Raw genomic sequence first — 57671 nt, 5'->3', positions numbered from 1 at the left:
ATTTTAATACTAATGGGAACTAAAATCCTGTTTGAGCACTTAAACTTGTTGCCCCTCTAGGGCAACTTTTATTATCTTGTTAAATTATTAAAGAGCACCTATAATTAAATAGGGTGATTAAATGGCAAAAAAGAAAAACTACACTTTATCAACGGATAATTTTAAAAAATTTTTAATCGTAACTTTGGGTGTTTTCATATTAAGTACCGGTCTTTACTTTTTTACAATTCCCAATAATTTAGCAGCCGGAGGAGTTACGGGTATTTCCATAATAGTATCCTCCTTTTTTCAAAACATACCTATCAGCTTTATAATTTTATTTTTTAATATATTTTTAAATGCGCTGGGGATTATAATAATCGGTAGAGAATTTGGCGCCTATACCATTTATGCCTCTCTTGCTCTTTCCTTTTTCCTAAGAGTTTTTGAAATATTTGTACCTTTAAGCGGAACTATTTCCGATGATCTATTGATAAATTTAATTTTTGGAATGATTATTCAAGGAGCGGGTATAAGTCTTGTAATAAATGCGGGAGCTTCTACTGGCGGAACGGACATATTGGGAAAAATTTTGGAAAAGTACACCAGGCTCTCCTTTGGTTCAAGTTTGGCCTTAATAGACGGGTGTATTACTTTGGGAGCAATTTTAAATTTCGGACCCACTATAGGTATGTACTCATTACTGGGCGTGGTTTTAAATTCCACAATTATAGATAAGCTCCTTCAAGGATTTAACTCCAAGTACAATATAACTATAATCTCTGAAAAACTAGAGGAGATAAATACATATATTATAAGAGATCTCTATAGGGGAAGTACTATTTATAATGCAGAAGGAGGCTATTCAAGTACGCCTAGAAAAATCCTTACAACTATAGTGGATAGAAAGGACTATATTAAGCTTAGAAGCTTTGTAAAGGCCAAAGATGAACATGCCTTTATGTTCATATCCCACGTTTCTGAAGTTGAAGGAGAGGGATTTACCTATGAAAAAAAGGATATCTAATATCCTTATTCCAAATCTAAAAAATTAAGTTGTCTCAGCGCTTCAAAGAGCACTATATTAGCTGCATTTGATAAGTTCAGACTCCTTCCAAAGTCTTTTAACATGGGTATTCTAATAGCAGTATCCATGTTTTTAAATATTAAGTCCTCGGGTAAACCTCTGGTTTCAGGACCAAATACTATAAAATCTCCGTCCTTATACTTTACATCACTGTACCTTTGCTTTGACTTGGTACTTGCATAGTAAAAGGAATTATCAGGATACTTTTCTAAAAGTTCATTGAAATTTTCATAATAATTTATATCCACAAGGTGCCAATAATCTAGACCGGCCCTCTTTAAATGGGAATCATCTACAGAAAAACCAAGGGGCTTTACTAAGTGGAGGCTTGTGTTTGTCAAACCGCAAGTCCTTGCTATGGCTCCGGTGTTAAAAGGAATTTCAGGCTCATAAAAAACTATATTTAATGACATTAAACTTTCTCTCCTTACAAATTAATTTACCTTTAATTATATCCAATATGCTTTTTCAAGTAAAATAAAATAATGGCAACCTTTAGCTGCCATCATCTTAATTAATTATAAGCTCATTTTATAAATTTCCAACACATCTTCCACATCTATGGTTATAAAACCGTCAATTGGACCGCCCTTATGTTTTATAGTAAGCTCCGCCATTTCCTCTAAATGTTCTTCGCCTATTCCCAAATCTCTTAATCCCTTAGGAATTCCCATCTTATCAAAAAATTCTCTTAAAGCATCAATCGCCTTATTGGCATCGGCAAATTTATCGCCGCTAGGTTCAATTCCAAAGACATTTTTACCAAATATAGCTATCTTATTAGCAGTATGTTCATTTAAAACGTGTCTTAACCAATTAGGTGTCAATATTGCCAATCCCGTACCGTGAGTTATATCATAAAAGGCACTTAACTCATGTTCTATGGCATGGACACTCCAGCTGGTATCTTTACCTGTCTTTAACAGTCCGTTTATTGCCCAGGAATTTGCCCACATAATATTTGCTCTGGCATCGAAGTCCTCAGGACTTTCCAAGGCTACAGGTCCATATTTAATACATGTTTTTAAAATCCCCTCTGCAAGTCTGTCCACTAAGTAACATCCGTCATTTAAAGAAAAATAATTTTCCATAGTATGGCTCATAATGTCCGCCACTCCCGCAGCAGTGTGGTGCTTATTTACAGAATAGGTATATACGGGGTTCATTATTGAAAATTTCGGAAGTACATGTTTACTTCCCCATCCCAACTTTTGCTTCGTTTCCAAATTAGTTATAACGGAATCCGTATCCATTTCAGAACCCGTTGCAGCTAAAGTTAAAATAGTACCTAGTGGAAGGGCTTTTTCAACTTTTACCTTTCCAACTACTATGTCCCAAGGATTTTCATCTACATAGTATCCCGCCGCTATAAGTTTAGCGCAGTCTATTACTGAACCTCCACCTACAGCTAGTACTAAATCCACTTTATTTTCTCTTGCAATTCTAATACCGTCAATAGCTGACTCCACTCTTGGATTAGGCTCTATTCCACTTAGTTCACTGTAGGCGATACCATTTTCTTCTAATAATTTCACCACATCGTCATAAAGTCCCAATTTCTTAATACTGCCGCCGCCGTAACAAAATAAAACGCTGTTTCCATATTTTTTTATTTCCTTTGGCAGATGTTTTAATTGATCTTCCCCAAAAAGTATCTTCGTTCCAACTTCAAAAATAAAATCTTTCATAGGCTCCTCCTTATGTTATGTACTCCTATATTATATCGCATTTAAATTCTTCTTTAAAGAAAAACTACACAAAACTACAAATAAAAAGTAAAGAGATGTAATATTACACCCCTTTACTTTAATTACCTTATCTTATTAAATTCTATCTGCTTCAAGTATGGTATTCTTTCTGCTTCCGGCAATTTTGTTTATCAATACATAGAATAACACCACACATACTGCTCCCAATGGATAGGAAATTGTATAGCTTAAAGGATCCAATCCAAATCTAGCCTCTAATCCAAAGCCTATTGGCGCATGGAATATATAAGAACTTACTATAAAGGTGTAGAACAGCGCCGGAATTAAAGATATCCAATACAACTTATTATGAGTTTTCAAATAAACTGTTATCATTGCCAAAGCAAATACTGCAACTAACTGATTTGTAAATCCGAAGTATCTCCACAATAAATTAAATCCGTTTGCATTGCTCTTTGCAAAAAATAATATCACTAGCGCAGGAATAAATATTACTAAAGATAATCCCACTCTCTTTTGAGGACTTTTTTGATCTATGTTAAACTGTTCTGCAATCATAAGTCTTAAAGCTCTAAAAGCTGTATCTCCTGAAGTTATTGGAAGTACTATTACACCTGCTATGGCAAATAATCCGCCTACAGTTCCCATAAACTCTCTTGAAATTATTCCAACCATTGCAGTTGCTCCTGTTGATATGTCTGTACCTCTGTTAAATAAAATCATTGCACCTGCTGCCCAAACCATAGCTATAAAGCCTTCTGCCAACATCATATTGTAGAAAACTCCTCTACCTTGGTTTTCTTTTTCCACTGTTCTTGAAATCAATGTAGCTTGTGAACCGTGGAATCCCGACATTATACCGCAGGCAACTGTTATAAAGAACACAGGTATAAATTTCTGACCGTCAGGATGAGCGGAGAATAAAAGTCCTGTATTTGTAATATTGTATAGATTTGCTCCACCATCTCTTAATATTCCTATAAACACTCCTATTGCAGAGATTATTAAAACTGCTCCAAATATAGGATAAATTCTACCTATAATTTGGTCTATTGGGAAAATTGTAGAGATTATATAGTAAAATAAAATTATTGCATATACAATCCAAATTACATTGGAGTTAATATCCATTCCCAAAATATCATTTACAATTAAATCCCCAGGAGTATAAATAAACACAACACCGGTTAACAGCATTAAAATCCAAATTATTATATTATAGATTTTATTCATACCATTGCCCATATACTTAGATACAAGTTTTGGAACTTGAGCCCCGTCATTTCTCATAGAGATCATTCCCACAAAATAATCATGAAGTGAACCTGCAAGTACACATCCTATTGGAATTGTTAAAAAAGCAATAGGTCCGAATAAAATTCCTTGGATAGGTCCTAAGATAGGTCCGGTTCCCGCTATATTTAACAATTCAATTAATTTGTTTTTCCAGTCCTTCATAACTACATAGTCAACGCCGTCGTGAAGTTTTACTGCAGGCGTTTCTCTGTCGTCAGGTCCAAAAACCTTTTCGCAGAACTTTCCATAAAAATAGCCCCCAACTACTAGAATGAAAAGTCCGATAATAAATAGTAACATTTTCTTTCCTCCTTATTTTATTTAGTTAATATTATTTATTAACTATAGATTATTTATTAATAACCTACAGTTAATAGTATACAACTTTTGAAAAATATTTCAAGAAATCGATTTCACGTTATAAATTTAATACACTATTACAATAAAATAATTTGTCATAATTATAATAAAATATTTTTATTTAAGTTGCAATAAAAAAACACCTACTATTGAAATTATTTTTATCTAATATCAATAGTAAATGCTTTTAAATACTTATTTAATTATTTTAATTTATCGGCTACTAAAATACTTTCCTGTCTGTTTTTTGCTATTTTATTTATTAACAGATAGAATAACACCACACATACTGCTGCCAATGGATAGGAAATTGTATAACTTAAAGGATCCAATCCAAATCTGGCCTCTAATCCAAAGCCTATTGGCGCATGGAATATATAAGAACTTACTATAAAGGTGTAGAACAGCGCCGGAATTAAAGATATCCAGTACAACTTATTGTGAGTTTTCAAATAAACTGTTATCATTGCCAAAGCAAATACTGCAACTAATTGATTTGTAAAGCCGAAGTATCTCCACAATAAATTAAATCCGTTTGCATTGCTCTTTGCAAAGAATAATATCACCAGTGCAGGAATAAATATTACTAAAGAAAGTGTAACTCTCTTTTGAGGACTTTTTTGATCTATGTTAAACTGTTCTGCAATCATAAGTCTTAAAGCCCTAAAAGCTGTATCTCCTGAAGTTATTGGAAGTACTATTACACCTGCTATGGCAAATAATCCGCCTACAGTTCCCATAAACTCTCTTGAAATTATTCCAACCATTGCAGTTGCTCCTGTTGAAACATCAGTACCTCTGTTAAATAAAATCATTGCACCTGCTGCCCAAATCATAGCTATAAAGCCTTCTGCCAACATCATATTGTAGAAAACTCCTCTACCTTGGTTTTCTTTTTCCACTGTTCTTGAAATCAATGTAGCTTGTGAACCGTGGAAACCCGACATTATACCGCAGGCAACTGTTATAAAGAACACAGGTATAAACCTTTGTCCCTCAGGATGAGTGGAAAATAAAAGTCCTGTATTTGTAATGTTGTATAGATTTGCTCCACCATCTCTTAATATTCCTATAAACACTCCTATTGCGGAGATTATTAAAACTGCTCCAAAGGCAGGATAAATTCTACCTATAATTTGGTCTATTGGAAAGATTGTAGATACTACGTAATATATTAAAATTATTGCATATACAATCCAAATTATACTGGAGTTAACATCCATTCCCAAAATATCATTTACAATTAAATCCCCAGGAGTATAAATAAACACAACACCGGTTAACAGCATTAAAATCCAAATTATAACACTGTAGACTTTATTCATACCATTACCCATGTACTTGGATACAAGTTTTGGAACTTGAGCTCCATCATTTCTCATAGAGATCATTCCCACAAAATAATCATGAAGTGAACCTGCAAGTACACATCCTATTGGAATCGTTAAAAAAGCAATAGGCCCAAATAAAATTCCTTGGATAGGTCCTAAAATAGGTCCGGTTCCCGCTATATTTAACAACTCAATTAATTTATTCTTCCAGTCCTTCATAACCACATAGTCAACGCCGTCATGAAGTTTTACTGCAGGCGTTTCTCTGTCGTCAGGTCCGAAAACCTTTTCACAGAACTTCCCATAAAAATAGCCTCCAACTATTAAAATAAAAAGTCCAATAATAAATAATATCATCTTGCTCTCCTTTCTTAAAAGCTAATAATTAAATAAGTCCTTGTAAACAACTTACTACAAGCTGTTTACATTACTTAGTATATAACAAAAGCCTTTAATTTCAAGGCTTACGCCCTTCTAAGAACCTCACTTTAAACAGCAAAAAATCCTTTTAAAAATTCACCTACAACACTTTATATTAAGCCATTTCTGTAAAAATCTCCCTACAAAGTTTCAAGTAAAGTAAATTCCGATTTACAAATCACCTTATTAAACTTAACTATCTATCACATTTACACAAACTTGTAAAATAGGGTAAAATTTGCTTTACATAGGTTTAAAGAGGTCATTTAGATACTTTTCCAATTAAAAACACCCTTTACTCACTATTGTAAATAAAAGGTGTTTATTATGAATTTATTTAAATTAGAATTTTCTAAAGAGTTACTCCCTGTTTAAAAATTGCCCAATCCTGATTTAAGTTTCCCTCTGAATTTATTTTCTTTCCTGATGCTACCTGTAAAACGTATTCAAATAGTTTCAATGCTAATTCCTCTCTATTAACGTCTTCTACAATTTGTCCCGCATTAAAATCAATCCATTTTTTCTTTTTTTCATATAGCGCTGTATTTGAAGATATTTTTATTGTAGGAACCGGTGATGAGAAAGGAGTGCCACGACCAGTAGTAAATAAAACTATGTGAGCTCCGCTTAATGCTAATGCCGTAGAAGATACCAAATCATTTCCAGGTGCATTTAACAAATTTAATCCCTTTACCTTAACGGGCTCTGCATAAGCTAAAACATCTACTATTTTTGCACTTCCAGACTTTTGAATACATCCGTTAGATTTATCCTCTAAAGTGGATATTCCTCCGTCCTTATTTCCGGGTGAAGGATTTTCATAAATAGTTTGATTGTGGTTTTTAAAATACATTTTAAAATCGTTAATCAAATTAACTGTTTTCTCAAAAACTTCTTTGCTTTCTGCCCTATTCATAAGGCTTGTTTCCGCTCCGAACATTTCCGGAACTTCTGTTAAAAGGGTAGTTCCACCCTTAGCTATTAAAATATCAGAAAAATCTCCTACTAAAGGATTTGCAGTAATTCCGCTTAAACCGTCTGAACCTCCGCATTTTAAACCTACTACTAATTCAGAACTGTCAATTGTCTCTCTCTTGTCACTTTTAATAAGTTTATAAAGCTCTTTAAGTTCACTTTTTGCAGTTAAATACTCATCCTCTTCATCTTGACATTGAATAAACTTTATTCTGTCTTTATCATAATCCCTTAAATATTCTTTTAGGGTTTCAATACTGCTGTTTTCACATCCCAACCCCAGCACAAGTACTCCACCGGCATTTGGATGACTTATTAAAGCAGCTAAAGCTTTTCTTGTATTTTCCTGATCATCACCCATTTGCGAACATCCATAAGGGTGAGTGAAGGTAATGGTTTCAATACCACTACCCCTGTACTCATTGTTAAAATCCATTGCTAATTTATTGCAAATTGAATTTATACAACCAACAGTTGGAATAATCCAAATATCATTTCTAATTCCAACTTTTCCATCCTTCCTTCTATAACCATTAAAAGTTGAAGGTTCCATTTTTTTAAGTTCAATTACTTCAGGCTCATATTTATAATTTAATATATCTCCTAAACTTGTCTTGATATTATGAGTATGGACCCAATCACCTCTTCCAATATTCGAAAGTGAAAGTCCAATTACCATTCCATATTTTATTATTTCTTGATTAGCACTTATGCTCTCTAAAGCAAATTTATGCCCCTGAGGAATGTCTTCTTTAAGATTAAATGAAGCGCCCTCAAGTTCTATCTCTTCTCCAGCACCTAAATTTTTCAATGCTACTGCCACATTATCTTTTTTATTAATTTTTATATAGTCTAACATCAGTCATTGTCCTTTTCCCACTATATATTTAAAACTATCTCCCATTCCCTCTTCTTCAATCATAGTGTAGTGTTTTTGAACTAGAGGAATTAAATCCGATATATCATCGTGCCAAAAATCTCTGTTGCTTAATATGGATTCAATATTATTTTCTCTTATAAAACTTATAATTTCTTCTGAATCATTAGCCTCATCGCCTTTATAAAACTTTATTAAACAGGCAAGAGAAAAGCTCAAGGCTTCCGGATAATTCCCAAATTTTTCTTTAAATTCAAGAATTGTAGGCAATACTCTTACGTCAAATTTACTAACTGAATTTAATGCAATTGATAATAGTTGATGTTCTATAAAGGGATTAGAAAATCTTTCCATTACTGCTTTCCCAAATTTTATATCTTCATTACTATTTCCAAGCGTAGGAATTATCTCTTCAAAAATACACTTTTTAATAAAACCATTTATTAATTCATCTTCCAAACACTCTCTTACTATTGTAAGCCCATAAAGTCTAGCTCCTAATACCATGGAAGTATGAGCTCCATTTAAAATTCTTACTTTACGTTTCTTATAAGGGCCCACATCATCTGTCCAAATTACATTAAATCCTGCCTTTACAAAAGGAAGTTCATCTTCAAAGTCTCCCTCTATTACCCATTGATGAAAAATTTCAGCTGTATCTAAACAAAGATCTTTATAGCCAATTTTATTTTCAAGTTTTTTTAACTCTATTTCACTTTGTGGATATCCTGTTACAATTCTATCAACTAAAGTCGAGCAAAATTTATTTTCTTCATGAATCCATTTTCTAAACTTATCCCCCAGATTCCATAGTTCAATATATTTTTCTACGCACTTTTCCAATTCTTTTCCATTATTATCAATTAACTCACAGGATAGTATAATAAATCCTCCAAGATTGTTTTTAAACCTTTCATAAAGAAGCTGCGTTAATTTTCCAGGAAAACTTCTAGCAGGTTTATCTTCAAGTGCATCCTTTTCATCAAATTTAATGCCTGATTCAGTGGTGTTGGAAACTATTACTCTGAAATTTTCATCTTTTGCCAAGCTTAAATATTTTTCAAAATCTTCATAGGGATTTATACAATCGGAAATTATGTCAATATTACTGTGTTCTTCAACTATTTCTCCATTTTCTATTCCCCTTAGAAACAGATTATATTTACAATCCTGCTCCTTTAAAACTTTACACATCCCTTTTTCAATAGGTTGAACTACCACTATATCTCCATTAAATAAATTCTGTTCTTTTAATTTAAAGAAAAAATAGTCTACAAAACCTCTTAAAAAATTTCCCTCTCCAAATTGAATAACTCGTTTTAAATTTTCACTACTCATAAATTCCACCTTCTTAATAGAATATATTTACCAGTAATGTGGTAAATGGAGGGAAATAGGTAAGTAACAGCAAGTTAAATACTAATAAAATATAAAACGGAACTGCTTCCTTAATGAAAGGCCAAGTTTTACATTTAGTAATACTACAAGTTACAAACATAAGAGTCCCCATTGGAGGAGAAAGTGCACCTATTGCATTATTAAATATATATACCATTGCAAACTGAATTTCATTAATTCCATATTCAGCTGCTATTGGAGCTAGTAATGGAACTAATACTATCATAGAAGCATTTCCCTCTATAAACATACCAACTATTAGTAAAAATATATTTATTACAAGCAAAAATACGTATTTATTAGTAATTACAGTCATAATATATCCGGCAAGCTGTTGTGGAATTTTTTCCTTTGTCAATATCCATGAAAATACACTTGCAGCTGAAACTATTAACATAATTGATGAAGTAGTAGTAATAGTTTCTTTTAAACCTTGGAAAACGTCCTTTATTCTCATCTCTTTATATATAATTCCAAGCATAACTGCATATACTATAGCTGCTGCTCCAGCTTCTGTTGCAGTAAATATTCCTATTCTAATTCCACCAATGATAATAATAGGAAGACATAGAGGTAAAAAAGCAGGTTTAAATACTTCCCAAAATCTCTTAGCCGTTACTTTTTCATCTGTTATATTTCCATAGCCTCTTTTTATAGAAATATAGCCTACTAATATCATCATTGTAATACAAAGTAGAGCTCCAACTCCAAATCCTGAAATAAATAGCTTACCTATAGACACATTGGCAATTGATCCGTAAAGTATCATAGCTATTCCAGGTGGAATTAAGGGAGTTATCATTGAAGAAGCCGCTGTTACAACAGACGAAAACTCAAGTGAAAAACCCTTTTTCACCATTTCAGGTACTAACATCTTAGATTGCATTGCCGCATCTGCAATATTTGAACCTGAAAGTCCACCCATTAAAGTAGATAACAAAACGTTTACCTGTGCAAGACCTCCTGGAAGTCTTCCTGTAATTACTTCACAAAAATCCATTATTCTCTTTGTTACTCCTGTGTAGTTCATAAAAATACCTGCACATACAAAAAAAGGTATTGCCAATAGAGAAATTTTTTCAACGCCGGTTATTGCCTGTTGAGCAAATATTATTGGGTTTGCAGTTGGGTTTAATACAAAGTAAACTGCCGACCCGCCTAGTACTGCAATATATACAGGTACTTTTAAAAATAATAATACTAACATTACAATTGCTGCTAAAATTAAAACATCACTCATCGCTACTTGCAGCCTCCTTTGCCTCAGATTGAACACCTACTGCTATACTGTAAAAATAGCTGATAATCATTAATATATATGATACAGGTGCAATACCATATACAAGCCAGTAAGGAATTTTTAACATACTAGTACTTCTACCACTTCTTAAAAACAAAGCTATAAAACCTATACTGTTCTTAAATAAATATCCTATAACTAAAACTACTACTATTGAGATTAAAATATTCATTACCTTTTGCATCTTCTTAGGCATTAAATCCACTATCATTTCAATTGCCACGTGATTCCCCGTCCTAAAAGCCGCACCACCGGCTGCAAATACTATCCAAACCATACAAGCTAATTGCACTTCCTCAAGCCAAGTAAAGGGGGCGTTAAACACACGCCTCCATATTACTCCGGCAAAAGTCAACACTACAAGTACAACTAAAACTATACTGGCTACAATAATATCTAAATTACCTATTATCGATGTTAACTTTTTCTTTTTATCCATTTTCTTTCTCCATTATTACTTAGTCTTTGATGCTTTTACAGTATCGTAAAGGCCCGGTGTCCATCCAAAAGTATCTTCCATTTCATAGAAAGGTTGAACTTTCTCTTTAAATTCAGCTACTACTTCTGGACTAGGCTCTACAACTGTAACACCTTCTTCTACCATCTTATCTAAATAATCTTTATCTGCCACTTCTTGAATTTCATTGTTATATAGACCTGCTTCATTAGCAGTACTAACTAAAAGTTCTTGTTGTTCTTCAGTTAAACTATTAAACCAGTCTGCTGAACAAACTAAAGTTGTAAAGTTTTTAACGTGTCCATCTAGAATTAAATATTTAGCAACTTCGTGAAGTTTTCTACCATATAAAGTTGCCAATGGATTTTCCGCTCCATCTATAGTCTTTGTTTGAAGAGCTTGATATACATCTCCTAAATCCATTCCCACTGAAGTAGCACCCATTGTGTCAATCCCTATTGATTGAATTTGGTTACTTGGTACTCTTATTTTCATTCCCTTTAAATCCTCTACATTATTTACAGGATCTACAGTTAAAGTATGTCTTTCACCATATTTCCAATTTGAAGAAATTAATTTTAAACCTTTATCTTCAAGCAATTTAGACTGCTCTTTATACCAATCAGATTCAATTAAAGTCCAGCACTCATCCCAAGTATCAAATAGGAAAGGTCCGAAAACTATACCGAAATCAGGTACACCATAGTCAGCATAAAAAGCTCCATCTGCTAAAGTACATACATTTTCTCCAAGTAACATTGAATCTATTAGAGCAGGTTTCCCACCAAGTTGAGAATCCGGATATAGGTCAATTCTCATTGTTCCATTTGATTTTTCTTCCAGTAAATCCGCCCATTTTTGAACCCCTTGAGAAAAAGGCTCGCTCATGTTGTTTTCAAATCCCACTTGTAAAATCACTTCCGCCTCTGAACTAGCTGTTTTTGTATCTGTCTCAGTATTTGCCTTTGAATTCCCATTATTAGAACCTCCACAAGCTGTAAGAGACATAAGTAATATTACAGAAGATAAAGCTATTGATAAATATTTTTTAAATTTCATTGTTTCCCTCCTAAAATTATTTTGTAAAGTCTAAAAGAACTTTTAACATTTTTCCGCCTTTATTTTCGTCAAATTCTTTAAAAGCCTTAGTTGCATCTTTCCAACTATATATATTTGTAATTACTTTTCCTATTGGAATGTCATTGTTAATAACTAAATCAATTAAAGTTTCAAAATCTTTCTTTAACGCATTCCTAGAACCAAAAATATTTAATTCTTTCTTTTGAATTATAGTGAAGTTGAAATCTAAATTTTCTTTTCCAACTCCTATTAAAACTACTGTACCTCCAAAGCAAGCAGAATCTATACAGTTTTGAAACGTCTGTGGTAAACCCACCGCTTCAATTGTCACATCAAAACCATTTCCCTGTGTAACTTCATCAACCTGTTTTTTAAAATCTTCTTCTGATGAATTTATAATTGCTCCATCTAAATTAAACTCCTTTAAAGCATAATTTAATTTATCCTCTGATACGTCGGCAATATATACCTCAGCTCCTCTTACTTTGGCACTGATGGCAGCAAAAACACCTATTGTTCCAGCTCCAACTACTAATACCTTGTCTCCTTCTTTTACATTTGCCCTTTCAACGCCGTGCCAACTTATACAAAAAGGTTCTATAATCGCCAGAAGTTTAGGTTCCAAACCCTTACCATCATAAATTCTATCTATGGGCATAGTAATGTATTCAGAAAAAGCACCCTCTCTTTGTACTCCCATAGTTTCATTTTGAGTACATGCATTTACAATTCCTTTTTTACAGGAATAGCATTCTCCACAATTAAAGTATGGATTACATGTCACTATCATTCCCGGCTTTAGTCCCCTGTCATTATCTCCTATTTCCACAATTTCAGCAGAAAACTCATGTCCTGGCACTCTTGGATATTCAAAATATGCAAATGTACCTCTATAGGATCCTAAATCACTACCACAAATTCCCCCGTATAATAATTTTAAAATTGCTTCATTTTCTTTCCTTTTAGGTTTTTCTAATTCCACATATTCAATTAACTTAGGTTCTTTTATGCATATCCCTTTCATAGTATACCTCTTATCTTTGAACTCTACCTGATGCATCTCCATCAACTAGATTTTGAACTTCAGCCTCACTCATTAAGTTGAAATCACCCTTTACAGTGTGCTTTAATGCAGATGCTGCAACACCAAATTCCAAGGCATCTTTTGTATTTCTACCGCTTAATAAGCCGTGAATCAAACCAGCTGCAAAGGAATCTCCACCGCCAACTCTGTCCACAATTCTAACGTCATATTTTTTAGACTGATAGAATTCCTTACCGTCATAAATACAAGCGCTCCAGCCATTATCCGATGCACTGTAGGATTCTCTCAAAGAGCTTGCCACATATTTAAAACCAAACTCTTCTTTCATTTCCTTAAGTATTTTTTCATAGCCTTTAATGTCCAATTTCCCCGAAGTTACATCCAGTCCCTTAGGCGTAAAACCCAAACTTAAAGAAGCATCTTCTTCATTTCCAATACATACATCTACGTACTGCATTAGTTCTCTCATAACTTTTTGGGCTTCTTCCGGCGTCCAAAGCTTTTTTCTATAATTCAAATCCACACTTACAGTTACACCATTTTCCTTAGCAGCTTTCATCGCCGCCTTGGTTATCTCAGAACCTTTTGCACTTATAGCAGGAGTTATTCCGGAAATGTGAAACCACTTTGCCTCTTTAAATATTTCATTAAAATCAAAATCAGCTACGTCAGCTTCTGCTATTGAACTATTTGACCTGTCATATATCACCTTTGAAGGTCTCATAGACGCTCCCGTTTCAGAGAAATAAATTCCCACTCTCTCTCCGCCTCGTGCTATGTAATCCGTCTTAACACCATACCTTCTAAGTTCATTAACAGCTGCTTGACCTATTTCATGTTTGGGCAACTTAGTTACAAAATAGGATTCATAACCGTAATTAGAAAGACTTACTGCTACGTTTGCCTCACCTCCTCCATAAATGGCATCAAAGGAATTTGCCTGAACAAATCTTTGATAACCCGGAGTAGATAATCTAAGCATTATCTCACCCATAGTCACTACTTTTGTCATTAAGCTCTTGCCTCCTTTATATTTTTAATAAATTTTTCAGCCTTTTCAATTATTTCTTCTCTACTTCCCTTTACCAAACTTGAGCCTACTCCAACAGCAAAAGCGCCGTTTTTTATCCATTCACTGACATTTTCAACGTTCACTCCCCCTGTGGGCATTAAGTTCACATTGGGAAGAGGTCCATGTATGTCTTTAAAATACCTAGGTCCAAAAGCCGATCCCGGAAATACCTTTATAACATCTACTCCGAATTTTAACGCATTTGTAATTTCTGTAGGAGTCATACAACCGGGCATATAAGGTACTTGGTACAGATTACACAGCTTCGCAACTTCCTCATCAAAAGAAGGAGAAACTATAAATTTTGCTCCGTTCATTATGGCAAGTCTTGCAGTTATTGGATCTAAAACTGTACCGGCTCCAAGTAAAGCGTTATCCTTTAAATTATAATTTAATTCCTTAAGTACATCTACGGCATTTGGAACAGTAAAGGTAATCTCCAAAACATTTACTCCACCCTCTACGCAGGCTCTAGAATACTCCAGAGCTTCGTTGGCATCTTTGCCCCTTATTACTGCAACAATCCCCAACTCTTTTATTCTTTCCAGCGTTTCAAATTTAGACATCTCACACCTCCTTAGTTTCATATAGCGAAACTAAATATTGTTTTTTGAAACTTATCTAAAGTATATAAGATTTATATTTACAAGTCAATCCTTTAAGGTATTAAAATCCCTTAATTAATTTATTGGAGCTTTTTTTTAAATTCTGTGTTAAAATCTTTAATTAATTGGAGGATTGTATTATGGAAGAAAAAATTCAATCAGTAGAAAGAGTTTTTAAAATATTGGAAACCTTTAAAGATTACCCCCACGGAATCGGATTGACAGAATTAAGTAAAATTGTAAAACTACATAAGTCAACAGTTCATAGATTTTTAAACACTTTGATTTTTCTTGAATACGTTGAACAAGACGAAGAAAGTAAGTACCATTTAACCTTTAAACTTTACGATATAGCCAGTTATAAATTGGAAAGTCTGGACTTTATAGAAATATCCAAAAGCCACATTCAAAAACTTTCCCAACTGGCCAACGAAGTGGTACATTTAGTGATTAGAGAGGGAATTTACGCAATATATGTAGATAAAGTGGACTCTGATAATGTAATCACAATGACTTCAAGAATCGGGCGACGAAGCCCCTTAATCTATACTTCAGTAGGTAAGTCCATACTTTCAAATTGTAGCGATGAGGAAATTAAAGAAGTGTGGAACAATACTGAAAAAATTCAAAAGACTAAAAATACTATTTTAAATTTTGAAGACTTTATGGCAGAAATAGAGGACGTTAGAAAGACCAAAATTGCTCGAGACAATGAAGAAAATGAAGAAGGCATTTATTGTATAGGAACTTCTATCTACAATGCAACGGGAAATGTTGCAGGTGCAATTTCAATAACAGGTCCCGTTTTCAGAATGAGAGAAAAATTAAATGATTCTCTCTATGATAACCTATTAAGTACAGCAAAAAATATTTCCAAAGATTTAGGATATAGAAAAAGGTAACTACTATTGTTACCTTTTTCCTTTTATATTAATTATTAAAATTAAATCACATCATTAATTTAATTATTACAGGGTATATATTTAAGCATAAATTATAAAATTTCTTAAGGGAGGTTACTATGTTTAAGTTTAATGAAAAAGTAGTTGTAATTACAGGGGCTTCATCAGGTCTTGGAAAACAAATGGCTGAGGGTTTTGCAAAACAAGGAGCTAATCTTGCTATTTTAGCGAGAAGAGAAGAGAGACTTTTTGAAATTGCAAAAAATTTAGAAGAACATAATGTGGAAGTGTTACCGGTTAAATGTGATGTAACTGATGAAAATTCAATTGAAGAAGCCAAAAATAAAGTTATGGATAAGTTTAAAAAAATAGATGTTTTAATTAACTGTGCCGGTGGAAACAAGGGAGGCTCAGTTTATGAAATGTCAACAGAAGATTGGAACTTCACCATTGAATTAGATCTCACATCTATATTTAAAGTTTCCAAAATATTTATGAAGCCTATGATGGATGCAAAGTATGGAAGGATAATTAATATAGCTTCAATGTACGGATTATTTGGAACTAACCAACAAGCTTCAGCCTACCATGCAGCCAAAGCGGGGGTAATAAACTTAACTAGAGCTACAGCAGCTGAACTTGCACCTTACAATATTACCGTAAATGCTATATGCCCAGGTTTCTTTAAAACCGAATTAACTGCCGATACTTTGGACACATATGAATTTAAACAGTATATGAACTTTTCCGTACCTATGGGTAGACCGGGAAATGAAGGAGAATTAAATGCAGGGGCTATATTTTTAGCCAGCGAAGAAGCTTCCTACATTACAGGAGTAACTTTACCTATTGATGGCGGTTGGTCTTCAAGTAAATAAATTTTAAAATAAAAAAGGTATTTTAGATGAAGAAACTCTAAGATACCTTTTATTTAGATGCTTTTATTTAATTAAAGCTCCATTTACCATTATATCTCATAGGCTTTTCTAATATTAACATCAACCAAATTTTTTACAACATATCTTTAACCAATTTTCTTGTTTTATATTAATTATTAAAATTCTCTTTATAGTCACATTCATTTAAGCTCTTCCTTTAAATCCCCTCTATACTCCTTAGATAATATAAAGGGTGCATAGCTTAATAGGGTTATTATAATTCCAACTATAAAACCTTCAAAGTTATAGACAGTTTCATAGGAAAATTCACTGGTAAATAACAACCACATACTGTTATTTAAGTAGTGAATAAAAGCAGCTGCCCAAACGTTTTTAGTCTTCATTTGTACCAAACCCATAAATATAGACATAGAAACACAAAAAACTATATAGCTCGCTATTGAATATAAGGGAGTTTCCGGACTATATAACATAAAATTTAAAGGCATATGCCACAGAGCCCATATTACTCCAAGTACGACTACTCCCCAGCGCTTTCCCAACTTTATCTGTAATTTTCCCTGTAGGTAGTATCTCCAACCATACTCCTCGCCCATAAAAAATATAGAGGAGAAGAAAAAATTTCCTATTAAAATTGGAAATCTTGTAATTATTGTCAGAATTACATCAAAGTTAAAGGATTTATACTCAAAAATAATATACCTGAGAAAATATATTCCCATAAAAATTGCTATGTACTTAAGTGAGGTTTTAAAGTTTAAAGAAAATTTAAGTCCGTTTTTCCCCCTTATCTCACTGGAATCCACAGCTAAAATAGCTATACTGCCAATAAGAGATAAAATTCCAATAACTCCATTTGCAAACTCCATCTCTACTATCCCTGCCACTATAAGCACCAATAAAATCAAGGATACAATAAATATAAAAGCATACACTCCATAAAATTTTAAGGGTAGTTCTTCTCTATCCTCGGTAGAAAACTTTGCCACCGACACCGATACAGCAGGCAACAACATCATAATTGTAGCCAAGTAATCCGGTCTTAAATCTCTGTTGAACCAAAAAATCATTCCTAAAAATGCAGCTATTCCAAAGTTAAATATAAAAAATATGCCTAACTGCTTATTCTCAATATTTTTCCCCATAATAACCTCTACTTTCATACTTCACACTTTAACTTGCTATAAATATAATTCCATTTAACTTTTATTATATTTACAATTAAAGCAAAGGTCAATAGTTCCAAATTATTGAAAAAGTCCAAGAAAAAATGTGGATCCTTGTCCACACTTTATAAGTTTATTTTAATTTATCTTTAATCTAAATCTTCTCTCCTCACTGCAATTGAAGGATAATGTTCCAAAGCACTAAGATCAATATCAAAAGGTACGCTATAAACCATATAATAATTTTCAGTATTCTCTTTAATATAACTTTTAATTTTCTCCTCTGCTTTACTTCTATCTAAAGTAGCATATACCAAAGAAACTACGCCAATTCTTTCAGAACCGTCATTGTGGATTTCTCCACAAAGTATTACTTTTAAAGGTCCTTCTCCATCTAATCCCAATTCTATATAATCTAAATAATCCATAGTGCTCCTTTTAAAATATTTTTAAATGCCTTTTCTAATAGTTCCCTCTATTGGATCCATTGTAACTATATCTCCCGTTTTTACCTTTCCCATTATGCTACTTGCTCCTACAATAGTGGGTATTCCAAGAGTAATTCCCGTTATAGCCGCATGAGAAGTATAGCCTGCCATCTCTGTAACTATTCCAGCAGACCTTTCAACATACTGCATAATATCCTTGTCTGTCTGTGATGTAACTATAATATCCCCGTCTTTAAAGTGTGCTACTAAGTCCGCTTTATTTCTCACCACTACTACTTTAGCTGTAACTGATTCAGATCCTATTCCCGTTCCCTTGGACAGTATTTCAGCTATTGTTTGAACTTTTATAAGGTTTGTTGAACCTGCAAGTCCTACAGGCACTCCGGCAGTAACTATTACCACATCTCCCGGACTTACTAAATTTTCCTGCAGAGATTTTTTTATAGAAACATCAATTACATCATCAGTATTTCTTAAATCAGGAACCAAAACCGAAACTACACCCCACTCAAGGGAAAGCTGTCTTCTAACTCTCTCATAGGGAGTTGCCGCAATTATTTCACTTTTAGGTCTAAATTTGGAAATAGCCCTTGTAGTATGACCTGAAGTAGTGGCTGTTATAATAGCTCTTGCCTCTAAATCCTCAGCAATAGTACAGGTGCTTTTTCCTATGGCATTAGTTGTAGTAGTTGATAATTCTCTAATTTTCTTTCTTAAAAGTCCTTTATAATCCACAGAGTTTTCAGTTACTTCTACTATCTTTCTCATAGTTCTAACTGCAAGCAGAGGATATTTTCCACTGGCAGTTTCTCCTGAAAGCATTACAGCGCTTGTACCGTCAAGTACTGCATTTGCCACGTCGTTGGCTTCAGCTCTGGTAGGCCTTGGGTTTCTCATCATTGAATCCAGCATTTGTGTTGCAGTTATTACAGCCTTACCTGCAATGTTACACTTGTTTATAATTTCCTTTTGGGCAATGGGAACTTCTTCAGTTTCAATTTCCACTCCCAAATCGCCTCTTGCAACCATTATTCCATCGGAAACTTCCAAGATGTCATCTATATTTTCAAGACCCTGTCCCGATTCTATTTTAGAAATTATTCTAATATTAAAATTGCCATTTTCCTCTAAAACTTTCCTAAGTTCAAGTACATCTTCTTTTTTTCTAATAAAGGATGCTGCTATAAAGTCAATGTCGTTTTCAATACCAAAGATGATGTCCTCTCTATCTTTTTCCGTAAGCGCAGGTAATTTCAAATGGATACCGGGAATATTCACTCCCTTTCTTGAAGAAAGTTTACCTCCATTTTCAACGACACAGTATACTTCAGTTCCCTCTATTTTTTCTACTATAAGACCTACCAGTCCGTCATCAATTAAAACTCTGGAGCCTATTTTCACATCTTCGGGAAGTTCCTTATAGGAAAGAGAAACTATATTTTCATCTCCCTCTATATCTCTAGTAGTAAGGGTGAACTTATCTCCGTTTTTCAATTCTATTTCCGCCATATCTTTAAAGACACCCAGCCTTATTTCAGGGCCCTTTGTATCCATCATTATTGCAATTGGCAGATTTAATTCCTCTCTAATCTTTTTTATACGATTGATTTTAATTTGATGTTCCTCATGACTCCCATGGGAAAAATTCAATCTACATACGTCCACTCCCTCTTGGAAGAGACTCTTTAACATTTCCTCACTTTCACTTGTAGGCCCAATTGTTGCCACTATTTTAGTTCTTTTCATAATACCCTCACTATATTGAAATTATTTTTAATATTTCATCTAAATTATCATCAAACACCTTTTCCACTTTTAAAGCCTCTGCTATGGAATATATTCCAACTTTTCCCGCCTTCACTCCTACTGCATAGCCTCCCAAATGGTTTAATATGTGCTCCACAGCCATATTCCCCATGGTGGAACCTAAAATTCTATCTAGTACGTTTGGACTTCCGCCCCTTTGTATATAACCCAGTATGGTTACCTTGGTATCAATGCCTGTTGCCATTTCAAATTCTTTTGCAAATTTTCTGGAATCTCCCGCACCTTCGGCCATAATTATAATGTGGTGCCGCTTTCCTCTATTCTTACCTACAATGGCTTTTTTAACTATTTCCTTAAAGTCATGTCCCTTCTCAGGTACTATTATATTTTCCGCCCCTCCGGCAATTCCTGAATAAAGGGCTATGTCTCCGCAGTTTCTACCCATAACTTCCACAATATTAGCCCTACCGTGAGATTCAGTAGTATCTCTAATATTTGAAATGGCATTGGTAACTGTAGTTACAGCGGTGAAAAAACCTATGGAATAGTCTGTAAAACCAAGGTCATTGTCTATACTTAAAGGTACACCCACTACGTCAATTCCCACATCTGCTAATTCTCTGGCCCCTCTTAAGGAACCGTCTCCGCCTCCAACGATAAGTTTATTAATTCCGTAATCTTTTAAAACTTTAAGAGCTTGATTAAAACCCTCCTTGGTCATAAACCTTTCACTTCTGGAAGTTCCTAGCACAGTTCCGCCCCTATGGATAATATCCGCCACAGAGGATTCAAAAAGCTGTTTAATATCGCCGTCAATTAAACCCTCATAGCCGTTCATAATTCCATATACCTCGGCGCCATAGTATATACCGCTTCGGGTAACAGCTCTAATTACGGCATTCATTCCCGGAGAATCTCCACCACTTGTCAATATTCCTATTTTATTCATTTCCCACCTACCTTAACACTATTTTTGAAGGATCATTGTTTAAATACTTTAAAACGTCAATTTTTAAATCATCTATTTTTTTCTCATCTGCCCAAAGTTCTCTTTGAGTACCGTAAGATTTTTCATCTTCTTCGGAATAAATAATTACAGGTATATTCCCGCTGTAATTTCTCAAAGCTCCCTTTATAGCATTTAAAAGTTCCTTTTCATTTATTGAAGGCACACTAATGTAAAGTCGATTTTGAACTGGACTTTCTATCTGCCTAATACTATCCACTAAAATTTTAGGTTCCTCCACATCGGAAGCCTGAATATGCCCTTCAACTATAACTACGCTGTCTTCAACTAATTCACTTGAGGCCAAAGCGTAGACATTGGGAAATATTACCAGTTCCACTTGACCGTACAAGTCTTCCAAAGATGCAAAAGCCATCATCTTTTTGTTTTTAGTAATCATTGTCTTTTTATTTTTTAAAAGCCCTCCGATTTTAACATAGTAATCGGAATTACTTAATATCTGATCTTCATAATTTTCAAAAATTATATTTGTATTAGTATTGCTAATTGAGCCCAATATGTTTTTATAATCGTCAAGAGGATGCCCTGAAACGTAAATTCCAAGCATTTCCTTTTCCAATTCCAACTTTATTTTTGGGTTAAAGTCCTTTAAAACAGGTAGCTCTTCTTCAACGGACACATTGTCAAAAAGGGAAAACTGTCCCTCAATATTGTTTCGTTTATTATTTAAAACCGTATCTATAGTCTTTTCATAAATTGCCAGATACTGCGCTCTATTTCCTCCCAAGCTGTCAAAGCCTCCCGACTTTATAAGGGACTCCACAGCTCTCTTATTCATTGAATGAGGATTGGTTTCACTTACTCTTTTAATAAAGTCCTTTAAAGATGTAAACTTACCTTTTTTTCTGGATTCCACCACAGCATCTATAAAGTTTTCTCCCACATTCTTTACTGCCTTTAAACCGAATCTGATTTTTCCTTTTTCAACAGTAAATTTTTTAAAACTTTCATTTACATCGGGAGGAAGTATTTCTATGCCCAATCTTCTACATTCCTCTACGTAGAGAGATACCTGTTTAATATTTCCCATATAGGAGGAAATCTGAGCCGCCATAAATTCCTTAGGATAGTAGTACTTTAAGTAGGCAGTTCTATAGGCAACTACTGAATAAGCCACACTGTGACTCTTATTAAAGGCATAGTTTGCAAAGTCAATCATCAAATCGTAAATTTCATTTGCACTTTTTTCATCTACGCCGTTTTCAATAGCCCCATTACAGATTACAACTCCATCTTCTACTTTTCCATAGATAAAGTTTTTTCTCTCTTCTTCCATTACTGACATTTTCTTTTTACTCATTGCACGTCTTACAAGATCCGCACGTCCAAGAGAATACCCGCCTATATTTTGAACTATTTGCATAACCTGTTCCTGATAAACTATACAGCCGTAAGTTGAGGCAAGGATGTCCTCAAGTTTTTCATGAATATAGCTGATTTTTTCAGGATTGTGCTTTGATTCTATAAATTTCGGAATTTGATTCATAGGCCCCGGTCTAAAAAGGGCATTTGCCGCCACTAAATCCTCAAAGGCATCAGGTTTTAATTCCTTTAAAAAGGATCTCATTCCCGCAGACTCAAATTGAAAGACACCCAGTGTTTCAGCCTTTGCAAACATCTTTAACACATCTGCATCGTCAAAGGCAAGATTCTCAAAATCTATTTTAACTCCGTGGTTCTTTTCTATTAATTCCACTGCATCTCTAATTACAGTAAGAGTTCTCAAACCCAAAAAGTCCATTTTTAAAAGTCCCAACTCTTCAAGTTCAATCATATTAAATTGAGTGGCTATAATTTCTCCATTTCTCGTTAAGGGAACGTACTCCGTTAAAGGCTCCTTTGATATAACCACACCTGCCGCATGAGTAGAGGTATGTCTTGGAAGTCCTTCAACTTTAATGGCGGTATCTATTAAGTTCTTTACTTCGCCGTCTTCGCTGTACTCCTTTAATAAGGTGGGACTAATGTCCAAGGCTTTTCCAATAGTCATATTTAAATCGTTGGGTACCTGCTTTGCCACAAAGTCCACTCTTCCGTAATTTAAATCCAAAGCCCTGCCCACATCTCTTATGGCAGCTCTAGCTCCTAAAGTTCCAAAGGTTACAATCTGCGCCACATTTTCATAACCATACTTTTTAATTACATAGTCAATTACTTCTTCACGTCTTTCATAGCAAAAATCTATGTCTATATCAGGCATTGAAATTCTTTCAGGATTTAAAAATCTTTCAAAGAGCAAATCAAATTCCAAAGGATCAACATCTATTATCTTTAGAGCATAGGACACAATTGACCCAGCAGCCGAACCACGTCCCGGCCCAACTATAATGTTTTGCTCTCTTGCATATCTAATAAAGTCCCATACTATTAAAAAATAATCCACATATCCCATACTTACTATGGTGTTAAATTCATAGTTAAAGCGCTCAAGTATACTATTGTCAATTGTACCGTAACGTTCTTCAAGCCCCTCTTCCACCAATTTTCTTAAGTAACTTTCATTTGTATAGCCCTGAGGAACTTCAAAGTGAGGCAGGTGTAAATTATTAAATTCAATATCCACATTGCACCTGTCCGCAATTTTTTGAGTATTTAAAAGAGCTTCTTCATTATTTGAAAACAAGTCATACATCTCTTCAGGACTTTTTAAATAAAATTCCTCTGTTTCAAATTTCATTCTGTTTTCTTCATGGACAGTAGTTCCCGTTTGAATACACAGTAACACATCATGCGCCTTTGCATCTTCCTTTTTTAAATAGTGAACGTCATTAGATGCAATAAGAGGAATATTTAACTTTTCACTTAACTGTACAAGATATTTATTAACTTCCAGCTGCTCTCTTATGCCGTGATTTTGAAGCTCTAAAAAGAAATTTTCCACTCCGAAAATATCTCTGTATTCCAAAGCCGCCCTTTCAGCTCCCTCAAAATCTCTATTGAGTAATTTTCTCTGTACCTCTCCGCCGAGACAGGCGCTGGTAGCTATAACACCCTCATGGTATTTTGCCAGCACTTCCTTATCCACTCTGGGTTTATAATAATATCCCTTTACATATCCCTCAGATACGATTTTCATTAAATTTTTATAGCCTATATTATTTTCAGCTAAGAGGATTAAGTGAAATCTTTCCATATTCTTATCTCTTGACCTGTAATCGCCGTCGGAAATATATACTTCACAACCTAAAACCGGTTTAATATTCTCTTCTTTACAAGCCTTGTAAAAGGCAATTACTCCATACATATTTCCATGGTCTGTCAATGCTATGGAGTTCATTCCCAATTCCTTAGCCCGTCTCGGCAACTCTTTAATTTTTGAAGATCCATCAAGTAATGAATACTCACTGTGAACATGTAAATGAACAAAATCTTTCAAATTATCATTCCTTTATAATAAACTCCCTTGAGTTTTAGAACATTTAACTTTCATTAACTAAAATAAATTATAACACGAAATTAATTTAATTTATATATTACGAGGTCTATATGTACAATAAATTAAACACCTGTTCAACGCTGTCTTCTAAATTTAATTTTGCCTCCCTTAGATTAAGAGCCTCCTCCAAAGTTACAACTTCTCTTAAAATGGGAAAGAAAGCATCTATTCCCTCACTATTACACTTTCTTGCTTCTCTTTCAACTGCTCCGGCAAAGGCAATTACTTTTTTATTATACTTTTTGGACAGCTTACTAATTCCAACAGGAACTTTCCCCATTGCCGTTTGACCATCTAACTTCCCCTCTCCTGTAATTACAATATCCGAATTTTTTATATCCGATTCTAAATTTAATATATTTAAAATAATTTCTATTCCCGAACTTATATTTGAATTTAAGTAACTGCAAAAGGCAAAACCCAAACCTCCCGCCGCACCCGCTCCAGCTAAATTTCTATTGTCAATTCCCAAATACTCAACTGTTTTCTCTGCAAAGCGGGTCATTTTACTTTCAAATAATTTCACTTCCTCTTTTTTTACGCCTTTTTGCGGACCGAATACAGCTATGGCACCTTCTTTTCCCAAGAGAAAATTATTTACATCACTGGCTATTTTAAAAGTACACTCCCTTATTTCATTTGGAACTTCATCGCAGGAAATTGATTCGATTAAGTCCAATTCTTTTATACCCTTGGATATTGAACTTCCGTCTTTTTTCAAAAACTTATAACCCAGCGCTTTTAACATTCCCGTTCCCCCGTCTACTGTGGCACTTCCTCCCAAGCCCACAATAAAATCTCTACAACCCCTATCCACTGCATCTCTTATCATTTCACCTACTCCATAAGTAGTTGCATTTAAAGGATCCAACTTTCCACTATCAGTTAAAGTTATGCCGGCAGCCTGTGCTATTTCAACAACAGCTACATTGTTTTGGATAATTCCATACCTGCCGCTTACCCTTTGACCTAAGGGCCCCGTTACATCTAGAGTTACATACTCTCCCTTTAATTCCTCAACTAAAGTCTCCATAGTACCTTCTCCGCCATCTGCAATTTGTCTTACCTTAACTTCAATATCACTTCTATTTAATCTTTCAATACCTCTTCTAACTGCATTGCCCGCCTCTATGGAACTGAGACTTCCTTTAAATGAATCCATTGCTATAAGTACTTTCATAATTCTCCTTTCACATTCTATTAAATAACGCCAAAGTTTTCCTTTGACGTTATTACTAAACCCCCACTATATTTATAGGTTCTTCGACTAAAAAACATTTTAAATTCTCAATTGCAATATTTAAAAGTCTCTGTCTCGTTTCCCTTGCAGCCCATGAAATATGAGGAGTTATTATACAATTTTTAGCTCTAAGTAGAGGATTATCATCACTAATAGGTTCTTTTGATACTACATCAAGACCGGCAGCATAGACCTTGCCCGAATTAAGAGCATCAGCTAAATCTTCTTCAACTATTAAAGGACCTCTTGAGTTATTTATAATTATTACCCCGTCTTTCATCTTTTCAATATTTTCTTTGTTAATAATACCTTCAGTTTCCGGGAAAAGCGGACAGTGCAGCACCACTACATCAGAGTTTTTCAAAAGTTCATCAAACAATACATAGTCGGCAATTTTTCTACCCTCTTCATTTTCATTTACATCATAGGCCAGCACTTTCATGCCCATGGCTTTGGCAATTTTCCCCGTAGATTGTCCAATTCTTCCAAAACCTATTATTCCCATAGTCTTGCCACATAGTTCTATTAGAGGATAATCCCAAAAACACCAGTCCGGATTTTTCCCCCAATCGCCCTTTAAAACCCTTTGAGAATGGTGCCCTATATGGTGACAAATTTCAAGTAGCAAGGCCATTGCAAATTGTCCCACCGCCTCCGAGCCATAGTTTGGTACATTGGTCACTACTACGCCAAATTCCCTGGCCTTTTCTACATCTACTACATTGTAACCAGTAGCTAAAACGCCTATGTATTTTATATTTCTACACCTTTCCAAAATCTTCGCACTTATTGGCGTTTTGTTAGTAAAGACCACCTCCGCATCAGCAATCCTACTTGCTATTTCATTAAAATCAACTGTGGAAGTTCTATCGTAAATTTTACAATCCCCTAACTCCATTAAGGGGGCCCAGCTTAAATCGCCGGGATTTAAAACATAACCGTCTAAAACAACAATTTTCATACCCTTCTCCTTGTTATTATCTAGCTTAGTTTCAACTTATAATTAAAACTTATATCTATTAAAAACCTATTGATCACTATATAGTTTTTTAACATTACACTTATAAATTTAAAACTTAATAAATAACGCCAAAGTAACCCTTGGCGTTATTTTAAACATTTCTATTAAAGTTAAGCAGATACTTATAATTTTATAGACACCTTATCCTACATAAAGGTTTAACTAAGAGGAAAGTAAACTTACTTTCCCTATGTATCAATTTGCAACTACAAAATTATTTTCTACTAATTCCACTAAACTTTCAACAGCTTTTTCTTCATCAGTTCCTGAAGCAGTAATTGAAATTTCCTCTCCATAAAATGCTCCAAGGGACATTATACCTATAATACTCTTTCCATTTACACTATCACCATGAGCTTGAAGAGTAATTTCAGAAGAAAATCTATTTGCCATACGGACAAAGAGGGCAGCGGATCTTGCATGCAATCCATCTTCATTTGTCAGTTTTACAGTCTTAGTTATCATTCTTCTATTCACTCCTTAATTTATTTGCAATATCTTTTATCTTTTTCAATCTATGATTAACTCCCGATTTTCCAATTGGGGGATTTAATTTTTCTCCGATTTCTTTTAAGCTTATTGAGTCGTTTTCCAATCTTATTTTAGCTACTTCCTGTAAATTTTCAGGAAGCTTGTCCAATCCAATAGTTCGATTTATAAATTCAATATCCTCTATTTGAGATAGAGATGCATCAATGGTCTTATTCATATTTGCCGTCTCCAGATTTACAATTCTATTTACCTGATTGTTTAAAGCTTTAAAAACTCTTACATTTTCAAAATCCAAAAGAGATTTTGTAGCTCCTATAATGGCAAGTAAATCTGAAATCTGCTCCGCCTCTTTTAAATAGACAATATAACTTTCTTTTCTTCTCACTATTTTAGAATTTAATAAAAAACTGTTTATTACTTCTGATAGGAACTGCGCATGTTCAAAATTCTCACAGACAAATTCCAAATGATAAGATCTTTCAGGATTTGTAACAGAACCCGAGCCTAGAAAGGCTCCTCTGATATAGGCTTTTTTACAACAGGTGTTTGTTATAATATTTTCCGGTTTGTAATTAATTAGAAATACGTTTTCACCTTTTATAAAATCTATGTCATAAAGTAAGACCTTAGCCGCTCCGCTATCCTTTAAAGATATTGAATATACATTTTTCTTTTTTAACTGTCTGGACTTTGAGACCATAACTTCCACTTCTTCTGAATAGTATCCTTTTAAAAAAGTAAATATTCTTCTTGCAACGGCTGCATTTTCAGTATTAAAATAAATTGTCACTCCTGAACTATTAAATTTCAATGATCCGCAAGTAGGTACCAACCCACATAATTCTGCAATGACATCACAAATATCATCAACTTTTTTCTTTGCAACCTCATTTTTTACAGATGAAGAGAAGCTCAAAATCTCACCTCTAAAAAAATAATTATAAAATTAAATTCCCATGAAAATGTTTTACGTCTTACTATTATACAACTTATACCCCTAAATTTAAAGTGCAAATGTTAAAATTGTAAAAATTAAAAGCCCCTAAACAGGACTTTTAAAATCTCTAACTTTTCTTATTCTTCATAGGTATTTAAGGAATCACAAAATTCACATTTATACTCCCTGGTTTTTGCATCTGTCAATGTAAATGTTATATTCTCAACATTTTCCACATTTGTAATACACCTTGGATTTTTACAACGCATAACACCTTCAACTTTTTGAGGAAGTTCCATTCTCACTTTCTTTACCCTTATACCTTCTTCAATAAAGTTAACTGTAGTGTGAGGAGCTATTAAACCCAGTACTGTAAAGTCTAAATTAAAGTCCGTTTCTATTTTTATTAAATCTTTTTTCCCAAGGGAAGTGGAGTTAATGTTTTGCATCATTACCACAGGATCTTCCACTTCATCAAGTCTTAATGCCTTGTATAGTATATGCGCCTTACCACATTCAATATGGTCCAAAACTATTCCTTTTTTTATTTTAGATACATTTATCATTTTAAACCTCCAAGTTTAATAAAAACATAATTAGAGCCATTCTTACAAACATTCCGAACTTTGCCTGTTCAAAATAAACCGCTCTTTTGTCATTGTCAACTTCTGTGGCTATTTCATTCACTCTTGGCAGCGGATGAAGTACTATCATATCTTCCTTTGCAAGTCTCATCTTTTCATTGTCCAAGATGAAAAAGTCCTTTAGTCTAACATATTCTTCCTCAGATACAAATCTTTCCTTCTGTACTCTGGACATATACAATATATCAAGATTTTCTATCTCATCTGTTAAACTTGTAGTTTCAATATAATTCTCCGGGCTGATTTCATCTAGGAACTGTTTAGGCATTTTCAGCTCCCTTGGCGAAATAAATACAAATTTCACATTTTCATATCTGTTCATAGCTCTTACCAGTGAGTGAATAGTCCTTCCAAACATAAGGTCTCCACAAAGTCCAACAGTTAAATTATCAAATCTTCCCATATAATGTCTTATGGTCATTAAGTCAGTAAGGGTCTGTGTGGGATGTTGGTGTCCTCCATCTCCCGCATTAATTATAGGCATATTGGTCATGTGTTTTGATGCTAAAAGAGCCGCGCCTTCTTTTGGATGTCTCATTGCTGCAATATCTGCATAATTCTCCACAGTTCTTAAAGTATCAGTAAGGGATTCTCCCTTGGCAGTTGATGAAACGTTGGCATCTGAAAATCCCACTACAGAACCTCCAAGCCTAATCATTGCCGATTCAAAGGAAAGTCTTGTACGTGTTGACGGCTCAAAAAAAAGACTGGCCAACAATTTACCATTACAAACCTCACTATATTTTTTGGGGTTTAGTAAAATATCATCAGCTAGTCTAAATAAAACTTCAAATTCTTCAGTTGTAAAATCTAACGGTTGAATTAAGTGCCTAAGCATAATAACCTCCTCATAAAAAAACTTGCTCTGCAGGTGGCAAGCAAGTAACAATATATCAAACTTTTCTTAGCGCCCTGCACTAATTTCTTTCTGAATAATAATACAGCAATATGGTTTTCCTGTCAATAAAAATTAGTGACTTTTTAAAATTTTTTTATAAAAAAGGGCTGCCTTAGCAACCCTTTAATCTATTAATTTCCAAATATTTTTAGTATACTCCACAGGATCTTCTATTGGAAGTCCCTCAATTAACCTTGCTTGATTGTACAACAAATTGGTATATAACTTTAATTCCTCTTCATTGTCCTTTAAGTCCTCAAGCTTTTTATAAATACTGTGATTTTTATTTACTTCTAATACCTTTTGAGCCTTTATTTGATTATTTTCCTGATATTGAAGTACTTTTTCCATTTCAATGGACAAATCACCTCTGGAAAGTAATGCCACAGGATTGTCTCCCAGATTTTCAGATGCCTTTACCTCAACTACTTCATCACCTAAAATAGTCTTCATCTTTTCAAATAGCTCGTCCTTTGTCTCCTCTTCCTTTCCACTTTCAAGTTCTTGAGAAATTGAACTAAATTCCTTTTCCTTATAACTGCCCATTACCTTTAGAACAAATTCATCTATCGGATCAGTTAGGTATAGTATTTCAATATCTTTGGACTTTAGTCCGCTTCCCTGAGGCAACTTATCTATTACTTCAATACTGCTTCCCGTTGCATAGTAAATCTTATCCTGATCTTCTTTCATATTTTTAAAGTATTCCTCAAGTGTAATAGGCTTTTTCTCCTTAGATGAATAAAATAAAAAAAGATCCTGAAGTTTATCCTTTTCCATTCCATAAGATTCATAGACTGCTATTTTTATAGTTTGACCAAAACTTTCATAGAATTTTTCATATTTTTCCCTGTCATTTTTAAGCATTTTTTTCAATTCGGAAATTATTTTATTTTCAATGTTTTTAGCTATAACTCTAAGCTGTCTATCCTCCTGTAGGATTTCACGAGATATATTTAAAGATAAATCCTCTGAATCAACAACTCCCTTTACAAAGGAGAAACTGTCAGGTAGTAGTTTTTCACACTTATCCATAATTAAAACGCCATTTGAATATAGTTGAAGTCCCTTTTTATAGCTTTTAGACCTAAAGTCAAAGGGTTGTGCCTCGGGGATATAGAGTATCGCCCTATAGGATACAGCTCCCTCTACATTAATGTGAATCCATGTAAGGGGATTGTCAAATCCGTAGTGTTGGTCGTGGTAAAAATTAATATAGTCCTCATCTTTTAATTCCGACTTGTTCTTTTTCCAAATTGGAATCATTGAATTTAAAGTTTCAAGCTCCTTATATTCTTCATACTCGGGAGTCTCCGCCTCTTCATCTTTTACCTTTGTCTTTGTCATAAGCATTTTTATAGGATATCTAATGTAATTTGAATAGTTCTTTACAAGAGATTCAATTCTATATTCATTTAAAAAGTCGTCAAAGTTATCATCTTCCGTATTATCTTTTAAGTACAGTGTAATCTCAGTACCATGACTATCCTTTTCAGCCTCTTCAATAGAATAACCTTCAACATCTTCTGATTCCCATAGCCAAGCTTTATCGTCTCCATACTTTTTAGTTAAAACTGAAACTTTTTTCGCCACTAGAAAAGAGGAATAAAATCCCACTCCAAATTGTCCTATAATTTCAGCCGTCTTATCTTCCTTAGCAAGCTCATTTTTAAACTCAAGAGTTCCACTTTTAGCAATGGTACCTAAGTTTTCATCTAAGTCCTCTTCACTCATACCGATTCCGGTATCCCTTACAGTAATAGTTCTTTCTTCTTTGTCAAAACTTATTTCAATATAGTAATCATCTTTATTAAATACCAAGTTTTCATCTGATAGAGATTTATAGTACATTTTATCTATGGCATCAGATGCGTTGGAAATCAACTCTCTTAAAAAAATTTCTTTATTGGTATAAATGGAATTTACCATTAACTCCATTAACCTTTTGGATTCCGCCTTATACTTTCTTTTAACCATATTATCTCCTCCTTATTAGCACTCTATCTTATCAAGTGCTAATATTATATTACTTTCTGACCATCTTTGTCAATACTAAGAAAGTATATAGCTTAAATTCCCATAAAAAAAGGTAGGAAGCTCCTACCCTTTAAATTGTCTTTAGTTGATTTTAAATTTTTATTAAGATAATCTCCTAAATTTATTTCTCAATTAACTCCACCTTAGTCAAATTGGGATACTTTGTCGCCGCCTTATAAACCCCATTGACACTTGGTTTTTGAATATAGGAGTAACTGTTAAAATAAATCGGCATAACCGGCAGCTCTTCCATAATCAATTTCTCAGCTTCCTTCATAGCATCCATGCGTTCCTTTTCATTATCAGTATCTTTAGCAGTACTTATAAGTTCATCATAGTCTAAATTTTCATAGCCGAACTTATTAAAATAATTGCCACTTTCAAATATCTCTAACATGGTCATAGGATCCGAATAATCTCCAGTCCAATTAAATGCTGCTATTTCATAATCCCCTTCAGAAAGGCGATTTTTAAAATCTTCAAAACTTAAATTTTCAAAATTCATTTCAATTCCGAGATTTTCTCTCCACATCTCCCCTATCGCTTCAGCTATAGCTTCCTGTAACTCACCACCATAATAGATAAGAGTAAACTCCTTTAAATCCTCCCTGGTCATCTTAGCCTCTTTTAGACCATCTTCCAATAATTCGCCTGCCCTATTTAGATCTTTAACTGTAAGCTTTCCATTTGATTTTCTAAAATCTCTTCCCTCATCGTCAAAAAATCCCTCGGGAACAATTCCTCCCGCAGAACTTTGACCTCCTTTTAAAACTTCCTTTACTATTTTATTTCGGTCAATACTAAGAGAAAGTGACTCTCTCAACTTCTCATTGTCGAAAGGAGCCCTCTCACAGTTAAAACCATAACAGTAAACTCCCAAATCACTTCCCATTACTAACTGAGAATCCTTACTGTCCAACATTTCCTCTATAGCTAAACTTAAGGGATTTATTATAAAGTCCAGCTCACCCTCATTATATTTTTCCCACTCCCTTTCTTCATCTTTAATTAAATTAAAATCTATTTCCGCCAAATTTATATTACTTGCTCCATAATACTCTTCATTTTTTGCAATTTGAATCTTTGAATTGGTTTCCCAATTAATAATTTTAAAAGGACCGTTGCAAATATAGCTGCTATCTGTTGGATTTTCAGCCCAATCGGAATTTTTCTCCACAGTTTCTCTATGAACAGGATAAAATGAACAAAAGGCCATTAATTCATTAAAATATGAAGTAGGAACTTTCAATTTAACTTCTAAAGTTTTATCATTAAGGGCTTTTACCCCAATATCTTCTATGTCTGCTTTCCCTTTATTGTAATCCTCTACATTTTCCAAGTAATAAAGTTGATAGGTATAGGGACTTTCCAAATCCGAGTCTAAAATTCGCTTCCATGCATATTCAAAATCATAGGCTGTAACAGCATCCCCATTAGACCATTTTGCATCTCGCAATGTAAAAAGATAAGTACATTTATCCTCAGAGACTTCTAATTTTGATGCCATTCCCGGCACTATTTCACCTTTATTGTTAAACTTCATAAGTCCTTCAAAAACATGGTCTAAAATCCAAATTTCAGAAGCATTAGTTGAAAGAGCAGGATCTAAAGTAATCGGCTCCAACTTAACGTTAGTATAAAGGATTTTCCCGTCAGCGGAATCTGTGGTCGGCTTTCTCTTTATTCCACCACAGGATGTTAAAATCAATGTTAAAATCAATATCAGTACAGTTAGTACAGCACTGTTTTTCTTCATTGTTTTCCTCCTTATAAATAAATATTCTAACATTATACAATAATATCACATCAATATAAAGATATTCTAATTTGCAATAAAAAAGAAGCCCTACGGCTTCTAAATTAATCTGCAGAATAAGGAATCAATGCAATTTGACGAGCTCTTTTAATAGCTCTTGTCATTTCTCTTTGGTGTTTTGCATTAAGACCGGTTACTCTTCTTGGTAAAATCTTACCTCTATCACTAATGTAGTTTTTCAATAACGCTACATCTTTATAGTCAATCTTCTTATTTGGATCTTTTTCAAAAGGATCCACCTTTTTTCTAGGTCTAAATCTTCTTTGCATTTTCTACCCTCCTTTAGAATGGAATGTCTTCGTTATCAATTGGGAAAAAACCGTCCATATCATCAGAAAAATCACTGTCTGAGTTACTGCCGAAACTATTTGAAGATTGATTAAACTCATTAGAATATGCTGAATTTACAGGTCCACCTTGATTTTGACCGTAGTTAGGTCTTTGCATTTGAGATTGTCCCTGTTGCATAGCATCTAAAAATTCCATAGTATCAACAATTACGTCAGTAGTATAAACTGTACGACCGTCTTTTTCATAGCTTCCTGTTTGAATACGTCCTTGCACACCTATTCTTCTTCCCTTTTGAAGATAGTTTGCAATTAATTCCGCTGTTTTATTCCAAGCCGTACAGGATATAAAATCTGCTGTCGGTTGGTTTTTAGCCTCAGCTTCCATCTTTCTTTCCTTAGACATACGTCTGTCCACAGCAATGGTAAACCTAACTACTGCAGCGCCACTTGGAGTATATCTAAGCTCCGGATCTCGTGTAAGTCTTCCAATTAAACATACGTTGTTCATTAAATCACCTACTTATCTAATCTGACAACCATGTGTCTCATAACTGAATCTGAAATCTTAGAAACTCTATCAAATTCTTTCACAGCATCTGGGTCAGCTTCGAATTCAACTAAGATGTAATACGCTTCTTTATAGTATTCAATTTCATAAGCTAATTTTCTAAGTCCCCATTCATCAACATTAGAAATAGTTCCCTTTGACTCAAGAATACCCTTAAGTCTTTCAAAAACGGAAACTCTCTTTTCCTCTTCTACATCTGGGTAAAACATAATAATAACTTCATACTTATTCATGTCATTCACCTCCCTTTGGACTATCGGCTCATTTCCCTAAATGAGCAAGGATTCTTTGGACTAAAACATTATATAGGATAAAGGTCTTACTGTCAATTTAGGATTTAAAATTAATTTCCTTTTTATTTACTTTAAAGGCATCTAAATTAAATTATTTGGGTAAACACTTTGTAGGAAGGGAGATTATTATGAATATAAACGTTAAAAAAACCATTGAAAATTTAAAAGATAATTTACAAAATCTTCCTCTAACCTCAATTGAAAAAATTTCAGTTGAAGAAAAGGATGAAATCTTAAAAGTCGACTATCTTTTAAATGTCCCTAAAAATATCACTGTCAGTACGTTGATTTCCATAAGTCCTGAGAAAGTAGAAAAAGAAAGCAAACATCCCGACATTAACACTTTAAATGTTGCCATACTGCCAACTTGTATGGTAATAGACGTAAAAAAACGAGTTGAAGATTATTTAAACAACTTAGAAACTATTATTTCAAAAAGCATTGAGGAGTTATAATATGTATGATATAAAAAAGAAAATCAAAGTCCAATCTAAAAAGAACATAGCCCTAGTAGCTCATGACTATAAAAAAGACGAGCTTTTAAATTGGGTTAAAAAACATAGGAAAATCTTACAATTTCACCACTTAATGGGTACTGGCACCACTGCTACAATTATTGAAGAGCACACCGGACTTAATATAGAAAAATTTGCCAGCGGTCCTCTTGGCGGTGATCAACAACTGGGAGCTAAAATAAGTGAAAGTGAAATTGACGTTTTAATTTTCTTTTGGGACCCTTTGGAAATGCAGCCTCACGATCCTGACGTAAAAGCTCTTTTAAGAATTTCCACTCTCTACAACATTGCAATTGGAACCTGCGAAACCACAGCAGACTATATTATTTCCTCTCCAATGTTCACTGATGAATATGAAGTTGAGATAGTAGATAACAACACCAACATTAAAAACAGAGTAGAATCCGTTGAACTTTAATACTCTAATATCTTTACACTTTTTAGCTAGGATAATTAATAAATTATATCTAGATTCCTATTAGAGGCTGATAATAAATATTAAAATATTTATTATCAGCCTTTTTATTACCATATATGTATCTTAATTTAATATATGATAATTGAAATATATTATAAAATATGTTATCAACTATTAATTTTATTTTCTTATAACAATAGATTCCCTTCTTATACTTTTATCCATTGACAATGCTATATGCAAATGTTATGATTCAATTAATCCCTCTACAAGAGATGTTGTCCCGTTATAAGGGATAGCGCTAGAGCCTTTTATTATACTACTTTTAAAAAAGGATGGTTATATGGAACTCATTAAAAGAACTCTTAGAACTTTAGAATTGTTAAGTCATTCGGAAAACGGTTTATCTGTTTCAGAAGTATCAAAAGAAATCAATATTTCCACAAGTTCTGCACATAGAATTTTAAAATGTTTAACTGAGCAATCATATGCTCATCAAGATAAAAATACGAAACGTTATTTAATTGGTTATAAAGTACTGACTCTGTGTGAAAACATTAATCAAGAAAACAGTTTAATACAAGCAAGCAAACCATACATACAAGAACTTAGTAGTAAGTTAAATAAGACTATTGCACTTTGTGTAAGAAAACACGACAGTATTATTTGCATAGATTATGCTGACTCTGGAGATGCCTCTATGTTTTATGTTAGAACAGGTTTTTCTATGCCCATACACTCAACCTCATCCGGAAAAATTTTATGTAGTTACTTAGATAGAGATAAGGTGGCCAAACTTTTAAAAAATTCTAATAACGTTAAAAATACGCCTTTTACTATAACAAACATTGATGATTGGATTCAGGATTTAGATGAAATACAGAGAAAAGGTTATGCAATATGTGATGAAGAACTTCAAATAGGTATACAAGGAGTTGCTGTTCCAATATTTAATAGTGAAGAAAAAGCAGTTGCTAGTTTATCTTTCACTTCCCTAAAATCAGATAATTATATAAACGTTAATAACATAAATATTTTGAAACTTTACGCAAAAAAAATTTCAAAAGTTTTAGGTAACAATATTTAATAATTTTATTTGGAGGTATTTATGATTAATGAAATTAGTTTTAGTGCCAAAAATATAGGAAAAACCTACCACAATTTACTTAAAGATGATACAGTGGCTCTTTCAGATATTAACTTAGATATTTATAAAGGTGAATTTATTTCTATAATAGGACCTTCCGGTTGCGGAAAATCTACTTTATTAAGAATTATAGGCGGACTTGATAAACCAACGACTGGAACTCTTACATATTCTGGAGGTGAAAATCCTGAATTAGGTTTTGTATTTCAAGATTCTGTTTTATTACCATGGAAAAATGTTAGAGAAAATGCAGGTTTCCCATTAAAAATTAAAAAAATTGAAACAGAAGATAATTATAAAAAATTAGATGAGCTTTTAGAACTCGCAGGTTTAGAGGACTTTAAAGACTCTCTTCCAAGAGAACTTTCAGGCGGTATGAAACAAAGAGTATCTATTGTTAGAGCTCTGTCTTATGATGCCCCTATGCTATTAATGGACGAACCTTTTGGTGCTTTAGATGCTATAACTAGAGATCACTTGAATATTGAGCTCTTAAAAATATGGGACAAAACAAAAAAAACAGTTTTATTTGTTACCCACAGCATTGAAGAAGCAGTTTTCCTTTCTGACAAAGTAATAGTTATGTCTCCACGTCCTGGAAGGATAAAGGAAATAGTTAATATTGATCTTCCAAGGCCTAGAGATGAAAACACCAGAAATAGTGAGCAATTTTCTAAATATAACCAATATTTAAGGGAGATGATAGGGTGAAGAAAAATTATAAATTTAAAAGAATAATAAATTCCATGGGAGAATATATCATATCCATTCTATTCTTTATTATAATTTGGCACTTATACGTAAAAATATCAAATGTTCCAACTTACGTCCTACCTAGTCCTGGAATAGTTATGGAGCAACTCTTAGAATTGTTTTCAAGTGGTACAATCTATCCACATTTACTAGTTACTAGTATGGAGGTAATAATAGGATTTATAATTGGAGCTTTTTTAGGAATTGTGCTGGGGTATTTTATTGTAAAATCCTCAACTTTAAAATATGCATTAATGCCATACTTAGTTTTTGCACAAACAGCTCCTAAAATTGCTTTAGTACCTCTATTTGTAATTTGGTTTGGAATAGGTCTTGTCTCTAAAATAATCTTAATTGTTTCAATGGTTATTTTCCCCGTCATGATGGGAATTATTACCGGCATTGATTCTATTCCTGAAGATTCTAGAAATCTAATGAAAATATTAAAAAGTTCCCCCAGTCAAATTTTATTTCAATTGGAACTACCCTATTCATTACCAGCTTTGTTTTCAAGCTTTAAAATAGGAATAGTACAAGCTGTAATAGGAGCTATTGTTGCAGAGTGGATTAGCGGAAAACAAGGTTTGGGCTATATTTTAACTTATGCTTCTTCTACTTATAATACTCCAATGCTCATTGCTGGGATTGTTGTTACTATAGTTGTGGGAGTAATAACTTATGAATTAATAGCATTAATTGAAAATAAATTATTATATTGGCATGAGTCAAAAACATTTTAGAAAGGAATTTTATATGAAAACAACCTCAGCTTCATCACCTAAATATGAAGGAAAAGCCCCTCACCTTATGTGTACTGAAAGTGATATTGCAAAAATTGTACTATTACCAGGGGACCCTTCAAGAGTCAATATGTTTAAAAGTATCTTTGATGAATTTACTATAGTATCAAAAAATAGAGAATATGTAGTAGGTACAGGAAAATATAATGGAGTTCCTATAAGCGTATGTTCCACAGGTATAGGTGCTGCTTCAACAGAAATAGCAGTAATTGAACTAATAGAACTTGGAGCAAAAGCTCTAATTCGCGTTGGTGGTACAGGCGCAATTCAAGAACATATTTCATGTGGAGATTTTATTATCAATACAGGAGCAATACGAAAGGGAGGATCATCAAACTTTTATGCTCCAATTGAATTTCCTGCCATATCTTCTTTTGAAGTTGTCGAAAGTCTAATTAAAGCTGGAATTAACAATGAAGTAACTATCTGGAAAGGAATTTGTGCTTCTGTGGGATCTTTTTTTGCCGGTCAAGGAAGACCTTCTTATGGGAAAAAATTTTTTAAACCCACTTTAATTGAAGATTATAAGAACTTAAATGTTTTAAATCTAGAAATGGAATCAGAAACTATATTCACTTTGGGTTCTATATTTAATATATTTACAGGCAGTATCTGTGCCGTACATTGTAATAGAATTACAGATGAATGGATTCTCGATTTTGATGAAATTCAGGAGAAATTATGTAAAATTGCCTTAGATAGCGCAGTTTTACTTAATAATAAATATATTATCAAGGAGGAATTTATATGAATTTAAATCGAAAGGCAACTCTTAAAATTTTAAGTTTATTACTTTTATCAATGATTTTATTAGTTGCGTGTTCAAGTAATGAAACTAAGGAAAACAAAACTGAGGAGACCACAAAGGATGAATTGACCACTGTCTCTATTCAAATTGATGGTGCAGCAGTACCTTATTATGCTCCATTATACTTAGCTCAAGAAAAGGGCTTTTTTGCAGAAGAAGGCTTAAATGTAGAATTTTACTATGCTGCAGCTGCAGATATAGTTAAAAATGTGGCAGCAGGGAATGTGGAATTTGGTTTTCCTAATGCAGATTCAGTAATTTTAGCAAAATCTCAAGATATTCCAGCTAAAGTAATACATACTACATATCAGAACGGTCTAGGTGCAACAATATTTCCTACTGACTCAGATATAAAAGAACCTTCTGATTTAGCAGGTAAAAAAATAGCTGTAACCAGTTATGGCAGTCCAAACTATATTCAACTGCAAGTATTATTATCTAAGAACGGCTTATCTTTAGATGACGTATCTGTTGAAATTATAGGCACTGGAGCAATACTAAACGCACTTACTACTAAAGAAGTAGATGCTATAGTGTTCAGTATGTTACGTACAATAGAATTAAATGAATCGGGTTTTGCTGCTAGTGAATTTAGATCTGATGATTATCTGCCTTCTTTTGGAAATGTACTGATAAGTAGTGATAAGTATATTGAAGAAAACCCAGAAATAATAAAAGGATTTAAAAAAGCTCTTAACAAAAGTATTGAGTATATAATAGATGGAAATGTTGAAGAAGCTGTAGACTTGTCAATAGAGCAACATGCCACAACAGCATCGGATAAACGAGATATAAGTATAAAAATAATAAATGAAGTCTTTATTCCTTATCTATGGCAAAGTGATTATACTAAAGAAAATGGAATAGGAGCTTCTGACTTAAGTCGTTGGGATAATTTAATTTCCGTTTCAAAAGAATATGAAATTATTGATTCAATTTTCCCTGCATCAGATTTAATATATGAATAAAACTTTGAACTAAGGGGTTATATGTATGTTTTATCAAAAATACAAAAAATTTATACTACCTATTGCTGTGCTTCCAATTATTTTATTACTTTGGGAGCTATCAATTAAAGTTTTTAATATTCCATCCTATTTATTGCCTAGTCCACGTGCGCTTCTAGGATATATTATTAAACTCTTTAGCTCTGGGACTATTATTCCTCATATTCTTATAACTTTAAAAGAGATTTTCCTAGGAACTGCTATTGGAATCGTCTTAGGATTAATTCTAGGATATATAATGGCGAAAATCCAATTAGTTGAACGTCTTATAATGCCTTTTGTAATAATATTACAAACTGCACCTAAAATTTCCTTAGCACCTCTTTTTATTCTTTGGTTAGGTTTAGGCATTGAATCTAAAGTAGTTTTAGTAATACTTGTAGTTATGTTCCCAATAATGATTAATCAGGTTCTTGCCATTAGAACAATTGATAAAAATATATATAATTTAATGAAAGTATTAAATGCTACTAAACTACAAATTTTCTTTAAAATTGAATTACCATATTCTTTCGAAATGTTGATGTCAGGAATTAAGTTGGCAATTACACAAGCAGTAACAGGAGCAGTAATCGGTGAAATGATAGGAGCAAAAGCTGGTTTAGGTTATCTTCTAACATTAGGAAGTGAAACTTATGATATAAGTATGATACTTTCTTCTGTAATTGTACTCAGTTTTATAGGACTATTTCTATATGAAATGTTTAACTTATTGGAAAATAAGACCCTATACTGGAAAGAGGATAGTTCAAATAATAATAATTAGATTGATTAAGAGTAGCTTAGACTTTCTTCAGGCTGTTGACAATTTCATTGTCAACAGCCTGAATCTAAATTTATTTTGGAGTTGTTTTCCTTTATAGAATTTTCCCTTTCTTTATCTTTGGTATTTCAACTTCTTTAAAATTCTACCCTATTAAAAAACCGAAGATTGCTCTTCGGTTATATCTAAAATTATTAGGCCTCTTCTTTTTTATGATGTACTATACTGACAAATTTTTCGCCCTCTTTTATTTTTCTAACTCGTTTTTCAAATTCCATTCTGCTTAGCCAAATCTGTCTTTCACAACCCAGGCACTTCAGTTTAATATCCACGCCTGTCCTCATAATTTCCCATTTATTTTCTCCACAGGGATGACCTTTTTTTAATGTAACTACATCTCCTAATTCATATACCAGCATACTTACCTCCTAACTCTTATTTCCGGAAGTTTTATATTATTTTCCCTAAACATTTCCACCATTTCTTCTCTTATTTCATATTCCACCTTAAACTGCTCTCCTGATATTACATTGGCAGATATGGTGATTTCATAGCCTCTATCAGTATTATTCGTAACTCCCCAAACACTTGGTCCTTCTAAAACTCTGTAGTCTTTTTCCAAAAAGGAAATTCTAGTTTTTATTAAATCCACAATCTTTCTGGGATCTTCCTCAAGGTCTAAAGATAAAACCACCTTCGCTCTGGCTCTTCCCTTTTGTTTATTGGTAACTATTTCTATTTTCCCATTGGGAATAATATGAACTTCGCCATTAAAATCCCTTAAAAGAGTACTTCTAAGTCCAAATTCTTCAACGTACCCCTGATAGTCCAGTATTTCCACTAAGTCTCCCACTCTGTACTGGTCTTCCAAAATTATAAAAAAGCCGTTTATTATATCCTTTATAAGACTTTGAGCTCCAAAGGATATTGCCAAAGAACCAACGCTAAAAGCTGCGATTATTGGCGTTGTATTTACTCCTAAAATGTCTAAGGAAATAGTTATGGCCAAGAAAAATATTACAATCTTTCCAATGTTTCTCACCAAGTTCATTATGGTTACTATTCGCATATAGGAATTTTTCTTCTTTACTTCCTCCAAACTTAAGTTTCTATCTATTAAATAAGTCATAATTTTCGAAAGAATTAATGCAAAGACTATGACTACTGCCACATTTATAATTTTCCCTAAAAATTCATGTTCAACTATATATTGATAAAGTACGTCTAAAAACTCCATTATTCCTCAGCTCCCACCGGGGTACTTTCACTGGTTAAACTTCTCTTATTTACTATTTTAAAAGTTCTAATTCTTCCATTTTTTAAAGTTCCAATAGTTACTCCGAATATTTTTATTTCATCGGCTGAAAATCCAAGTCTTTTATAAAATTGAGATTTCTTTCCCAAATCTCCTCCTATGTCGCTATTCCCATAGGCATAAACTGAATTTGCAATCTGTGCCAAGTGATTTACATTGGCAGCTAGAACCTGTTTGGACTGTTCCTCTAAGTTAAAATTATACTTTGAAAGAATTCCACTGTGAAGAAGGTAGATGCTTCTCTCCTTTATTAATACGTCTGTAACATTGGGAACTTCTATATGTTTAGTTTCATCGTTGCCAAACACATACATATTTTTATCCGTAACCATTAAAACTTCATTTTTAGTAGTAAATACGCAAAGGGCTCCCTCGCTGTTAAACTCCTCTGTACTTAAATTATTATAACCTCTTGCATTTAAAATACTTTTATAACCCGTTGCATCAAGCTCCAGCTCTGCTACAGCAAAGGTAGATTCATCATAGACGTCAAAGCTCATTATTGCATTTGAACTTCTATATATTTCCTCAAGGCTGCCATCACTGCGTAATATACTCAGCACTTCATCTCCGTCGCCTTTCATGTGAAAGACTATATTTTTATTTAAATACTTTACATTGTAGAGATTTTCATCTAACGTTATGGTATTTAACAGTTCTCCCGTATCCTTATATTCAAAAACCTTTTTTAAATCCGCATCATATAAAAAGGCGTAATTATTGTCAAAAAACACTTCCAACTCTCTATCCTTGGAACTGACACTTTTTAAAAAATCAAAATTCTTATCACAGAAGTAAAGTTTTTTACCATCAAAAATCATCATTCCATTAGTACTTAAGTGAAAATCTTTGGCATTTTCCGTAATATCTAAAGTCTTATCCTCTATTATTTCCTTTTCCTGATTTGTGGCCCTGTTTACAAATAGAAACAGTACAATAAGAGCAACCACTCCTATTAAAATAGGTTTAAAATATTTCTGTGCCATTTGCTACCTCCAAAAATATTATAACACAGCACTTATTAAAGATAAATTTAAAAAACCTTGAAGCCTTTGATTTTATCCAATTAAAAAGAGCCCCTACACATAACTGTAGTGCTCCTCTTAATTATAGAGATTTTGATCCCCGAACTTGATTTTGCTGTCTACTACCACTCTCTCCGCTGGAAGTCCATATCCGTTGACATTGCCGTTTCCATAAATTAACAAGTAAATTATTTTACAAGCTTCCGCTCTTGAAATTCCATCGTTAGGTCTTAATTGTCCAGAATCGCCGCTTACTATTCCGGCATTTACAAGTGCACCCACATAACCTTTATTATCTTCGCTTATTTTAGAAGCATCACTAAATTGTTTTAATACACTTGTATTTGGCTTTAACTTATACATATATCCTAAAATCCCCATTACTTCCTGTCTGCTTATGGGATTGTTGGGATTTAAATTCCCAGTAGTTGGAGTTAAGTAACCTGCCTTTATAGCTTTGGACACGTCTTTATAAAACCAATCTGAAGTGGATACGTCTGCAAAAGTTACAGTATAAGTCTTTTTTAAATTTGCCATGGAATTGACGATTTTGTAAAACTCAACTCTAGAAATTTCCGAATCAGGTCTAAAGGTGTCAGATTCATAACCCGATACGAAACCGTCATCTGAAAGTTTGTCAATATATTCATTTGCCCAATGATTTCTAGTATCTTGATACTGTTTAGCATATGCAGTTGAAGAATTAAATACAAAGAAAAGAGACAGTAGGATTAACAGCATTTTCCTACACTTTCCCATTGCCTTCACCTTTTGTTTTAAACTATTTTGACTACTTTTATTATACCAAGAAACCAATGCAAATATCTTTAAATTTGTGTTACAGAATAACTATATATTGTAATAATAATGTCATATATGTCAATCTGTAGTAACTAAGTACCTATATTCTTCTTGAAATTTTTAAGGAGTCTGATATTTTCCTCATCCATAGCTGAAATATCCCTTGATGCATTTTCTTTTAAGTTCTTTTGTTCCACTTCCAACCGTCTCATTGAATTTTCAACTTCAATTTCAAACTCCCTTGCGGAAATTCTACTTCCACCTCTGGAAAGTATTATCTGCTGTTCCACATTGTCAGAGGTAGCAACTCTTACTTTTCTAACTCTTCCAATTTCATTTAACTCATGCTCTATAAAGTGATCGGCCGTTTCCAATTCCTTGGTAAATACCACTGTTATTCCATTATAATCATAAATAGCTCCCGGAGATTTTTTCACCATGTAACCGTCAAATACTAAAATTATCTCCTCCGTAGTCATATGGGCATATTCCGTTAAAACATCCATAAGTTTAAGCCGCTTATCTTCTAAGCTTATACTGTCATCTTTAAAGCTGTCCCAAAAATTTATTATATTATACCCATCAACAAAGAGATATTCCACATCTTTTTCATATCTTAACTTCTTCATTTTGTCTTAACACTTCAAACATTAAAATCGATGCTGCACAGGAGGCATTTAAAGAATTTATCTTTCCATACATGGGAATTGAAATAATCTCATCGCAGTTCTTTTTCACACTGTGACCAAGACCCTTACCCTCGTTACCTATTACCAGACAAACCTTTCCCCTTAAATCAACCCTATTGTAATTCTTGCCCTCCATGTCAGCTCCATATATCCAGTAGCCCTCTTTCTTTAGCTTTTCTATGGTATTTGAAAGGTTGTTTTCTATTACTACGGAAATATTTTCAATGGCACCTGCCGAGCTTTTATACACTGCATCATTTACATATACCGACTTGTGTTTTGGAATAATTATTCCGTCAAATCCCGCAGCTTCAGCTGAACGTGCAATTGCACCTAAATTATGCGGATCTTCAATTTTTTCAAGCATTATAAGTCTTCCTGAACTTCCCTTGATAATATCTTCCAGTTTCCTGTATTCATATCCGCTTACAAGAGCCACTACACCTTGGTGGTTCCCCCCGCCGGCCATTTCATCCAGCTTTTTTTTATTTAATTCCGTAATTAAAATATTCTGTTCCTTAGCAAGGGCATAAATTTTTCTTATAGAGCCCTCAAAATTTCCCTTTTGAACATATAGCTTATCCACTCTTTTATTTTTCAATACTTCAATTACAGGATTTCTTCCATAGATATATTCTTTCATTATTATCCTAAATTTCTAAAGAACTCTCTTACTTCTTTAGCCTTTCCACAAGTCATTGCACCCTCATTACAAGGTCCCTTTACACAGGCAGGTCCCGAATCCTTAAATAAAACCGGACTTACCTTTTTACATTCTTCAAGCATTTTCGTAGCCAACTGCCTTATTTCCCATTGAGCTCTGTTACAACACCTTAGTTCAAAAAAGTGAAGCAGCGTTCTCACATTCATAGTTACTACTATTTTCGTTTCACAGGCATTGGGAAAAACATATCTGGCATCTTCAATGGAGTCCTTTTCAACTTTCTTTTTGGCTTTTTTTTCATCCATTCCACCATCTATTAATTCCTGCGCCTTTTGAGCTATTAAAAGCTCTGTGATCTTTTGATAGGCTTCCTTGTCCTTCTCCATAATGTCCTGATAGATTTTTAAAGCCTCTTCATTTTTTTCAATTTCAGGAGGCACAATGTATTCAAAATTATCCAATCTCACATATCTTTGAGATTGTTGTGAGTAACTTGCAATTCTATGTCTTACCAACTGATGAGTAAGCGTTCTTGAAACGCCTTCTATGGCAAAGGTAAAAGAAGCATGCTCCAAAGGTGAAGCATGAGAAAAGCTCATTAGCATATCTACAAATTTATCCCTGCTTTCCTCAGTCATAGTCTTTTTAATTTCATCTACTCCCACAGGCGAGTAACAAAGCTTTGCAGCCTGGGCAATAACCTCTTCGGGCAACGGTGTATTGGCAATAATTTCAACTTTCATTTTAAACCTCCATCTTTTCAAAAAGATCTAATATCCTATTTCCCCTATCTAGTAAGTATAAATATCCAAATAGACATTCCAAACCTGTAGCTTCCCTATATTCGTTTACATTTGCATTTTTAGGAACAGTATGTGATTTAGTATTTCTTCCTCTTTTATAAACCATGTACTCTTCCTCTGTAAGCTCATCTTTTATCTTATTTATAAAGTCCGCTTGAGCCTTTGCCTTTACGTAACCTATAGCTTCAACATGTAACTTCTTCGGATTTTTATTTTTATTGAGAATAAAACTTCTAACAAGCAGTTCAAAAACCGCATCTCCCAAAAAAGCAAGAGCAAGAGGAGACAGCTCTTTTATTGAGTTTTCGTCATAATCTCTTGCTACTTGTAAAAACATTAAATTCTTTTCCACTTTGTTCCAGTCCTTGTATCTTCAATAACTATATTTTTGGAAAGAAGAATGTCCCTTATTTCATCTGCTCTTTTAAAGTCTCTGTTTTTTCTGGCATCTTCTCTTTCCTTAATAAGTTCCTCTATTTCACTGTCAATTCCCTCTTTTTTTATTTCCAAAATTCCCAGCACCTTTGAAAGTTTCAAAAGAGTATTTTGAATTTCTTCAACTACTTTTTTATTGGAATCTTCACTTAAAGAAGTATTTATCAGCTTTACAATGTTAAATACTGCAGTTATAGCATCAGCTGTATTTAAATCATCGTCCATGGAATCTTCAAACATCTTTATATTTTCCCTTACTTCAGAAAGAATCCTATTATCCTCTTCACTAATCTCTCTTTCCTTAGTGATATTCATTAGGTCTTCCAGCTTGTCCTTTCCGTTGTAAATTCTATCTAAAGAGTTTTTAGTCTGCTCCATTACTTCCCTTGAAAAGTTTATTGGAGATCTGTAATGACTGCTAATTAGGAAAAATCTTAAAACCTCAAGATCAAATTCCTTTGAAACTTCCCTAACTGTAAAAAAGTTTCCAAGGGACTTGCTCATTTTTTCATTGTCAACAGTAATCATTCCATTATGTAGCCAGTAATTTGCAAAGGTAACTTCATTACAAGCTTCCGATTGAGCTATTTCATTTTCATGGTGTGGAAATTGTAAATCTTCTCCTCCCGAATGAATATCAATAGTATCTCCCAATAGGGACTTTGCCATTACCGAACACTCTATATGCCAGCCCGGTCTTCCCTGACCCCATGGAGCATCCCAGTAAGGTTCATTTTCCTTTTTCGCCTTCCAAAGGGCAAAATCCGCAGGGCTTCTCTTAATTTCAGATACATCCACTCTTGCCCCGGATATTAAATCCTCCAGTTTCTTATGAGAAAGCTTTCCATAATCCTTGGCCGCTTCAATATTAAAATATACGTCTCCCTCTGAAACATAGGCCGCATCTTTATCTAAAAGGACTTGAATAAATTCAATCATCTCGTCAACATAGTGGGTTGCTCTGGGATTAAGAGTTTCATAATCATAAAGGTGTAGTCCGTTTGCATCTTTCTTAAATTCGGCAATATATCTATTTGCCACTTCTTCAACTGTAATACCCTCTTCATTTGCCTTATTTATCAACTTATCATCTATATCCGTAAAGTTTACTACAAATTTTACATCATAGCCCTTATATATAAAGTATCTTCTCAAGGTATCAAAAACACTTAAGGGTCTTGCATTTCCAACGTGTATTAAATTATATACTGTGGGACCACAGTTATACATTGTAACCTGTCCTTCTTTAATTGGAATAAATTCCTCTTTTTTTCTAGTAAGCGTATTATATAACTTCATAGTACCTCCCAAAACTTTGTATAAAAAAAGTCTCCTTTAAGAGACATTCCTTGGTTTTAACCATAACAACAGGTAATCCAATTGTATTTTAGTCCTTTAAAACCTTGCCATCTTTAATTATTTTATATTAAATAAGGTATTTTTTCAACGGACTTAAAAAACTTATCATAGTAATCTAAGTATATCATTTTTCCTTCCCTAATCAGTTCCTTAATTTCTTCAAGGGATGCTATTTTTGCCTCTGCCACTTCCTCACTTTGCAGTTTAAGAGAATTTAAATCAACTTCACTATCAACTAAATATATGTAAAAAATACTGGACTCCTCAAAAATTATTCTCTTAAGTTTTATTTCATCCTTTGATATATCAAGACCAAGCTCCTCTTTAACCTCTCTAATTAAACCGTCTCTCGGCTCCTCACCTGCATGGACTGAACCTCCCGCCGAGCAGTACCACATATTGGGAAACATCTTCTTATTTGCGCTTCGTTTTTGCAATAAATACAAATTCTTTCCGCACCTAATCCAACATTCCACAATTAGATGGTATTCCCCTTCTAATAGAGGTTGTCCTTTTTTTATAACTTTATTCTTTTTTTTGCCCTTACTATTATATACATCCCAAAATTCCGCCATATTAACTCACCTTTAAATAAGTATATCAACTAGTCTAATTAAAGTAAATTATATAGTTTAAAGTCTTTAAAGAATTTTTAGTTTATTTAAAAACTTTAAACTGATACTGATATATATTTAAAATTAAACTTAAAGTTTTAAAATTTTAAAAGACATAGCCCACCGGCTATGCCTGTTTTAATTTATTGATGCCTTTATAAAACCGTCAAAAAGCGGATGAACTTTGTTAGGCCTGGATTTAAATTCAGGATGATATTGGCATCCTATAAAGAATTTATGGTCCTTTAATTCAATTATGTCAACTAAATCCAAATCTTCATTTACTCCCGAAAATACAACTCCCGCTTTACGAATTTCACCTCTGTAACTGTTATTAAATTCATACCTATGTCTGTGTCTTTCCAGAATGTCCTCCATCCCGTATAACTCTCTGGCTACAGTTCCCTCTTCCAAAGTACAGCTATAGTCCCCAAGTCTTAAAGTTCCTCCAATGGCATCTATGGACTTTTGATTTTCCAAAAGGTCAACTATCGGATGTGGAGTTTCAGCATCTATTTCCGTACTGTTTGCGCCCTTTAAACCAAGTTTATTTCTGGCAATGTCTATTAGGGCTATTTGCATTCCGTAACAAATTCCCAAGTAGGGAATATTATTTTCTCTTGCATACTTACTTGCTTTAATCATACCTTCAGTTCCCCTTCGTCCAAAACCGCCGGGAACTATTATACCCTTTACACCTTCAAAAAGCTTTTCTCCGCCTTCTTTTTCTATTTCTTCAGAGGCAAGCCATCTCATCTTCACTTTTACGCCGTTAGTACATCCCGCATCCATTAAAGCCTGTACTACTGAAAGGTAAGCGTCATGAAGGTCTGTATACTTTCCGACTAAGGCTATTTCGATTTCCTTTGAAGCACTTTTAAATTTATTTACCATTTTTATCCAACACTTTTTGGAGTCAGGTTGATTTTCCAAATGCAATTTATCTAATATATATTCATCAAGTCCCTGTTCATGAAATATTATAGGCACTTCATAGATTAACTCGGCAGTCTTGGATTCTACAATTGCCTCCTTGGGCACGTCACAGAATAAAGATATTTTTTCTTTAATTGCATCTGTAATTTCTCCGTCAGCCCTTGTAATTATAATATCGGCCTTTATTCCGTAACTCATAAGTTGTTTAAAGGAGTGTTGAGTAGGTTTTGTCTTTAACTCATCAGAGCCCGGAATTTTAGGTACTAAAACAGTATGAACAAATAGCACATCTTCAGTTTTATTCTCAGAGTGAATCTGCCTTATTGCCTCTAAAAAGGGAAGTCCCTCTATATCGCCGACAGTTCCACCTATTTCCGTAATTACAATGTCAGATTCGGATTCTTTGGCAGCTTTATATACTGCATTTTTTATTTCATCAGTTATATGGGGAATTACTTGGACAGTTGAACCGTTATAGTCTCCTCTTCTCTCTTTTTCAATTACCTTTGAATAAACTTTTCCCGTAGTTATACTTGCTCTCTTTGTAAGCTCTTCATCTATAAATCTCTCATAATGTCCCAAATCAAGATCTGTTTCCGCACCGTCCTTTGTCACAAAAACCTCTCCATGTTGGTAAGGGCTCATAGTCCCAGGGTCTACGTTAATATAGGGGTCAAACTTCTGCATAAACACAGTAAGCCCTCTATCCTTTAACAATCTTCCTATACTTGCCGCTGCTATTCCCTTACCTATTCCCGACACTACTCCGCCAGTTACGAATATAAACTTGGTCATACTTTCCTCCTATTTCCATGAACAATTTAAAACTCTCTTTAAAAAACAAAAAATTGGCAAAGTCCTCGCCAATATGAAAAAAAATATAACCTCTTTTTTAGAGGTGTTTTCTTTTATGATACATATTTTTTTATTTCTTGTCAACTCACTGTACCAAAAAAATAAAATAGCCTAAGCTATTTTATTTTAAATGGTTTTTAAATACATTTAGAACCTCTGCAGGCTCATCTATTTTATAAACTCTGGCAGGATTACCCTGCGCATCTAAGTCAATGCCGTTAAACCAAACTGCCACTTTAATCTTGGGATACTTAGTACTTATTTTTTCCAGCATATCTCTTGTCCACTCCACCTTGTTGCCGCCCACTGTACTACATGCAAATTCAGTAATCATCATAGGCTTATTATACATTTTTACAGAATCCCTGTAGAGTTTTGTATAAAGCTCATCAAAACTTTCCCACTTCTCATCGCTATAATAGGTTCCCGTATTATATAAGGTAAGTCCTAAAATATCATAATGATCTTCCCTAGGTCTATATAGCGACTCATCATTGTATTTAAAATCAGGGAAGTTCCTTCCATTTGGATTAAATACATAGAGCACATATGGATTTGCTCCCTCTTCCTCAAATATACTGTAAATATGCTCATAAAAGGCAATGTAAATATCTGAATCCAAACCTGTATTCCAAGCGGAATAGCTACACCAGTCCCCGTTCATCTCATTTCCTATTCTAAACAAAGTAGGATGCTCTTCTTCCTTTATAATCCTTGCCATTTCTCTAAAGGAATCGTCTCGTTCTCCGTTTAAAACCGAATATATTTGATTTTTACCGTCTACTATATCAGTTTGGAAAGTAAACTCCAAGGTTTTATTCCAAGTTTTACAATACTTAATGGCCTCTCTTATCTGTTCATTGTTAAAGCTAAAGCTGTGGTATAAAAGCGCATATTTAAACTTGTGGTCAATCTTTCCCTCAATGTCGCTCATCGTTGTATTTCTCCAAAAGTCCTGAACAAAAATTCCCCACTTCGTACTACCCGCACTTAAAAAGTCATTATAATAAAGCTTAGAAGTATCTTCACTTAAAACTCTTCCCGATTGGACCTGTCCTGCCGAATCCATAAGTATACTTTGTTTTACAGGAACTACGGGAACTTCCTTTGTCTTAACGTCCATCTTAAATGTCTCCACCATTGACACCACTTCTTCTTTATTTATAGAGTTTGAGGACTTAATCATAAAAGTGGCAAATTTGTTATTTCCCATATTCCTTATCAAAATTAAATAATGATTCTTATCATTCTCCACTGCACTTAATTTTTGTCTGTTAAATTGATAAGCACGAAAATTACCTATAGCTGTTGGCTGAATACCGTCATAGAGAACTTCATATTCTCCCTGGTTGTCCCTTAAACCCTTTAAACTATAGTACTCATAATCTGCATAATTGAAATTTTTACCACTTGGATCCTCTATAAAAATCTTAAATGAGGTGTTTCCATAACTGATTTCAGTTTTATAATAATTACCATCACATACTACCTTTGACGCCTTTGGAACTTCAATGGAATATCCGTCAACGTAGTTTTTCAGTAAATTTTTCTCTCCATTAATAGGCGAAAGCTCAAAGGCACCCTCTGCATAAACAGGCCTTACTAGCGCTAAAGTAAAAAATAAAAATAATAAAACACTTTTACATTTATTTTTCATAAACAACTCCTTTTTTTCATACTAGGTTATAGTATACAATATTGAAAAGTAAATGACAAAGGATAAAAAGTTGTTTATTTTTAATTTTATTATTATTCTGTGCATTAAAAAATGCAGCTAAGCTGCACTTTTATTTAAAATACTCTTCTTCAATTTGTGAAATTTTATCCACTCTCATTCCATGGCGACCGCCTTCAAATTCTGCCTCTAAAAACATATCCACTATCATTTTTGCAAGGTCCTCTCCCACAACTCTTGAACCCATTGCAATTATATTGGCATTGTTGTGTTTAACTGTCATCTTTGCAGAATATGGCTCTGAACATACTGCCGCCCTTACACCTTTAACTTTATTTGCGGCAAGAGAGATTCCAATTCCCGTTCCACATACCAGCACTCCCTTGTCCACTTCGCCGCTTGCTACTTTTTCTCCCACAATCTTACCGTAGTCGGGATAGTCCACTCTGTCCAAATTATACGTTCCATAGTCCACACATTCATATCCCTTTTCCTCTAAGTACTTAAACAAAACTTCCTTAAGTTCATAACCTGCATGGTCACTTCCAAAACCTAATTTCATAAGCCCTCCTAATACTTTTATAATAAAATTATAACATCCCTTTTCAAATTAATAAATAAAAAAGGGACTTTACAGTCCCAAATTCGGATTGGCTCTATTGTCCTCATCTATATTACCGCTTTTATATAAATAGTATCCCGCCGATGCAATCATAGCTGCGTTATCGGTACAGAGAATTTTTTCAGGGTAGTAGACTTTTAAATTTTCTTCTTTAGCCCTTTTCTCTAAATCTCTACGCAGCCCTTCATTAGCTGCAACGCCTCCCGCAAGTACTATTTTATCCATGCCTTCTTCTTTAGCAAGCTTTACAGCTTTTTCAATTAATACATCTGTAACCGCTTTTTGAAAAGAAGCTGCCACATCTTCCTCTACCACTTCTTCCCCTTTTTGTTCTTTGTTGTGTAAATAGTTAATCACTGCTGTTTTTAAGCCGCTAAAAGAGAAATCATAACTTCCCTCTTCCAACATAACTCTTGGAAAGCCTAAGTTGTCCTCTCCCTTTTTGGCAAGCTTATCTATTATAGGTCCTCCGGGATATCCTATTCCCATAGCTCTTGCAACTTTATCAAAGGCCTCTCCCGCCGCATCGTCTCTAGTTCTTCCAACTAATTCAAAGTCCACATAATCTCTAACTTTTATTAGGTAGGTATGACCTCCGGAAACTATTAAGCCTATAAAGGGCGGCTCTAAATCACTGTTGCTTATATAATTGGCACATACATGACCATAGATATGATTTACTCCCACAAAAGGTCTGTCTATGGCATAGGCGAAAGCTTTTGCCGCACTTATCCCCACAAGTAAGGCTCCAATTAATCCCGGCCCCTTTGTAGCAACTACTAAGTCTATTTCTTCTTTATCTATGCCGGCCTGTGTAATTGCCTCCTCCAGTACGCTGTTCATGGATTCCACATGTTGTCTTGAAGCAATTTCAGGCACTACTCCTCCGTACTTTTTATGTGTATCTATTTGGGATGAAATTACGTTTGAAAGCACTTTTCTTCCATCCTCTATTACAGCCACCGAAGTCTCATCACAGGATGATTCCACTGCTAAAACTTTCATCTCTCACCTCTTCCACATAATTATTGCATGAGATCCTATTTTATAATAGTCCTTTCTCATGCCCTCTTCTACAAATCCAAATTTTTTATATAAATTAATCGCCGGAAAATTGTCATGTCTTACTTCAAGAGTAATATCCCAATTTCCAAAACCGTTATTTCCAAGTTCTTTTAATACATTGGAAAGTAAAAAACTTCCAATTCCCAAATTTCTGTAATCCTCATCTATTGCCACATTGTTAATGTGAACTTCTCCAAAGAGTTTTACGAAATTTAAAAAGCCCACTACTTTTCCATTTCCATCTTCATCAGGGACTTCCACTACATACACTTCTGAAATTAAATCCCTTTCAATTTCCATTTTCAAAGCTTCCCTTGACCATGGAGTATCAAAAGAAGCTTCTTCAATTTCCATTATTCTATCTAAATCCTCTGTTTTTGCTTTTCTAAAGCTCTTCTTTTCTATATTCAACACCTTGTTTTCTTTCCAAACTCCCTTTCAGCTTGAGAAGGGTTAATATAATTCGGCAGGACTTCAAATAAATTGTCTCCTCCAAATTTTCCATATTCCAATTGTCCTAAATGAGCCACATTTGTCCCGTGGATCATACCGTCTTTATATTTTACTACTTTAAACTCCTTTTGCAAGTTCTCCAAAAATACATCTCGTCCCGGTCCAAGAACTACTATTTCCTCTTTAAACTCTCTAAGTTCCTCCATTATTTCATCTATGTGTTTTAATGAGTCCTCTTTTAAATTTTCTATTTCACCTTGATTTTTATAGATGCCGTAATAAGCTCTTCCTCTTTTAGCGTCAAAAAGGGGAAGAATAATTCCCTCTCCCTCATAGTTTAAAGCCATTGCCTTTAAGGACGAAACTCCCTTTATCTCTATTCCTAAAGTTTGAGCAAAAGTTCTGGCAATGGTAACTGCTATTCTAGTTCCCGTAAAAGATCCCGGACCTATTCCCACAGCTATTAAGTCAATGTCCTTTAGCTTGTAATCCAGCTTTTTAAATATATCTCCTACCATTTCAACTAATTCTTCGGAGTTAAACATATTTGATGAGAGTTCAAAAGATGCAATATCCTTTCCATCATCAATTAATCCCGCACAAGTTTTTAATGTTGATGTGTCAATTCCCAATACTCTCATTTCAATTCCTCCAAAAGTTCCTGTGAACGCAGTCCCACTGCTACAATATCTATTATGCGCTCTTCTCCGGTTTTTCTTTTTATATTTAACTCTAAATAATCCTCAGGCAGCGCTTCTTTAATTTTATCAGCCCATTCAACTATACAAACTCCGTCACCATAAAAATATTCATCAAAGCCCATGTAGAAAATATCCTCTTCTGTTTCAAGTCTGTAGGTATCAAAGTGATAGAGATTAACAGGACCATAGTATTCATTTATAATGGTAAAAGTAGGAGAGGTGATATAGTCCTCTATACCCATTCCCTCTCCAATACTTTTAGTTAGCGTTGTCTTTCCCGCGCCTAAATCTCCATTTAAACAGATTACATCACCGGGCCTTAAAAGTTTTCCCAGTTTAATGCCAAATACTTTAGTTTCTTCAACATCTTTTAAACTAATTTGCATTTTAACCTCTAAATTTTTCAAAAAATACATGCTCTTTAAAATCAAGTTCTTTTTTTTCTCTTGGTTCTTCCGCCTTATGTCCAATTCCAATAACACATTCTACATTATACTCCTCAGGAACTTCAAGTAATTCTTTTAAAACTTCCTGTGAAGGTCTACCCTCTTCATTAACAGCAGTGGTTACATTTCCCCAACAGCTGCCCAAGCCCAAGTCCTCAGCCTGAAGTTGAATAAAGGTCGCTGCAATACAAGCATCCTGATTATAAGTAGTAGCTGCAAGCTCCTTATTAGTTACTACAGCAATTGCCACACTTGCTCCCTTTAAAAAAGCCGCGCCGCTTACCTTGTACTTGGAAAGCTTCTCCAGCATTTCCTTATCCTTTATAACTATAAATCTCTTAGAATCTAAATTTTTTCCGGTAGGTGATAATAGTGCACTTTCTAAAATTAAATTTAAGTCTTTTTCAGAGATTTCTTCATCTGTGTACTTTCTTATACTTCTTCTCTTTTTTGCAAGTTCGTTAAACATCGTATTACCTCCTAAATAGTTCTATATATATTATACATAAAAGACTTTAAAAATAAGTATTTTTCTGTAATAATATTTAAAGGGAGGGGTTCGATGAAATTATTAGAAGAACGTATAAAGAAAGACGGTTATATATTAAATGGAAATATAATAAAAGTTGATTCATTTTTAAATCACCAATTGGATATTGAATTTCTTTCACAATTAAGTGAGGCAATCTATCAACATTTTAAAGATAAAGATATAAATAAAATTTTGACCATTGAGGCATCAGGAATAGCTCTTGCAACAGTTCTATCACAAAAATTCAACTATGTTCCCGTGGTCTTTGCAAAAAAACAAAAAAATAAAAATCTCGGCACTGACGTCTATCAATCCTTAGTAAAATCCTTTACTACTGATAAGGAATATACAGTTACAGTCTCTAAAAAATATTTAAATGAAAATGATAATTTAATTATTATTGATGACTTCCTAGCTGAGGGGAATGCCCTTAAAGGTCTTATTGACGTGGCAAATCAAGCCGGTTCAAAAGTAAGCGGTATTTCCGTAGCTGTGGAAAAGGGCTTTCAGGAAGGCGGAAAAATTATAAGAGATATGGGCTATGATTTACTTTCTCTTGCAGTTATTAAAAGTATTGAAAATGAACAGTTTCAATTTTAACATTTAAAATATTATAGTATTTAACCCGTAAAAAAACGTAGGCAGTAGCCTACATTTTTTAATTTCTTAAATTTTCCTCTAACTTATTTAACTCATCTTTTATTTCAACAGGCAATCTATCTCCAAAGGGTTTGAAAAATTCTTTTATATTTTCCACATCTTCCAACCATTCTTCTTTATTTACCTTTAAAAGCTCCCTAACTTTACTAAGAGATACTTCCTCTTCAACACCCTCTCGGTTTATATCCTCAGCTTTTGGAATATAACCAATTGCAATTTCCTCAGCATCAACTTTATTTTCACAACGATTTAATATCCATTCCAACACTCTCATATTGTCGCCAAATCCCGGCCACATATAATCCCCATTTTCATCAAGTCTAAACCAATTTACGTGAAATATCTTTGGAGCCTTATCGCCTAGTTCTCCTCCCATATCAAGCCAGTGTTGAAAATAATCCCCCATATTGTAGCCACAGAAAGGAAGCATTGCCATAGGATCTCTTCTTACTACACCTACATCACCAATTATGGCAGCTGTTGTTTCAGAGGCCATAGTTGCCCCTAAAAAAGTCCCATGTTGCCAATCTCTTGACTCATATACTAAAGGCGCCGTCTTTGCCCTTCTACCTCCAAATAATATTGCTGAAATTGGAACACCTTGAGGATCTTCCCAGTGAGGACTTATTGAAGGACAATTTCTTGCAGAGGAAGTAAACCTTGAATTTGGGTGAGCTCCCTTTTCTTTAGAGGTTTTCCCATTCCAAGCATCTCCCTTCCAATCTTCCCCATTTTCAGGAGGATTGGAATCAAGTCCCTCCCACCATACACTTCCATTGTCTAAATTAAGAGCCACATTAGTAAAGATAGTGTCCTTCTCCATAGTTCCAAGCGCATTTGGATTTGACTTTTCATTAGTACCCGGTACCACTCCGAAAAAACCCGCTTCAGGATTAATAGCATAAAGTCTGCCGTCTTCCCCTATATGCATCCAAGC

At 33.9% G+C, this 57671-nt stretch carries 60 protein-coding genes (2 of these 60 cut by a window edge); 13 read left to right on the top strand and 47 right to left on the bottom strand.

The window, feature by feature from the left end; all coding sequences use genetic code 11:
• Together EF514_RS04215 and EF514_RS04210 are read left to right on the top strand one after the other, a co-directional pair.
• A protein-coding gene (locus tag EF514_RS04215) for a manganese efflux pump MntP (RefSeq protein ID WP_127724166.1) crosses the window boundary here: on the top strand, positions 1-60 show its final stretch. The gene continues 507 nt to the left of window position 1, outside the view; only the last 60 of its 567 coding nucleotides appear in the window; its start codon lies off the left edge, out of view; its stop codon occupies positions 58-60.
• Positions 61-121: 61 nt separating this feature from the next.
• Positions 122-1006, top strand: coding sequence for a YitT family protein (locus EF514_RS04210; protein WP_127724164.1), 885 nt, complete (start codon positions 122-124; stop codon positions 1004-1006).
• Positions 1007-1011: 5 nt separating this feature from the next.
• Here EF514_RS04210 and EF514_RS04205 read toward each other — a convergent pair whose 3' ends face one another.
• From EF514_RS04205 to EF514_RS04150, 12 genes are all read right to left on the bottom strand, one after another.
• A complete protein-coding gene (locus EF514_RS04205) occupies positions 1012-1479 on the bottom strand; it encodes a tRNA (cytidine(34)-2'-O)-methyltransferase (RefSeq protein WP_127724162.1) in 468 nt (155 codons plus the stop codon).
• A 105-nt stretch (positions 1480-1584) separates the two neighbouring features.
• Positions 1585-2754, bottom strand: coding sequence for an iron-containing alcohol dehydrogenase (locus EF514_RS04200; protein WP_127724160.1), 1170 nt, complete (start codon positions 2752-2754; stop codon positions 1585-1587).
• 135 nt (positions 2755-2889) lie between these two features.
• Entirely contained in the window at positions 2890-4371 is a 1482-nt protein-coding gene (locus EF514_RS04195; RefSeq protein WP_127724158.1) for a carbon starvation CstA family protein, read from the bottom strand.
• A gap of 263 nt (positions 4372-4634) precedes the next feature.
• Positions 4635-6119 (bottom strand): carbon starvation CstA family protein, encoded by a 1485-nt coding sequence (locus EF514_RS04190; protein ID WP_127724156.1) that lies wholly within the window; start codon positions 6117-6119, stop codon positions 4635-4637.
• Positions 6120-6534: 415 nt separating this feature from the next.
• Positions 6535-8016 (bottom strand): UxaA family hydrolase, encoded by a 1482-nt coding sequence (locus EF514_RS04185; RefSeq protein ID WP_127724154.1) that lies wholly within the window; start codon positions 8014-8016, stop codon positions 6535-6537.
• A gap of 3 nt (positions 8017-8019) precedes the next feature.
• Positions 8020-9381, bottom strand: a complete 1362-nt coding sequence (locus tag EF514_RS04180) for a tagaturonate reductase (protein WP_338067650.1) — start codon at positions 9379-9381, stop codon at positions 8020-8022.
• Positions 9382-9385: 4 nt separating this feature from the next.
• Positions 9386-10672: a TRAP transporter large permease gene (locus tag EF514_RS04175; RefSeq protein WP_127724150.1), complete on the bottom strand. Its 1287-nt coding sequence runs from the start codon at positions 10670-10672 to the stop codon at positions 9386-9388.
• Complete coding sequence (locus tag EF514_RS04170; protein WP_127724148.1) at positions 10665-11171, bottom strand: TRAP transporter small permease; 507 nt, start codon at positions 11169-11171, stop codon at positions 10665-10667. Before EF514_RS04170 ends, EF514_RS04175 begins: the two co-directional genes overlap by 8 nt.
• 15 nt (positions 11172-11186) lie before the next feature.
• Entirely contained in the window at positions 11187-12248 is a 1062-nt protein-coding gene (locus tag EF514_RS04165; protein WP_127724146.1) for a C4-dicarboxylate TRAP transporter substrate-binding protein, read from the bottom strand.
• Positions 12249-12264: 16 nt separating this feature from the next.
• A complete protein-coding gene (locus EF514_RS04160) occupies positions 12265-13293 on the bottom strand; it encodes a zinc-binding alcohol dehydrogenase family protein (protein ID WP_127724144.1) in 1029 nt (342 codons plus the stop codon).
• 10 nt (positions 13294-13303) lie between these two features.
• The gene (locus tag EF514_RS04155) at positions 13304-14326 is read right to left on the bottom strand and encodes a sugar kinase (protein WP_127724142.1); all 1023 of its coding nucleotides are present in this window, start codon (positions 14324-14326) and stop codon (positions 13304-13306) included.
• Positions 14326-14952: a bifunctional 2-keto-4-hydroxyglutarate aldolase/2-keto-3-deoxy-6-phosphogluconate aldolase gene (locus tag EF514_RS04150; RefSeq protein WP_127724140.1), complete on the bottom strand. Its 627-nt coding sequence runs from the start codon at positions 14950-14952 to the stop codon at positions 14326-14328. The genes EF514_RS04155 and EF514_RS04150 overlap by 1 nt, the downstream gene beginning before the upstream one ends.
• A gap of 179 nt (positions 14953-15131) precedes the next feature.
• Between EF514_RS04150 and EF514_RS04145 the strand changes: the two genes are divergently transcribed.
• Complete coding sequence (locus EF514_RS04145; RefSeq protein ID WP_127724138.1) at positions 15132-15893, top strand: IclR family transcriptional regulator; 762 nt, start codon at positions 15132-15134, stop codon at positions 15891-15893.
• Positions 15894-16012: 119 nt separating this feature from the next.
• Positions 16013-16771: an SDR family NAD(P)-dependent oxidoreductase gene (locus EF514_RS04140; RefSeq protein ID WP_127724136.1), complete on the top strand. Its 759-nt coding sequence runs from the start codon at positions 16013-16015 to the stop codon at positions 16769-16771.
• Positions 16772-16971: 200 nt separating this feature from the next.
• On the opposite strand, the gene EF514_RS04135 is transcribed toward EF514_RS04140, so the two are convergent.
• From EF514_RS04135 to rpsF, 16 genes are all read right to left on the bottom strand, one after another.
• A complete protein-coding gene (locus EF514_RS04135; RefSeq protein WP_127724134.1) occupies positions 16972-17955 on the bottom strand; it encodes a CPBP family intramembrane glutamic endopeptidase in 984 nt (327 codons plus the stop codon).
• A 152-nt stretch (positions 17956-18107) separates the two neighbouring features.
• Positions 18108-18386 carry a hypothetical protein gene (locus EF514_RS04130; protein ID WP_127724132.1) on the bottom strand — a complete coding sequence of 93 codons (279 nt, stop codon included), beginning with the start codon at positions 18384-18386 and terminating at the stop codon, positions 18108-18110.
• Positions 18387-18407: 21 nt separating this feature from the next.
• Positions 18408-20153 carry a pyruvate kinase gene (pyk, locus tag EF514_RS04125; protein WP_127724130.1) on the bottom strand — a complete coding sequence of 582 codons (1746 nt, stop codon included), beginning with the start codon at positions 20151-20153 and terminating at the stop codon, positions 18408-18410.
• 10 nt (positions 20154-20163) lie between these two features.
• Complete coding sequence (locus tag EF514_RS04120; protein WP_127724128.1) at positions 20164-21123, bottom strand: ATP-dependent 6-phosphofructokinase; 960 nt, start codon at positions 21121-21123, stop codon at positions 20164-20166.
• A gap of 7 nt (positions 21124-21130) precedes the next feature.
• The gene (locus EF514_RS04115; RefSeq protein WP_127724126.1) at positions 21131-24577 is read right to left on the bottom strand and encodes a DNA polymerase III subunit alpha; all 3447 of its coding nucleotides are present in this window, start codon (positions 24575-24577) and stop codon (positions 21131-21133) included.
• Between the two features lie 106 nt (positions 24578-24683).
• A complete protein-coding gene (locus EF514_RS04110; RefSeq protein ID WP_127724124.1) occupies positions 24684-25817 on the bottom strand; it encodes a glycerate kinase family protein in 1134 nt (377 codons plus the stop codon).
• A 55-nt stretch (positions 25818-25872) separates the two neighbouring features.
• Positions 25873-26838: a D-2-hydroxyacid dehydrogenase gene (locus EF514_RS04105; RefSeq protein WP_127724122.1), complete on the bottom strand. Its 966-nt coding sequence runs from the start codon at positions 26836-26838 to the stop codon at positions 25873-25875.
• Between the two features lie 255 nt (positions 26839-27093).
• A complete protein-coding gene (locus tag EF514_RS04100; protein WP_127724120.1) occupies positions 27094-27363 on the bottom strand; it encodes an HPr family phosphocarrier protein in 270 nt (89 codons plus the stop codon).
• Positions 27364-27367: 4 nt separating this feature from the next.
• The gene (whiA, locus tag EF514_RS04095) at positions 27368-28306 is read right to left on the bottom strand and encodes a DNA-binding protein WhiA (RefSeq protein ID WP_127724118.1); all 939 of its coding nucleotides are present in this window, start codon (positions 28304-28306) and stop codon (positions 27368-27370) included.
• Between the two features lie 158 nt (positions 28307-28464).
• On the bottom strand, positions 28465-28893 hold the full coding sequence (locus EF514_RS04090) for an aspartate carbamoyltransferase regulatory subunit (RefSeq protein WP_127724116.1): 429 nt from the start codon (positions 28891-28893) through the stop codon (positions 28465-28467).
• 1 nt (position 28894) lies between these two features.
• Positions 28895-29809, bottom strand: a complete 915-nt coding sequence (gene pyrB, locus EF514_RS04085) for an aspartate carbamoyltransferase (RefSeq protein ID WP_127724114.1) — start codon at positions 29807-29809, stop codon at positions 28895-28897.
• A gap of 183 nt (positions 29810-29992) precedes the next feature.
• On the bottom strand, positions 29993-31846 hold the full coding sequence (gene htpG / locus EF514_RS04080) for a molecular chaperone HtpG (protein ID WP_127724112.1): 1854 nt from the start codon (positions 31844-31846) through the stop codon (positions 29993-29995).
• A gap of 181 nt (positions 31847-32027) precedes the next feature.
• The gene (locus EF514_RS04075; RefSeq protein ID WP_164845539.1) at positions 32028-33662 is read right to left on the bottom strand and encodes a peptide ABC transporter substrate-binding protein; all 1635 of its coding nucleotides are present in this window, start codon (positions 33660-33662) and stop codon (positions 32028-32030) included.
• A 104-nt stretch (positions 33663-33766) separates the two neighbouring features.
• On the bottom strand, positions 33767-33991 hold the full coding sequence (rpsR, locus tag EF514_RS04070; protein ID WP_127724108.1) for a 30S ribosomal protein S18: 225 nt from the start codon (positions 33989-33991) through the stop codon (positions 33767-33769).
• Positions 33992-34004: 13 nt separating this feature from the next.
• Positions 34005-34520 (bottom strand): single-stranded DNA-binding protein, encoded by a 516-nt coding sequence (locus EF514_RS04065; protein WP_127724106.1) that lies wholly within the window; start codon positions 34518-34520, stop codon positions 34005-34007.
• 8 nt (positions 34521-34528) lie between these two features.
• A complete protein-coding gene (rpsF, locus tag EF514_RS04060; RefSeq protein WP_127724104.1) occupies positions 34529-34813 on the bottom strand; it encodes a 30S ribosomal protein S6 in 285 nt (94 codons plus the stop codon).
• A gap of 188 nt (positions 34814-35001) precedes the next feature.
• Between rpsF and EF514_RS04055 the strand changes: the two genes are divergently transcribed.
• From EF514_RS04055 to EF514_RS04020, 8 genes are all read left to right on the top strand, one after another.
• Positions 35002-35328 (top strand): hypothetical protein, encoded by a 327-nt coding sequence (locus EF514_RS04055; protein WP_127724102.1) that lies wholly within the window; start codon positions 35002-35004, stop codon positions 35326-35328.
• A 1-nt stretch (position 35329) separates the two neighbouring features.
• Positions 35330-35806 (top strand): methylglyoxal synthase, encoded by a 477-nt coding sequence (locus EF514_RS04050; protein ID WP_127724100.1) that lies wholly within the window; start codon positions 35330-35332, stop codon positions 35804-35806.
• A gap of 343 nt (positions 35807-36149) precedes the next feature.
• Positions 36150-36893 carry an IclR family transcriptional regulator gene (locus tag EF514_RS04045; RefSeq protein ID WP_127724098.1) on the top strand — a complete coding sequence of 248 codons (744 nt, stop codon included), beginning with the start codon at positions 36150-36152 and terminating at the stop codon, positions 36891-36893.
• 21 nt (positions 36894-36914) lie between these two features.
• Positions 36915-37664: an ABC transporter ATP-binding protein gene (locus tag EF514_RS04040; protein WP_127724096.1), complete on the top strand. Its 750-nt coding sequence runs from the start codon at positions 36915-36917 to the stop codon at positions 37662-37664.
• Positions 37661-38446: an ABC transporter permease gene (locus EF514_RS04035; RefSeq protein ID WP_205666366.1), complete on the top strand. Its 786-nt coding sequence runs from the start codon at positions 37661-37663 to the stop codon at positions 38444-38446. Before EF514_RS04040 ends, EF514_RS04035 begins: the two co-directional genes overlap by 4 nt.
• A gap of 13 nt (positions 38447-38459) precedes the next feature.
• Positions 38460-39257 carry a nucleoside phosphorylase gene (locus EF514_RS04030; RefSeq protein WP_127724094.1) on the top strand — a complete coding sequence of 266 codons (798 nt, stop codon included), beginning with the start codon at positions 38460-38462 and terminating at the stop codon, positions 39255-39257.
• Positions 39254-40282 carry an ABC transporter substrate-binding protein gene (locus tag EF514_RS04025; RefSeq protein WP_127724092.1) on the top strand — a complete coding sequence of 343 codons (1029 nt, stop codon included), beginning with the start codon at positions 39254-39256 and terminating at the stop codon, positions 40280-40282. Before EF514_RS04030 ends, EF514_RS04025 begins: the two co-directional genes overlap by 4 nt.
• A gap of 25 nt (positions 40283-40307) precedes the next feature.
• Complete coding sequence (locus tag EF514_RS04020) at positions 40308-41087, top strand: ABC transporter permease (RefSeq protein WP_127724090.1); 780 nt, start codon at positions 40308-40310, stop codon at positions 41085-41087.
• Between the two features lie 191 nt (positions 41088-41278).
• Here the strand turns inward: EF514_RS04020 and EF514_RS04015 are convergent, their stop codons facing one another.
• The 18 genes from EF514_RS04015 to EF514_RS03930 all read right to left on the bottom strand — a co-directional run bounded on the left by EF514_RS04015 (position 41279) and on the right by EF514_RS03930 (position 56011).
• Complete coding sequence (locus tag EF514_RS04015; RefSeq protein WP_127724088.1) at positions 41279-41503, bottom strand: DUF951 domain-containing protein; 225 nt, start codon at positions 41501-41503, stop codon at positions 41279-41281.
• A 2-nt stretch (positions 41504-41505) separates the two neighbouring features.
• Positions 41506-42321, bottom strand: coding sequence for a mechanosensitive ion channel family protein (locus tag EF514_RS04010; protein ID WP_127724086.1), 816 nt, complete (start codon positions 42319-42321; stop codon positions 41506-41508).
• Positions 42321-43385 carry a hypothetical protein gene (locus EF514_RS04005; RefSeq protein ID WP_127724084.1) on the bottom strand — a complete coding sequence of 355 codons (1065 nt, stop codon included), beginning with the start codon at positions 43383-43385 and terminating at the stop codon, positions 42321-42323. The genes EF514_RS04010 and EF514_RS04005 overlap by 1 nt, the downstream gene beginning before the upstream one ends.
• A gap of 117 nt (positions 43386-43502) precedes the next feature.
• Positions 43503-44183 (bottom strand): S-layer homology domain-containing protein, encoded by a 681-nt coding sequence (locus tag EF514_RS04000; RefSeq protein WP_127724082.1) that lies wholly within the window; start codon positions 44181-44183, stop codon positions 43503-43505.
• 134 nt (positions 44184-44317) lie between these two features.
• Positions 44318-44854, bottom strand: a complete 537-nt coding sequence (locus tag EF514_RS03995) for an NYN domain-containing protein (protein ID WP_127724080.1) — start codon at positions 44852-44854, stop codon at positions 44318-44320.
• On the bottom strand, positions 44835-45557 hold the full coding sequence (gene rlmB, locus EF514_RS03990; protein WP_127724078.1) for a 23S rRNA (guanosine(2251)-2'-O)-methyltransferase RlmB: 723 nt from the start codon (positions 45555-45557) through the stop codon (positions 44835-44837). Before rlmB ends, EF514_RS03995 begins: the two co-directional genes overlap by 20 nt.
• Positions 45558-45559: 2 nt before the next feature.
• Positions 45560-46321: an FAD-dependent thymidylate synthase gene (gene thyX, locus EF514_RS03985; protein WP_127724076.1), complete on the bottom strand. Its 762-nt coding sequence runs from the start codon at positions 46319-46321 to the stop codon at positions 45560-45562.
• A gap of 1 nt (position 46322) precedes the next feature.
• Positions 46323-46718 carry a Mini-ribonuclease 3 gene (locus EF514_RS03980; RefSeq protein ID WP_127724234.1) on the bottom strand — a complete coding sequence of 132 codons (396 nt, stop codon included), beginning with the start codon at positions 46716-46718 and terminating at the stop codon, positions 46323-46325.
• On the bottom strand, positions 46718-48115 hold the full coding sequence (cysS, locus tag EF514_RS03975; protein WP_127724074.1) for a cysteine--tRNA ligase: 1398 nt from the start codon (positions 48113-48115) through the stop codon (positions 46718-46720). The genes EF514_RS03980 and cysS overlap by 1 nt, the downstream gene beginning before the upstream one ends.
• A gap of 122 nt (positions 48116-48237) precedes the next feature.
• On the bottom strand, positions 48238-48750 hold the full coding sequence (locus EF514_RS03970; RefSeq protein ID WP_127724072.1) for an NUDIX hydrolase: 513 nt from the start codon (positions 48748-48750) through the stop codon (positions 48238-48240).
• A 177-nt stretch (positions 48751-48927) separates the two neighbouring features.
• Positions 48928-50520: a CTP synthase gene (locus EF514_RS03965; protein WP_127724070.1), complete on the bottom strand. Its 1593-nt coding sequence runs from the start codon at positions 50518-50520 to the stop codon at positions 48928-48930.
• 181 nt (positions 50521-50701) lie between these two features.
• Positions 50702-52237: a glycoside hydrolase family 26 protein gene (locus tag EF514_RS03960; protein ID WP_127724068.1), complete on the bottom strand. Its 1536-nt coding sequence runs from the start codon at positions 52235-52237 to the stop codon at positions 50702-50704.
• A 130-nt stretch (positions 52238-52367) separates the two neighbouring features.
• Positions 52368-52817: a ribose 5-phosphate isomerase B gene (rpiB, locus tag EF514_RS03955; protein ID WP_127724066.1), complete on the bottom strand. Its 450-nt coding sequence runs from the start codon at positions 52815-52817 to the stop codon at positions 52368-52370.
• Between the two features lie 69 nt (positions 52818-52886).
• Complete coding sequence (gene tsaD / locus EF514_RS03950) at positions 52887-53882, bottom strand: tRNA (adenosine(37)-N6)-threonylcarbamoyltransferase complex transferase subunit TsaD (RefSeq protein WP_127724064.1); 996 nt, start codon at positions 53880-53882, stop codon at positions 52887-52889.
• A 3-nt stretch (positions 53883-53885) separates the two neighbouring features.
• Positions 53886-54353 carry a ribosomal protein S18-alanine N-acetyltransferase gene (gene rimI, locus EF514_RS03945; protein ID WP_127724062.1) on the bottom strand — a complete coding sequence of 156 codons (468 nt, stop codon included), beginning with the start codon at positions 54351-54353 and terminating at the stop codon, positions 53886-53888.
• Positions 54350-55036 carry a tRNA (adenosine(37)-N6)-threonylcarbamoyltransferase complex dimerization subunit type 1 TsaB gene (gene tsaB / locus EF514_RS03940; RefSeq protein WP_127724060.1) on the bottom strand — a complete coding sequence of 229 codons (687 nt, stop codon included), beginning with the start codon at positions 55034-55036 and terminating at the stop codon, positions 54350-54352. Before tsaB ends, rimI begins: the two co-directional genes overlap by 4 nt.
• Positions 55033-55482, bottom strand: a complete 450-nt coding sequence (gene tsaE, locus EF514_RS03935) for a tRNA (adenosine(37)-N6)-threonylcarbamoyltransferase complex ATPase subunit type 1 TsaE (protein ID WP_127724058.1) — start codon at positions 55480-55482, stop codon at positions 55033-55035. Before tsaE ends, tsaB begins: the two co-directional genes overlap by 4 nt.
• 1 nt (position 55483) lies before the next feature.
• Positions 55484-56011: a nitroreductase family protein gene (locus tag EF514_RS03930; protein ID WP_127724056.1), complete on the bottom strand. Its 528-nt coding sequence runs from the start codon at positions 56009-56011 to the stop codon at positions 55484-55486.
• A 93-nt stretch (positions 56012-56104) separates the two neighbouring features.
• Here EF514_RS03930 and EF514_RS03925 point away from each other — a divergent pair, with 93 nt between their 5' ends.
• Entirely contained in the window at positions 56105-56674 is a 570-nt protein-coding gene (locus EF514_RS03925; RefSeq protein ID WP_127724054.1) for a xanthine phosphoribosyltransferase, read from the top strand.
• A 58-nt stretch (positions 56675-56732) separates the two neighbouring features.
• Here EF514_RS03925 and EF514_RS03920 read toward each other — a convergent pair whose 3' ends face one another.
• Positions 56733-57671: the 3' portion of a phosphoenolpyruvate carboxykinase (GTP) gene (locus EF514_RS03920; protein ID WP_127724052.1), read on the bottom strand. It continues 834 nt past the right edge of the window; the window shows 939 of its 1773 coding nt (coding positions 835-1773); its start codon lies off the right edge, out of view; the stop codon is at positions 56733-56735.

The sequence above is a fragment of the Anaerosphaera multitolerans genome, assembly GCF_004006535.1.
Lineage (GTDB): Bacteria > Bacillota > Clostridia > Tissierellales > Peptoniphilaceae > Anaerosphaera > Anaerosphaera multitolerans.
The sequence above is the reverse complement of the archived record's forward strand: the minus strand, read 5'-3'. Positions and strand labels throughout refer to the sequence as shown.

Excerpts from the sequence above, each read along its gene's own strand:
- EF514_RS04075 (WP_164845539.1), bottom strand. The coding sequence starts at position 33,662 with ATGAAGAAAAACAGTGCTGTACTAACTGTACTGATATTGATTTTAACA.
- EF514_RS04030 (WP_127724094.1), top strand. The coding sequence starts at position 38,460 with ATGAAAACAACCTCAGCTTCATCACCTAAATATGAAGGAAAAGCCCCT.
- EF514_RS04050 (WP_127724100.1), top strand. The coding sequence starts at position 35,330 with ATGTATGATATAAAAAAGAAAATCAAAGTCCAATCTAAAAAGAACATA.
- EF514_RS04205 (WP_127724162.1), bottom strand. The coding sequence starts at position 1,479 with ATGTCATTAAATATAGTTTTTTATGAGCCTGAAATTCCTTTTAACACC.
- EF514_RS04150 (WP_127724140.1), bottom strand. The coding sequence starts at position 14,952 with ATGTCTAAATTTGAAACGCTGGAAAGAATAAAAGAGTTGGGGATTGTT.
- EF514_RS04200 (WP_127724160.1), bottom strand. The coding sequence starts at position 2,754 with ATGAAAGATTTTATTTTTGAAGTTGGAACGAAGATACTTTTTGGGGAA.
- EF514_RS04130 (WP_127724132.1), bottom strand. The coding sequence starts at position 18,386 with ATGGATTATTTAGATTATATAGAATTGGGATTAGATGGAGAAGGACCT.
- rpiB (WP_127724066.1), bottom strand. The coding sequence starts at position 52,817 with ATGAAATTAGGTTTTGGAAGTGACCATGCAGGTTATGAACTTAAGGAA.
- EF514_RS04210 (WP_127724164.1), top strand. The coding sequence starts at position 122 with ATGGCAAAAAAGAAAAACTACACTTTATCAACGGATAATTTTAAAAAA.
- EF514_RS04045 (WP_127724098.1), top strand. The coding sequence starts at position 36,150 with ATGGAACTCATTAAAAGAACTCTTAGAACTTTAGAATTGTTAAGTCAT.
- EF514_RS03930 (WP_127724056.1), bottom strand. The coding sequence starts at position 56,011 with ATGTTTAACGAACTTGCAAAAAAGAGAAGAAGTATAAGAAAGTACACA.
- tsaE (WP_127724058.1), bottom strand. The coding sequence starts at position 55,482 with ATGCAAATTAGTTTAAAAGATGTTGAAGAAACTAAAGTATTTGGCATT.
- EF514_RS04155 (WP_127724142.1), bottom strand. The coding sequence starts at position 14,326 with ATGACAAAAGTAGTGACTATGGGTGAGATAATGCTTAGATTATCTACT.
- EF514_RS03970 (WP_127724072.1), bottom strand. The coding sequence starts at position 48,750 with ATGGCGGAATTTTGGGATGTATATAATAGTAAGGGCAAAAAAAAGAAT.
- EF514_RS04140 (WP_127724136.1), top strand. The coding sequence starts at position 16,013 with ATGTTTAAGTTTAATGAAAAAGTAGTTGTAATTACAGGGGCTTCATCA.
- rpsF (WP_127724104.1), bottom strand. The coding sequence starts at position 34,813 with ATGAATAAGTATGAAGTTATTATTATGTTTTACCCAGATGTAGAAGAG.
- EF514_RS04065 (WP_127724106.1), bottom strand. The coding sequence starts at position 34,520 with ATGAACAACGTATGTTTAATTGGAAGACTTACACGAGATCCGGAGCTT.
- EF514_RS03980 (WP_127724234.1), bottom strand. The coding sequence starts at position 46,718 with ATGTTTTTACAAGTAGCAAGAGATTATGACGAAAACTCAATAAAAGAG.
- EF514_RS04165 (WP_127724146.1), bottom strand. The coding sequence starts at position 12,248 with ATGAAATTTAAAAAATATTTATCAATAGCTTTATCTTCTGTAATATTA.
- EF514_RS04160 (WP_127724144.1), bottom strand. The coding sequence starts at position 13,293 with ATGAAAGGGATATGCATAAAAGAACCTAAGTTAATTGAATATGTGGAA.
- EF514_RS04020 (WP_127724090.1), top strand. The coding sequence starts at position 40,308 with ATGTTTTATCAAAAATACAAAAAATTTATACTACCTATTGCTGTGCTT.
- EF514_RS04000 (WP_127724082.1), bottom strand. The coding sequence starts at position 44,183 with ATGGGAAAGTGTAGGAAAATGCTGTTAATCCTACTGTCTCTTTTCTTT.
- EF514_RS04015 (WP_127724088.1), bottom strand. The coding sequence starts at position 41,503 with ATGCTGGTATATGAATTAGGAGATGTAGTTACATTAAAAAAAGGTCAT.
- EF514_RS04055 (WP_127724102.1), top strand. The coding sequence starts at position 35,002 with ATGAATATAAACGTTAAAAAAACCATTGAAAATTTAAAAGATAATTTA.
- pyk (WP_127724130.1), bottom strand. The coding sequence starts at position 20,153 with ATGAAAAGAACTAAAATAGTGGCAACAATTGGGCCTACAAGTGAAAGT.
- rlmB (WP_127724078.1), bottom strand. The coding sequence starts at position 45,557 with ATGAAAGAATATATCTATGGAAGAAATCCTGTAATTGAAGTATTGAAA.
- EF514_RS04120 (WP_127724128.1), bottom strand. The coding sequence starts at position 21,123 with ATGAATAAAATAGGAATATTGACAAGTGGTGGAGATTCTCCGGGAATG.
- tsaB (WP_127724060.1), bottom strand. The coding sequence starts at position 55,036 with ATGAGAGTATTGGGAATTGACACATCAACATTAAAAACTTGTGCGGGA.
- thyX (WP_127724076.1), bottom strand. The coding sequence starts at position 46,321 with ATGAAAGTTGAAATTATTGCCAATACACCGTTGCCCGAAGAGGTTATT.
- EF514_RS03995 (WP_127724080.1), bottom strand. The coding sequence starts at position 44,854 with ATGAAGAAGTTAAGATATGAAAAAGATGTGGAATATCTCTTTGTTGAT.
- EF514_RS03965 (WP_127724070.1), bottom strand. The coding sequence starts at position 50,520 with ATGACCAAGTTTATATTCGTAACTGGCGGAGTAGTGTCGGGAATAGGT.
- rpsR (WP_127724108.1), bottom strand. The coding sequence starts at position 33,991 with ATGCAAAGAAGATTTAGACCTAGAAAAAAGGTGGATCCTTTTGAAAAA.
- pyrB (WP_127724114.1), bottom strand. The coding sequence starts at position 29,809 with ATGCTTAGGCACTTAATTCAACCGTTAGATTTTACAACTGAAGAATTT.
- EF514_RS04175 (WP_127724150.1), bottom strand. The coding sequence starts at position 10,672 with ATGAGTGATGTTTTAATTTTAGCAGCAATTGTAATGTTAGTATTATTA.
- EF514_RS04135 (WP_127724134.1), bottom strand. The coding sequence starts at position 17,955 with ATGAAAGTAGAGGTTATTATGGGGAAAAATATTGAGAATAAGCAGTTA.
- EF514_RS04090 (WP_127724116.1), bottom strand. The coding sequence starts at position 28,893 with ATGATAAATGTATCTAAAATAAAAAAAGGAATAGTTTTGGACCATATT.
- EF514_RS04025 (WP_127724092.1), top strand. The coding sequence starts at position 39,254 with ATGAATTTAAATCGAAAGGCAACTCTTAAAATTTTAAGTTTATTACTT.
- EF514_RS04105 (WP_127724122.1), bottom strand. The coding sequence starts at position 26,838 with ATGAAAATTGTTGTTTTAGACGGTTATGTTTTAAATCCCGGCGATTTA.
- EF514_RS04040 (WP_127724096.1), top strand. The coding sequence starts at position 36,915 with ATGATTAATGAAATTAGTTTTAGTGCCAAAAATATAGGAAAAACCTAC.
- EF514_RS04170 (WP_127724148.1), bottom strand. The coding sequence starts at position 11,171 with ATGGATAAAAAGAAAAAGTTAACATCGATAATAGGTAATTTAGATATT.
- EF514_RS04100 (WP_127724120.1), bottom strand. The coding sequence starts at position 27,363 with ATGATAACTAAGACTGTAAAACTGACAAATGAAGATGGATTGCATGCA.
- EF514_RS03925 (WP_127724054.1), top strand. The coding sequence starts at position 56,105 with ATGAAATTATTAGAAGAACGTATAAAGAAAGACGGTTATATATTAAAT.
- cysS (WP_127724074.1), bottom strand. The coding sequence starts at position 48,115 with ATGAAGTTATATAATACGCTTACTAGAAAAAAAGAGGAATTTATTCCA.
- EF514_RS04005 (WP_127724084.1), bottom strand. The coding sequence starts at position 43,385 with ATGGCACAGAAATATTTTAAACCTATTTTAATAGGAGTGGTTGCTCTT.
- EF514_RS04185 (WP_127724154.1), bottom strand. The coding sequence starts at position 8,016 with ATGTTAGACTATATAAAAATTAATAAAAAAGATAATGTGGCAGTAGCA.
- EF514_RS04145 (WP_127724138.1), top strand. The coding sequence starts at position 15,132 with ATGGAAGAAAAAATTCAATCAGTAGAAAGAGTTTTTAAAATATTGGAA.
- EF514_RS04010 (WP_127724086.1), bottom strand. The coding sequence starts at position 42,321 with ATGGAGTTTTTAGACGTACTTTATCAATATATAGTTGAACATGAATTT.
- EF514_RS04190 (WP_127724156.1), bottom strand. The coding sequence starts at position 6,119 with ATGATATTATTTATTATTGGACTTTTTATTTTAATAGTTGGAGGCTAT.
- EF514_RS03960 (WP_127724068.1), bottom strand. The coding sequence starts at position 52,237 with ATGAAAAATAAATGTAAAAGTGTTTTATTATTTTTATTTTTTACTTTA.
- EF514_RS04110 (WP_127724124.1), bottom strand. The coding sequence starts at position 25,817 with ATGAAAGTACTTATAGCAATGGATTCATTTAAAGGAAGTCTCAGTTCC.
- EF514_RS04195 (WP_127724158.1), bottom strand. The coding sequence starts at position 4,371 with ATGTTACTATTTATTATCGGACTTTTCATTCTAGTAGTTGGGGGCTAT.
- htpG (WP_127724112.1), bottom strand. The coding sequence starts at position 31,846 with ATGGTTAAAAGAAAGTATAAGGCGGAATCCAAAAGGTTAATGGAGTTA.
- tsaD (WP_127724064.1), bottom strand. The coding sequence starts at position 53,882 with ATGAAAGTTTTAGCAGTGGAATCATCCTGTGATGAGACTTCGGTGGCT.